This window comes from Marivita sp. S0852, assembly GCF_046591575.1.
Classification (GTDB): Bacteria; Pseudomonadota; Alphaproteobacteria; order Rhodobacterales; family Rhodobacteraceae; genus Marivita.
Map to the genome: position 1 here is coordinate 228432 of NZ_JBIQWA010000001.1, position 53853 is coordinate 282284.

Annotated in this window: 64 protein-coding genes (1 of these 64 cut by a window edge); 37 read left to right on the plus strand and 27 right to left on the minus strand. The window is 58.2% G+C overall.

Annotation, left to right across the window (positions count from 1 at the left end; genetic code table 11):
* Positions 1-22 precede the first annotated feature (22 nt).
* Entirely contained in the window at positions 23-412 is a 390-nt protein-coding gene (locus tag ACG74X_RS01105) for a thiol-disulfide oxidoreductase DCC family protein (RefSeq protein ID WP_411232102.1), read from the plus strand.
* On the opposite strand, the gene ACG74X_RS01110 is transcribed toward ACG74X_RS01105, so the two are convergent.
* Both ACG74X_RS01110 and ACG74X_RS01115 read right to left on the minus strand, forming a co-directional pair.
* On the minus strand, positions 396-746 hold the full coding sequence (locus ACG74X_RS01110) for a diacylglycerol kinase (protein ID WP_411232104.1): 351 nt from the start codon (positions 744-746) through the stop codon (positions 396-398). The genes ACG74X_RS01105 and ACG74X_RS01110 overlap by 17 nt on opposite strands.
* A gap of 6 nt (positions 747-752) precedes the next feature.
* Complete coding sequence (locus ACG74X_RS01115) at positions 753-1103, minus strand: YigZ family protein (RefSeq protein ID WP_411232106.1); 351 nt, start codon at positions 1101-1103, stop codon at positions 753-755.
* Positions 1104-1483: 380 nt separating this feature from the next.
* On the opposite strand from ACG74X_RS01115, the gene ACG74X_RS01120 reads away from it, so the two are divergent.
* The 3 genes from ACG74X_RS01120 (at position 1484) to ACG74X_RS01130 (ending at position 3319) form a co-directional block, all read left to right on the plus strand.
* Positions 1484-2062 (plus strand): thymidine kinase, encoded by a 579-nt coding sequence (locus tag ACG74X_RS01120; protein ID WP_411232107.1) that lies wholly within the window; start codon positions 1484-1486, stop codon positions 2060-2062.
* Positions 2063-2064: 2 nt separating this feature from the next.
* Positions 2065-2733 (plus strand): lipoyl protein ligase domain-containing protein, encoded by a 669-nt coding sequence (locus tag ACG74X_RS01125; RefSeq protein ID WP_411232108.1) that lies wholly within the window; start codon positions 2065-2067, stop codon positions 2731-2733.
* Between the two features lie 130 nt (positions 2734-2863).
* Positions 2864-3319, plus strand: coding sequence for a PRC-barrel domain-containing protein (locus ACG74X_RS01130; protein ID WP_411232110.1), 456 nt, complete (start codon positions 2864-2866; stop codon positions 3317-3319).
* A 67-nt stretch (positions 3320-3386) separates the two neighbouring features.
* Here the strand turns inward: ACG74X_RS01130 and ACG74X_RS01135 are convergent, their stop codons facing one another.
* Entirely contained in the window at positions 3387-4505 is a 1119-nt protein-coding gene (locus tag ACG74X_RS01135; protein ID WP_411232111.1) for a beta-ketoacyl-ACP synthase III, read from the minus strand.
* A gap of 124 nt (positions 4506-4629) precedes the next feature.
* Between ACG74X_RS01135 and ACG74X_RS01140 the strand changes: the two genes are divergently transcribed.
* Positions 4630-4884: a hypothetical protein gene (locus ACG74X_RS01140; protein ID WP_411232112.1), complete on the plus strand. Its 255-nt coding sequence runs from the start codon at positions 4630-4632 to the stop codon at positions 4882-4884.
* Here ACG74X_RS01140 and ACG74X_RS01145 read toward each other — a convergent pair.
* The 11 genes from ACG74X_RS01145 to ACG74X_RS01195 all read right to left on the minus strand — a co-directional run bounded on the left by ACG74X_RS01145 (position 4881) and on the right by ACG74X_RS01195 (position 14022).
* A complete protein-coding gene (locus ACG74X_RS01145; protein ID WP_411232114.1) occupies positions 4881-5834 on the minus strand; it encodes a 2-hydroxyacid dehydrogenase in 954 nt (317 codons plus the stop codon). The two genes, ACG74X_RS01140 and ACG74X_RS01145, sit on opposite strands and share 4 nt — an antisense overlap.
* Entirely contained in the window at positions 5828-6166 is a 339-nt protein-coding gene (locus ACG74X_RS01150; protein ID WP_411232115.1) for a tRNA-binding protein, read from the minus strand. The genes ACG74X_RS01145 and ACG74X_RS01150 overlap by 7 nt, the downstream gene beginning before the upstream one ends.
* Positions 6159-6974 carry a pyrroline-5-carboxylate reductase gene (proC, locus tag ACG74X_RS01155; protein WP_411232116.1) on the minus strand — a complete coding sequence of 272 codons (816 nt, stop codon included), beginning with the start codon at positions 6972-6974 and terminating at the stop codon, positions 6159-6161. The genes ACG74X_RS01150 and proC overlap by 8 nt, the downstream gene beginning before the upstream one ends.
* A 35-nt stretch (positions 6975-7009) precedes the next feature.
* Positions 7010-7510 carry a YbjN domain-containing protein gene (locus ACG74X_RS01160; protein WP_411232117.1) on the minus strand — a complete coding sequence of 167 codons (501 nt, stop codon included), beginning with the start codon at positions 7508-7510 and terminating at the stop codon, positions 7010-7012.
* A 454-nt stretch (positions 7511-7964) separates the two neighbouring features.
* Positions 7965-9227 carry an ABC transporter substrate-binding protein gene (locus ACG74X_RS01165; RefSeq protein WP_411232118.1) on the minus strand — a complete coding sequence of 421 codons (1263 nt, stop codon included), beginning with the start codon at positions 9225-9227 and terminating at the stop codon, positions 7965-7967.
* Between the two features lie 16 nt (positions 9228-9243).
* Positions 9244-10194 (minus strand): branched-chain amino acid ABC transporter permease, encoded by a 951-nt coding sequence (locus tag ACG74X_RS01170; RefSeq protein ID WP_411232119.1) that lies wholly within the window; start codon positions 10192-10194, stop codon positions 9244-9246.
* Entirely contained in the window at positions 10191-11105 is a 915-nt protein-coding gene (locus ACG74X_RS01175; RefSeq protein ID WP_411232121.1) for a branched-chain amino acid ABC transporter permease, read from the minus strand. Before ACG74X_RS01175 ends, ACG74X_RS01170 begins: the two co-directional genes overlap by 4 nt.
* The gene (locus tag ACG74X_RS01180) at positions 11102-11827 is read right to left on the minus strand and encodes an ABC transporter ATP-binding protein (RefSeq protein ID WP_411232122.1); all 726 of its coding nucleotides are present in this window, start codon (positions 11825-11827) and stop codon (positions 11102-11104) included. Before ACG74X_RS01180 ends, ACG74X_RS01175 begins: the two co-directional genes overlap by 4 nt.
* Entirely contained in the window at positions 11824-12594 is a 771-nt protein-coding gene (locus ACG74X_RS01185; protein ID WP_411232124.1) for an ABC transporter ATP-binding protein, read from the minus strand. The genes ACG74X_RS01180 and ACG74X_RS01185 overlap by 4 nt, the downstream gene beginning before the upstream one ends.
* Positions 12587-13657 (minus strand): aldo/keto reductase, encoded by a 1071-nt coding sequence (locus ACG74X_RS01190; protein ID WP_411232126.1) that lies wholly within the window; start codon positions 13655-13657, stop codon positions 12587-12589. Before ACG74X_RS01190 ends, ACG74X_RS01185 begins: the two co-directional genes overlap by 8 nt.
* A complete protein-coding gene (locus ACG74X_RS01195; protein WP_411232128.1) occupies positions 13654-14022 on the minus strand; it encodes a TIGR04076 family protein in 369 nt (122 codons plus the stop codon). The genes ACG74X_RS01190 and ACG74X_RS01195 overlap by 4 nt, the downstream gene beginning before the upstream one ends.
* Before the next feature lie 96 nt (positions 14023-14118).
* Between ACG74X_RS01195 and ACG74X_RS01200 the strand changes: the two genes are divergently transcribed.
* Positions 14119-15567, plus strand: a complete 1449-nt coding sequence (locus ACG74X_RS01200; RefSeq protein ID WP_411232130.1) for an aldo/keto reductase — start codon at positions 14119-14121, stop codon at positions 15565-15567.
* 84 nt (positions 15568-15651) lie between these two features.
* Here the strand turns inward: ACG74X_RS01200 and ACG74X_RS01205 are convergent, their stop codons facing one another.
* The gene (locus tag ACG74X_RS01205; protein WP_411232132.1) at positions 15652-15897 is read right to left on the minus strand and encodes an accessory factor UbiK family protein; all 246 of its coding nucleotides are present in this window, start codon (positions 15895-15897) and stop codon (positions 15652-15654) included.
* A gap of 93 nt (positions 15898-15990) precedes the next feature.
* On the opposite strand from ACG74X_RS01205, the gene lgt reads away from it, so the two are divergent.
* The 5 genes from lgt to ACG74X_RS01230 all read left to right on the plus strand — a co-directional run bounded on the left by lgt (position 15991) and on the right by ACG74X_RS01230 (position 20014).
* Positions 15991-16875: a prolipoprotein diacylglyceryl transferase gene (gene lgt / locus ACG74X_RS01210; protein ID WP_411232134.1), complete on the plus strand. Its 885-nt coding sequence runs from the start codon at positions 15991-15993 to the stop codon at positions 16873-16875.
* Entirely contained in the window at positions 16872-17948 is a 1077-nt protein-coding gene (locus tag ACG74X_RS01215; protein ID WP_411232136.1) for a class I SAM-dependent methyltransferase, read from the plus strand. Before lgt ends, ACG74X_RS01215 begins: the two co-directional genes overlap by 4 nt.
* Positions 17945-18700, plus strand: coding sequence for a peptidoglycan editing factor PgeF (gene pgeF / locus ACG74X_RS01220; protein WP_411232138.1), 756 nt, complete (start codon positions 17945-17947; stop codon positions 18698-18700). Before ACG74X_RS01215 ends, pgeF begins: the two co-directional genes overlap by 4 nt.
* A gap of 144 nt (positions 18701-18844) precedes the next feature.
* Positions 18845-18997, plus strand: coding sequence for a hypothetical protein (locus ACG74X_RS01225; RefSeq protein ID WP_411232140.1), 153 nt, complete (start codon positions 18845-18847; stop codon positions 18995-18997).
* Between the two features lie 237 nt (positions 18998-19234).
* Entirely contained in the window at positions 19235-20014 is a 780-nt protein-coding gene (locus ACG74X_RS01230; protein ID WP_411232142.1) for a Hint domain-containing protein, read from the plus strand.
* Between the two features lie 4 nt (positions 20015-20018).
* Here the strand turns inward: ACG74X_RS01230 and ACG74X_RS01235 are convergent, their stop codons facing one another.
* Entirely contained in the window at positions 20019-20519 is a 501-nt protein-coding gene (locus ACG74X_RS01235) for an Lrp/AsnC family transcriptional regulator (RefSeq protein WP_411232143.1), read from the minus strand.
* A 205-nt stretch (positions 20520-20724) separates the two neighbouring features.
* On the opposite strand from ACG74X_RS01235, the gene trxB reads away from it, so the two are divergent.
* Positions 20725-21729 (plus strand): thioredoxin-disulfide reductase, encoded by a 1005-nt coding sequence (trxB, locus tag ACG74X_RS01240; protein ID WP_411232144.1) that lies wholly within the window; start codon positions 20725-20727, stop codon positions 21727-21729.
* A 60-nt stretch (positions 21730-21789) separates the two neighbouring features.
* Here the strand turns inward: trxB and ACG74X_RS01245 are convergent, their stop codons facing one another.
* Positions 21790-22839 (minus strand): cytochrome-c peroxidase, encoded by a 1050-nt coding sequence (locus ACG74X_RS01245; RefSeq protein ID WP_411232146.1) that lies wholly within the window; start codon positions 22837-22839, stop codon positions 21790-21792.
* A 232-nt stretch (positions 22840-23071) separates the two neighbouring features.
* Here ACG74X_RS01245 and ACG74X_RS01250 point away from each other — a divergent pair, with 232 nt between their 5' ends.
* Positions 23072-24787 carry a bifunctional sulfate adenylyltransferase/adenylylsulfate kinase gene (locus tag ACG74X_RS01250; protein WP_411232147.1) on the plus strand — a complete coding sequence of 572 codons (1716 nt, stop codon included), beginning with the start codon at positions 23072-23074 and terminating at the stop codon, positions 24785-24787.
* A gap of 131 nt (positions 24788-24918) precedes the next feature.
* On the opposite strand, the gene ACG74X_RS01255 is transcribed toward ACG74X_RS01250, so the two are convergent.
* Entirely contained in the window at positions 24919-25146 is a 228-nt protein-coding gene (locus ACG74X_RS01255; protein ID WP_411232149.1) for a DUF1150 family protein, read from the minus strand.
* Positions 25147-25149: 3 nt separating this feature from the next.
* Positions 25150-25563, minus strand: a complete 414-nt coding sequence (locus tag ACG74X_RS01260; protein WP_411232150.1) for an Hsp20 family protein — start codon at positions 25561-25563, stop codon at positions 25150-25152.
* Between the two features lie 161 nt (positions 25564-25724).
* Here ACG74X_RS01260 and ACG74X_RS01265 point away from each other — a divergent pair, with 161 nt between their 5' ends.
* The 3 genes from ACG74X_RS01265 (at position 25725) to ACG74X_RS01275 (ending at position 27579) form a co-directional block, all read left to right on the plus strand.
* Entirely contained in the window at positions 25725-25949 is a 225-nt protein-coding gene (locus ACG74X_RS01265) for a YdcH family protein (RefSeq protein ID WP_411232152.1), read from the plus strand.
* Positions 25950-26010: 61 nt separating this feature from the next.
* Entirely contained in the window at positions 26011-26505 is a 495-nt protein-coding gene (gene purE, locus ACG74X_RS01270) for a 5-(carboxyamino)imidazole ribonucleotide mutase (protein ID WP_411232154.1), read from the plus strand.
* A 3-nt stretch (positions 26506-26508) separates the two neighbouring features.
* On the plus strand, positions 26509-27579 hold the full coding sequence (locus ACG74X_RS01275; protein ID WP_411232155.1) for a 5-(carboxyamino)imidazole ribonucleotide synthase: 1071 nt from the start codon (positions 26509-26511) through the stop codon (positions 27577-27579).
* 19 nt (positions 27580-27598) lie between these two features.
* Here the strand turns inward: ACG74X_RS01275 and ACG74X_RS01280 are convergent, their stop codons facing one another.
* The 4 genes from ACG74X_RS01280 to ACG74X_RS01295 form a co-directional block, all read right to left on the minus strand.
* The gene (locus tag ACG74X_RS01280) at positions 27599-28744 is read right to left on the minus strand and encodes an alpha-D-ribose 1-methylphosphonate 5-triphosphate diphosphatase (RefSeq protein WP_411232157.1); all 1146 of its coding nucleotides are present in this window, start codon (positions 28742-28744) and stop codon (positions 27599-27601) included.
* Positions 28734-29513 (minus strand): esterase/lipase family protein, encoded by a 780-nt coding sequence (locus tag ACG74X_RS01285; RefSeq protein ID WP_411232158.1) that lies wholly within the window; start codon positions 29511-29513, stop codon positions 28734-28736. Before ACG74X_RS01285 ends, ACG74X_RS01280 begins: the two co-directional genes overlap by 11 nt.
* A gap of 488 nt (positions 29514-30001) precedes the next feature.
* Positions 30002-31645, minus strand: a complete 1644-nt coding sequence (gene groL / locus ACG74X_RS01290) for a chaperonin GroEL (protein ID WP_411232159.1) — start codon at positions 31643-31645, stop codon at positions 30002-30004.
* A gap of 54 nt (positions 31646-31699) precedes the next feature.
* A complete protein-coding gene (locus ACG74X_RS01295) occupies positions 31700-32011 on the minus strand; it encodes a co-chaperone GroES (RefSeq protein WP_411232160.1) in 312 nt (103 codons plus the stop codon).
* A gap of 398 nt (positions 32012-32409) precedes the next feature.
* Here ACG74X_RS01295 and ACG74X_RS01300 point away from each other — a divergent pair, with 398 nt between their 5' ends.
* Positions 32410-34908, plus strand: coding sequence for a VWA domain-containing protein (locus ACG74X_RS01300; RefSeq protein WP_411232162.1), 2499 nt, complete (start codon positions 32410-32412; stop codon positions 34906-34908).
* A 27-nt stretch (positions 34909-34935) separates the two neighbouring features.
* On the opposite strand, the gene ACG74X_RS01305 is transcribed toward ACG74X_RS01300, so the two are convergent.
* On the minus strand, positions 34936-35601 hold the full coding sequence (locus ACG74X_RS01305; protein WP_411232163.1) for a DUF2161 domain-containing phosphodiesterase: 666 nt from the start codon (positions 35599-35601) through the stop codon (positions 34936-34938).
* A gap of 81 nt (positions 35602-35682) precedes the next feature.
* On the opposite strand from ACG74X_RS01305, the gene ACG74X_RS01310 reads away from it, so the two are divergent.
* On the plus strand, positions 35683-36672 hold the full coding sequence (locus tag ACG74X_RS01310) for a TraB/GumN family protein (protein WP_411232164.1): 990 nt from the start codon (positions 35683-35685) through the stop codon (positions 36670-36672).
* Here ACG74X_RS01310 and ACG74X_RS01315 read toward each other — a convergent pair.
* Together ACG74X_RS01315 and ACG74X_RS01320 are read right to left on the minus strand one after the other, a co-directional pair.
* The gene (locus ACG74X_RS01315) at positions 36661-37572 is read right to left on the minus strand and encodes a DMT family transporter (protein ID WP_411232166.1); all 912 of its coding nucleotides are present in this window, start codon (positions 37570-37572) and stop codon (positions 36661-36663) included. The genes ACG74X_RS01310 and ACG74X_RS01315 overlap by 12 nt on opposite strands.
* A gap of 1 nt (position 37573) precedes the next feature.
* On the minus strand, positions 37574-38461 hold the full coding sequence (locus ACG74X_RS01320; RefSeq protein ID WP_411232167.1) for a LysR family transcriptional regulator: 888 nt from the start codon (positions 38459-38461) through the stop codon (positions 37574-37576).
* Positions 38462-38855: 394 nt separating this feature from the next.
* On the opposite strand from ACG74X_RS01320, the gene ffh reads away from it, so the two are divergent.
* The 18 genes from ffh (at position 38856) to ACG74X_RS01410 (ending at position 50977) form a co-directional block, all read left to right on the plus strand.
* Entirely contained in the window at positions 38856-40349 is a 1494-nt protein-coding gene (ffh, locus tag ACG74X_RS01325) for a signal recognition particle protein (protein ID WP_411232169.1), read from the plus strand.
* Positions 40350-40411: 62 nt separating this feature from the next.
* Positions 40412-40918 (plus strand): GNAT family N-acetyltransferase, encoded by a 507-nt coding sequence (locus tag ACG74X_RS01330; RefSeq protein ID WP_411232170.1) that lies wholly within the window; start codon positions 40412-40414, stop codon positions 40916-40918.
* Entirely contained in the window at positions 40915-41430 is a 516-nt protein-coding gene (locus ACG74X_RS01335) for a GNAT family N-acetyltransferase (protein ID WP_411232172.1), read from the plus strand. Before ACG74X_RS01330 ends, ACG74X_RS01335 begins: the two co-directional genes overlap by 4 nt.
* A 91-nt stretch (positions 41431-41521) precedes the next feature.
* Entirely contained in the window at positions 41522-42046 is a 525-nt protein-coding gene (locus ACG74X_RS01340) for a GNAT family N-acetyltransferase (RefSeq protein WP_411232173.1), read from the plus strand.
* On the plus strand, positions 42046-42651 hold the full coding sequence (locus tag ACG74X_RS01345) for a GNAT family N-acetyltransferase (protein ID WP_411232175.1): 606 nt from the start codon (positions 42046-42048) through the stop codon (positions 42649-42651). The genes ACG74X_RS01340 and ACG74X_RS01345 overlap by 1 nt, the downstream gene beginning before the upstream one ends.
* A gap of 1 nt (position 42652) precedes the next feature.
* Positions 42653-42949, plus strand: coding sequence for a chorismate mutase (locus ACG74X_RS01350; protein ID WP_411232176.1), 297 nt, complete (start codon positions 42653-42655; stop codon positions 42947-42949).
* A gap of 41 nt (positions 42950-42990) precedes the next feature.
* A complete protein-coding gene (gene rpsP / locus ACG74X_RS01355) occupies positions 42991-43371 on the plus strand; it encodes a 30S ribosomal protein S16 (RefSeq protein ID WP_411232177.1) in 381 nt (126 codons plus the stop codon).
* 220 nt (positions 43372-43591) lie between these two features.
* Entirely contained in the window at positions 43592-44407 is an 816-nt protein-coding gene (locus ACG74X_RS01360) for a MipA/OmpV family protein (RefSeq protein WP_411232178.1), read from the plus strand.
* Between the two features lie 85 nt (positions 44408-44492).
* On the plus strand, positions 44493-44999 hold the full coding sequence (gene rimM, locus ACG74X_RS01365) for a ribosome maturation factor RimM (protein ID WP_411232179.1): 507 nt from the start codon (positions 44493-44495) through the stop codon (positions 44997-44999).
* Positions 44996-45796 carry a hypothetical protein gene (locus ACG74X_RS01370; protein ID WP_411232181.1) on the plus strand — a complete coding sequence of 267 codons (801 nt, stop codon included), beginning with the start codon at positions 44996-44998 and terminating at the stop codon, positions 45794-45796. The genes rimM and ACG74X_RS01370 overlap by 4 nt, the downstream gene beginning before the upstream one ends.
* A 97-nt stretch (positions 45797-45893) precedes the next feature.
* Positions 45894-46457, plus strand: coding sequence for a hypothetical protein (locus tag ACG74X_RS01375; protein WP_411232183.1), 564 nt, complete (start codon positions 45894-45896; stop codon positions 46455-46457).
* Positions 46458-46515: 58 nt separating this feature from the next.
* Entirely contained in the window at positions 46516-47328 is an 813-nt protein-coding gene (trmD, locus tag ACG74X_RS01380) for a tRNA (guanosine(37)-N1)-methyltransferase TrmD (RefSeq protein WP_411232184.1), read from the plus strand.
* Between the two features lie 338 nt (positions 47329-47666).
* Positions 47667-48050, plus strand: coding sequence for a 50S ribosomal protein L19 (gene rplS, locus ACG74X_RS01385; protein ID WP_411232185.1), 384 nt, complete (start codon positions 47667-47669; stop codon positions 48048-48050).
* Positions 48051-48061: 11 nt separating this feature from the next.
* On the plus strand, positions 48062-48283 hold the full coding sequence (gene rpmE / locus ACG74X_RS01390; protein ID WP_247082766.1) for a 50S ribosomal protein L31: 222 nt from the start codon (positions 48062-48064) through the stop codon (positions 48281-48283).
* Between the two features lie 166 nt (positions 48284-48449).
* Positions 48450-48755, plus strand: a complete 306-nt coding sequence (locus tag ACG74X_RS01395; protein WP_411232186.1) for a hypothetical protein — start codon at positions 48450-48452, stop codon at positions 48753-48755.
* A complete protein-coding gene (locus ACG74X_RS01400) occupies positions 48755-49801 on the plus strand; it encodes a hypothetical protein (protein WP_411232187.1) in 1047 nt (348 codons plus the stop codon). The genes ACG74X_RS01395 and ACG74X_RS01400 overlap by 1 nt, the downstream gene beginning before the upstream one ends.
* A 113-nt stretch (positions 49802-49914) precedes the next feature.
* Positions 49915-50724, plus strand: a complete 810-nt coding sequence (locus ACG74X_RS01405) for a division plane positioning ATPase MipZ (protein ID WP_411232188.1) — start codon at positions 49915-49917, stop codon at positions 50722-50724.
* A 55-nt stretch (positions 50725-50779) separates the two neighbouring features.
* On the plus strand, positions 50780-50977 hold the full coding sequence (locus tag ACG74X_RS01410; RefSeq protein ID WP_411232190.1) for a hypothetical protein: 198 nt from the start codon (positions 50780-50782) through the stop codon (positions 50975-50977).
* Positions 50978-51082: 105 nt separating this feature from the next.
* Here the strand turns inward: ACG74X_RS01410 and ACG74X_RS01415 are convergent, their stop codons facing one another.
* Positions 51083-52300 carry a TsoY family (seleno)protein gene (locus ACG74X_RS01415; RefSeq protein ID WP_411232191.1) on the minus strand — a complete coding sequence of 406 codons (1218 nt, stop codon included), beginning with the start codon at positions 52298-52300 and terminating at the stop codon, positions 51083-51085.
* Between the two features lie 250 nt (positions 52301-52550).
* Between ACG74X_RS01415 and smc the strand changes: the two genes are divergently transcribed.
* Positions 52551-53853 carry the beginning of a chromosome segregation protein SMC gene (gene smc, locus ACG74X_RS01420; RefSeq protein WP_411232193.1) on the plus strand. Its footprint extends 2153 nt past the window's final position, so 1303 of the gene's 3456 nt are visible here — the first part of the coding sequence; the start codon lies at positions 52551-52553; its stop codon lies beyond the right edge, outside the window.

A 53853-nucleotide genomic window follows, 5' to 3' on the forward strand; every position in this document is an offset into this window, starting at 1 on the left:
GGTGCGATTTACCTTTTCCAGCATGACCGAGACTCCGCAAACCAAAGTGCTGTTCAACGACGACTGCCCTGTCTGCTCGTTCGAGATCAACCATTACGCCGCCTACGCGAAAAAGCACGGGCTGCCGATCCAGTTCGATGACCTGAACGGGCCGGACCGGGCGGCGTGGGGCCTTGACGAGGACACCGCGGCGCGGCGGCTATACGTGCTGCGGGATGGTGAATTGACCAGCGGCATACCGGCGTTTCTTGTGCTGTGGCGGGACATGCCGCGCTATCGCTGGCTGGCGCGCGTGGTCGGATTGCCGGGCATCAAGCAGGTCGCATCGGTGGCTTATGACCACGCACTCGCGCCGCTGATCTACCGCTGGCACCTGCGGCGCAAGGCGCGGCGCGCTACCCAATCAGGATAAAGACCCAGGCCACGCCTGCTGCAATCGCTGTCACGGCGACACCCGCACTGCCTGCGTCCTTGGCGCGCTTGGCCAAGGGATGCGTGTCCATCGAGGTGTGATCCACCGCCGCCTCGATCGCGGTGTTCACCAGTTCAGCCGCCAGAACCAGCACGCCCAGCGCGAGGATCAGCGCGCGTTCAACGCCGCTTAACGGCAACAGAAACGCCAGCGCTGCGGATGCCACATTCGCCCAGACCCAGGCGCGAAAGCTGTATTCCGCGCGCCAGGTGTCCACACAGCCCTGCCACGACCAAAGCGAGCGAGTGCTCACATGCTGCCAAAAACGCTTCATTCCGGTTCACGCATGGTCAAGGTAATGGCGCACGCAATCCTGCACATGGCGAAAGCGGTCCCCGCCCAGATGCTTGCCGCCATACCAGCGCGTCACGACGATCACATGGTCGGTCAGCCCTTCGCGTTCCAGCATTTGCAGAATGATCTGCCCCGCGCCGCCTTCGCCATCGTCATTCTTCAGGCTGCCGCCCTCGGAAAACACAACCGCCCAGGTGTTGTGCGTGGCCTTGGCGTATTTCTTCTTGCGCTTCAGCGTCTTGAGAAAGCCATCAACAGCAGCGCGGTCAGACACCGGCCCGCCGCTCACCGCGTATTTCGATCCGCGATCCGAGATGACGCCTTCAAACTGCTTCATCTTCCAGATGCAGCTTCATGTCGACCAGCACTTGCGGCAAGGCAAGCATCTTTGCCAAACCATTCGGTAGGTGTGTTCAGATATGGCCCGAATGATGGCATCACTTGCACCTTTACAATCGCCCCAAAGTAGTTGGGACGCATGACCGCGTCTTTCCCCTGATCGGCAGCTTAGCGCAATGGTACTGCAATGCCAGACCCGAAAATGTTGGACAAAAAGAACCACACGACCACGGTTAGACACCGGAATCGCTTTGTGTTGGCCGGATGAGACGCGTGGAGGTTATTTCCGACCGACAGCCCAGTGTTGAACGTCCCACACTCCTGTTTCTGCATGCGTTTGGCTTGCGGGGCATGCGTGCATGCGGCACATGATCCTGCATGGCCAAACTCTATTTCAACTACTCCACAATGAACGCCGGAAAATCGACCCTGCTGTTGCAGGCGGCGCATAACTATGAAGAACGCGGGATGTCGGTTTACCGCCTGACTGCCGCCTTTGATGATCGGGCTGGCAAAGGCCAGATCGGATCACGCATCGGATTTGCGCGAGAGGCCGATACCTTTTCACCGCCCGACGATCTTTTTGAACGGATCAGGGATCAACTCGCCCAAGGCGCTCTGGCCTGCATCTTTATTGACGAGGCCCAGTTTTTGACACCCGATCAGGTCTGGCAACTGGCGCGCGTGGCCGATGATCTGGGTGTGCCTGTCATGGCGTACGGGTTGCGTGTGGATTTTCGCGGAACGCTGTTTCCGGGCTCTGCCACCCTGCTCGCACTGGCGGATTCCCTGCGCGAAGTGCGCACCATCTGCCATTGCGGCCGCAAAGCCACCATGGTTGTGCGCCAGGACGATCAGGGCACCGTATTGACCGAAGGTGCCCAAGTTCAGATTGGCGGGAATGAAACCTATGTCAGCCTGTGCCGAAAACACTGGCGCGATGCAGTAGGAATGTAAAAGTGATCCAGATTGAAACGCTTTCGGCGGATGACGCGATGAACCGCGAAGCTGCTCTTTTGGCAGAGGTATCCGAAGATCCGACAAAGCGACAAATTTGGTTTTGGCAATCGCCCCAGTGCCTGATTGCGCCGCGTAAATTGTCGCGGGTGCCGGGATATGACGCTGTGACCCGTGTTTTGGCGAAGGATGGCTGGCCCGTCGCACTGCGCAGCACCGGAGGCGATGTGACGCCGCAGGGCAACGGCATCATCAATGTGACCCATGTCTATGCCCGCCCCCCGAAAGAAAAATTTGACCTCGACCGCGAATATAACCGCCTGTGTTCCCCAATCGAGGCCGCCTTGGGTGACGGCGCAACCCGAGGCTGGCAACCCGGTGCGTTTTGTGACGGTGCGCATAATGTTCAATGGAACGGGCTGAAATTCGCAGGCACCGCGATGCGATTTCGCCCGTGCAAGGCAGACAAGACGCGATATGCCGTGCTGGCCCATGCTTTGATGTTGATTGCGCCGCCCGACGCTAAGGCGATTGAGGCGTTGAACATCTTTCTGACTGCCCTGAACCAAGACCGACAGATTGATCCTGCGGCGCATACCGGCCTGCCGTCGGGGATGCAAACAGACAGCTTTCTGGAGCGTGTCAAACGCGGTTTCGACAACGCTGGCTGATCTGCTTTGCCCGACACAGTTGACGCGCGGCTCGTACGAAAAGTTCCGTCATCCGTGAAAAATAATCCTTGGAACGTCTTTGGGGGAATTGCGTTTTCTCAGCATCAGAAAAACAACCAAGGAGGACATGATGACTAAGATGTTCGCAAGCGCACTCGCCCTGACCATCGCCACAACAGGTGCATGGGCCGACAACCATACAAACGCATCCCCGACCGACAGCAGCGCAATGCTGGAGGACCGGGCCAACCTGATCCGCACACGCGATATCACGGGTGGCGACATTTACACGATGAACGAAGCGGATGATGAGGGCTGGTCTGGTGACATGGTTCATCCAGAAGTTGGCGCAGACTGGAACGAAGTCGGCGAGATTGAAGACATCATTCTGAGCAAGGATGGCCGGATGATCGGTGTGGTTGCCGAAGTCGGTGGTTTTCTCGACATCGCCGACAAGCACGTGGTCATTCCGGTCGAAAACGTCAATCTTGTCGCCGTGGATGACCGGACCTACGCGATGGTCACACGTCACAGCGAAGAAGAGCTGGAACAGCTGGAGTCGGTCGACGAAGGTTTCTGGGATTGATTGATCCCAAATCAGAAAGAGAGGGCGTCAGGCCCTCTCTTTTTTGTCTCGTCATATAAGAAAACTGTCAGGCGCGCTGGACTAAAACAGAACCAACGGAATAGCCTGCTCCGAATGAACAGATGACACCCCGGTCACCGAGGGTCAGATCGCTGGAATATTTTGAAAACGCAATAATCGACCCCGCAGAAGAGGTATTCGCGTAATCTTGCAAGATGTTTGGCTGTTCCCCGGCAATCGGTGTGCGACCAAGAACCTTTTTCCCGATAAAATCATTCATTGTCTTGTTCGCCTGATGCAGCCAAAGGCGTTTGAGATCGTCCGGCGTCCAACCGGTGTCTTGCAGATGTCCCAGAATATGCGCCGACACCATCGGCAGCACCTCTTTGAACACCTTCCGACCGTTTTGCATGAATTGCATATCGCGGCGGTCGTCCATTTGGTCATGTGTGCGGCGCAGAAACCCGTTATTGTTGCGGATATTATTGGAATACTCGGTCGCGCAGCGGGTGCCGTGGATCATGAAATGCGCGCCCTTGGCATTGGCAGCGGGTTCGATCACCACTGCCGTCGCCACATCCCCGAAGATAAAGTGACAATCCCTGTCGCGCCATTCCAGATGCGCTGAACAGATCTCGGGATTGACCACAATCGCGCATTGCACCGACCCCGCCCGCACCATATCCGCCGCTGCCTGAATGCCAAACGTGGCCGAAGAACAGGCGACATTCATGTCAAAGGCAAAGCCCCCCGCCCCGATCAGATTCTGGATTTCGACCGCAATTGCTGGATAGGCGCGTTCATGGTTCGATGCGGCGCAGATCACCAGATCGACCTCGGACGCATCGCGCCCGGCCTGCGCCAAAGCGGTTTCAATCGCCGCCACCGCCATCTCTGCCATGATCGACGGCGCATCATCCGGTCGCGCGTTTAACTTCGGGAACATGCGGTCAGGGTCCAGCACACCGTCCTTGTCCATCACGTAGCGCTGTTCAATCCCCGAGGCGCTAACGATAAACTCCGCACTGGAATGCGGCACCGCCTCCACCTCTCCAGCGGCAATCGCATCCGCATTTTCAGCATTCACACGATCTGCATAGGCGTTGAACGCGACCACCAATTCGTCATTGGTGATGATGCTCTCTGGCGTGAAAACACCACTTCCGGTGATGGCTGGCTGGATCATGCTGTGCTCCCGATGTGATGCGCGTGAGCACACTTTATCCCAAACCAAGGGTCAAGCGCGACGCTACGCGACTTTCGGAACTCTGGCCCTGTGCCGCGCGTTTTGTCGACGAAGGAGGCTTCTTATGGACCGTTTATCCATTATTCTGACGCTGATGAGCGGCGCTTTGATCACTGGTGCTCTTGTCATCACCGTTTTCACGCTTGGCTACTACAATTGGTGGACCATCGGTGGTTCGGCGATCATCGGATTTCTTCTGGCCTGGCCCAGCGCATTTCTTGTGTCGCAACGTATCAAGCGACGTGACCCGGAATGGTCCCCGGACCGCGACGCATCAGACGCTGCACCGGTTCCGAAACCCGGTGCCAAGGAAATCTAGACCGCGTTCGGCAAAACCTGATCAGTTGCAAACGCCATCAGATTATCGACCGCCATCATCCCCATATCCTCGCGCACTTCGAGCGCCGCCGTGCCCAGATGCGGCAACAGGGTGACGTTCTCCATGTCGATCAGGGCTTGCGGCACGTTTGGTTCAAACTCGTAAACATCCAACCCGGCACCGGCGATTTTCTTGTTCTGCAACGCCGTGATCAACGCCGCTTCGTCCACCACATCGCCACGCGCAATATTCACAAACAGCGCATGGCGCTGCATCGCATTGAACACATCCGCATTGATCAGGTGATGCGTTGCCCCACCACCGGGCACAGCCACCACCAGCACATCCACCTGTCCGGCCAAATCGGTTAATGTTGGCACCTGTTCGGCAGGAAACAGCACATCCTTTCGGGACCGGTTCACATATTTGATCTGCATATCAAACCCGAAATGCGCCCGTTTTGCGATGGCCTGTCCAATACGCCCCATGCCGACGACGCCCAGCGTTTTGCCTGACATGTGCAAACCCAGCATCTGCACCGGATGCCACCCGTTCCATTCGCCCTTGCGCAGCATCCGTTCCCCTTCACCGGCGCGGCGGCACGTCATCAGCATAAGCGTCAGCGCCGTGTCCGCAGTTGCATCGGTCACAGCCCCGGGCGTGTTGGTCACCCTGACCCCCGCCTTTTCAGCAGCGGCGACATCAATATGATTGTACCCGACACCAAAATTCGCGAGCAGCTTGCACCGCGGCACTCCGGCTGCCTCAAACACATCGGCCGAATACAGATCCCCCAACGTGGGCAGCACCAGATCGTAATCCTGCAAGCTTTGGATCATCTCTTCGCGTGACATCACATCAGGACTGTCCCGATATGTCAGGTCAAACATCTCGCGCGCCTTAGCGACAACGCGGTCAGGTAAATTGCGGGTTATCAAAAGTTTCAGCACAAGCGCGCTCCATCAGGTGTTTCTTTATCCGGCACCGCCAATACAACGGCGTTCTGGGCGTCCGTAAACCCAAGCACCAATGCTTCGGACATAAACGGACCAATCTGGCGCGGCGGGAAATTGACGACGCCCATGATCTTTTTGCCGACCAGGGTTGCCGGCTCATAATGATCCGTGATCTGAGCCGAGGATTTCTTGATTCCGATCTCTGCTCCGTAATCAACCCACAACTTGATCGCAGGCTGGCGCGCTTCTGGAAAGGGTTCCGCCTTGACCACCGTGCCGACGCGAATATCGACCTTCATAAAATCGTCAAACGTAACCTCAGCCATTGGCGAGCGCCTTTGACCGCTGGGTGGCGGCGTCCACCGTCCTGATCATCAACGGCGGCAGTCCGGTGTCCTCGTCCATCAACACATCCAGACCCGCTTGTGTGGTTCCATTAGGACTGGTCACATTGACCCGCAACTGGCTGGGCGTATCGTCTGCCAGCATCGCAAGTGCGCCAGATCCGGCAACTGTTGCCTTGGCCAATGTCATCGCCAGATCAGGCGCAAGCCCCTGTGCCTCTCCTGCTTTGGCAAGACATTCGATCATATGAAACACATAAGCCGGACCCGACCCGGACAGCCCCGTCACTGCATCCATCTGATCTTCGGTCTCTAACCGCACGGTCTGGCCAATTGCAGACAGCAACGTTTCCGCCATCGATAGCTGATCCTCAGTCACTTGTTCATTGCCGATAAGGGCTGTGATGCCCTGTTTTACAGCGGCAGGTGTGTTCGGAATCGACCGGATCACCGGCGTTTGATCGCCCAACATGGTTTCAAAGGTCTCAATCGTGATGCCTGCCGCCACGGACAGAAAGACCGTCGTCGCATTGCCCAACGGGGCCAGTGTCGGCAAGGCGTCGCGCAGGATCTGGGGCTTCACCGCAACCAACACAATCGCAGGATCATCCGGCAGCGCCACATTGATATGAACACCCTGCGCGCGCACCCAATCAGACGGATGTGGATCGCTCACCCAAACCGATGACGCAGGCAGCCCCCCCGCCAACCAACCTTCAAGCATGGCCGACCCCATCTTGCCGCAGCCCAGCAACACCAGACCACGTTTCGCGATATCAGAATTCTGCATACGCCCCCCCCAACAAACCGTGTCGCGGGCCAGTGTTACGCGCGCCCGTAAGCCTCTGCAATGGCGACCTGAAGCGCCTCTTTCGGCGCGCGATTGCCCCAAGCGACAAGCTGGAAGGCCGGATAATAGCGTTCTGCACTCATCACGGCGCAATTGATCATCGTGTCAATCTGTTCGGCGCTGGCCACGTTGCCACCCGCCAAAACCAGACCATAGCGATACACCATCAACTTCGCCTCGTCCCAATATGTGAACGCTCCGGCCCAGCACTGATCGTTCACCTCGTTCAAAATTTCATACAGCACGGGCATCCGCTTGGTCGGCGGCTCCATATCAAAGCTGCAGATCAGCCGAAGCGTTTCATCATAAGGCGACCACGCCAACGTGATGGAATAGGTCCGCCACTGGCCTTCGACCGCCATCGCGATCTGATCCTCTGCGATGCGATCGAAGTCCCAATCGTGATGCTCGGCGATATGTTCGACCAAGTCGATGGGATGAATGTCGTCTTCAAGATATTGCTCGGATAGGGCCATGACGCCACCTCCTAATGCCTGTCGAAGGGGGCCTTCTGGCCTCAATCCTTCGGTGCCTGCTCAACGGGCTGCGGTGTTCCGCTTGTCCCCTACAATATATGCTGCCTGCGCAATGGCCTGCCGTAAAGCAATTTTTCCACGACAGCCGCAATAAGTTGTGGAGAAGTCCACAAAATGTAGAAAAAGCGCACAGTGCCACAATCTGTGGATAGCTCACCCGGAAACATGCCATCACTACCATGCAGGCACTTGCCAGGTTTACAAAAGCAACAGGTTTGCCCTTGATCGCACAGCTACGCTGCTCGACCGGTCTTTACCTGTTCCGGTTTCTTTGGGCGCAAAATACCTCGGGGTGAGGCGCGCAGCGCCGAGGGGCAGCGCCCCTAAAAAAAAACGGCGCGTCTGGTCAGAGACGCGCCGCCTGTCGGATTGGTACAGCCAATTCGACATCACATCATTTCATCGACGCCATAAAGTCATTCACCTCGGTCAGGGAAATATACTTCATTTCGTCAATGCCGCTTTCGCCAAAACTCCATATAACAGCCGGGGCCGACACGTCGCCATTGGCATCGAACTGCACATTGCCCGTCGCGCCCTGGTAAGACACCGTGCCGCCGCTATCGAGGACCTCTTTCGCCTGCGCAAAGCCCGCCGCATCCGCCGTCACCGGCGTGCCGTTCGGGTCGGTGACGGCGCTCACCTTCTCGGCGATCTGTGGCCCGGCGGCCCCTTCCCCTGCGGCGTGCATCGCCAGAAGCGCGATCATGGTGGCATCATAGCTGTTGGCGAGGCCCGGACCGCTGGGCGGGCCGTCAAAGCGGGCGGTGTAGGCGTCGACGAACGCATCGGCGGACTCAGTACGCGGCGACGCGGTGTCGGTGCCGATGAAATTGCCAAGGAACTGCATCCCGACATTTTCCTTGAACTCGTCCGATTTCAAAGCGTTCGCCGCGATCATGTTCTGCGTCCCGCCAAGCGAGATCCACTCGCGCACGACCTGCGTGCCTTCGTCGGGGTAAAGCGCCATGTAAATCGCCTGCGGCTGCGTCTGCAGCGCCTCGGTCACTTCCGCGCGGTAGGACGCTTGCGCGTCGTTGATGGCAATCTCGGCCGTCACTTCGATGCCCAGCGCGCGCAGGTCCTCGGCCACCAAACCGCCGATGTCCTGCCCCCAGTCGTCGTTCTTGTAGAACACCGCAACGGATTCGTAGCCTTGCTCTTGCGCGACCATCGCGCCGACCGCTGCTTGCACGCCGGAGGTGGCAAAGGTGCGGTAGAACAGGCCATTGGTTTTGCCTTCTTCCGACAACGCCGTGAACGCGGTCGAGGAGGAGCAGCACGACATCTGCATCACGCCAGCCGGCACCGTGACCGAGGTCAGGATCGGCATCGACACGCCCGACGAGACCGCGCCCAAAAGCAGTTGCACACCGTCGAGATCAACCAAAGCCTTGGCCGCATCAACGCCCACTTTCGGGTCCACCTGCGTATCGCGCAGCACCATCTCGATCTGGCATCCCGCCACGCCGCCGGTCTCGTTCGCAATGTCCACCGCGTATTGCGCCGTGGACGCGATGGGCTTGCCCCAGTCCACCGATGTGGGCAGCACCGCGCCGATCTTGGTGGTGCAGTCCTGCGCCGCCGCCTCGGTCCCGACACTGGCAAAGGCAAGCGCCGCGCCAATCGCCAGCGCCGATGTTTTCAATCCGTTCATTCCAAGTCTCCCTGTTTTATCCCCCGGTCTCTGCCGATTGCGACACGACCAGTTTTTCCGGGAAAAGCCCCTGCGGTCTCCACAGGAGCATTCCCACAATCACAAAGCCGATCAGCACAAACTGAATCGACCCGGTGTAAAGCTGCACCTCCAAGGGTGCGAACCGCGACAGCGCCCAGCCGCTGGCGGTCCAGGCGGCCCAGATCAGGAACGTGCCCATCACCGCGCCCTTGTTGTTGCCCGCGCCGCCCACGATCAGCATCGCCCAGATCTGGAAGGTCAGGATGGGCAGCACGTCTTGCGGGCTGATGAAGGCATAGAAGGTGGCGTAGAGTCCACCGGCAAGCCCCATGATCACCGACCCGGCGATGAACGCGGTCAGGCGCACGCGGGACGGCGATTTGCCCAGCGACCGCGCGGCGGGCTCGTCTTCGCGGATGGCGCGCAGCAGGCGGCCAAAGGGGGATGCGATGAGGCGTTCGAGGAACAGGTAGGTGGCAATGAGCAGGATCAGGACGAACACGAAGAATAGCGCGTTATAGGCGAGGCCACTGCCGAACACGTCGCGCAAGGGGCGCTCGAACCCTCGGATGCCCTGCGCGCCGCCGAAGATGGCCGCGTTGCGCACGAGGTTCTCAAACGCGACGGCTACACCGAAGGTGGCGATGGCGAGGTAGTCGTGCCTGAGGCGCAGCGTCAGCAACCCGACGACCCACGCGACAATGCCTGCGATCACCATGCCGCCGACCAGCGCCAGCAGGTAAGGTAAGGCGAACCCGCCGAGCAGCCCCTCCTGCGGTGCGCTGCCGAGGATCAGCGTGCCATAGGCGCCCGCCCCGAAGAAGGCGACGACACCGCCGTTGAACAGGCCGGTGTTGCCCCATTGCAGGTTTAGCCCTAGCACCGCAATCGACAGGATCGACGCGACGGTCGCAAAGAAGATCAGGTAGGAAATGATGCCGATCATGCGCGCTCTTCCCCGAAGAGGCCGTGCGGGCGGATCAAGAGCACCGCCAGGATGATGAGGAACGGCACGGCGGGGCTGTAGCCCGAGGGCAGGATCGTCAGCGCGAGGTTTGAGGCAAGGCCCACAAGGAACCCGCCCAGAACCGCCCCGTAGATGCTGCCGATGCCGCCAACGATAGTCGCGGCAAAGATTGGCAGAACAAGGTCGCGGCCCAACACCGGGTTGATCTGGTTGGTCAGCCCATAGAACACGCCTGCCGCCGCCGCGAGGCCACCGCCGATGAGCCAGATCAGGACGATCATGCGGTTAAGGTTAATGCCGGACACTTGCGCCAGCGTCGGGTTCTCGGCCACCGCGCGCAGGGAATAGCCAAACGTGGTGCGCGACAAGACGAGGTGCAGGATGAACATGATCACCAGTGCCGCCACAAGTGTGAACACTTGATCCGGCTTGACCAAGAGCAGCGGGTCGGCGCTGACCATGATGGCGAACACGATGTCCTGTGAGTAAAGCACCGGGTCCAGCCCGAAGATCAGCCCAAGAATGTTGCGGATGATCATCGCCACGCCGAAGGACGCGAACACCATCGACAACTCGCCGCCTTTCGCGCGCACGCGTTTGAAGACCAGCTTGTCGATGGCGATGGCCGACAGCCCGGTGATCCCCATCGACAGGATGGTCGCCAGCGTCAGCGCCCAGGTTAGGCTGAGCGGGCCGATGGCCGTCGCGATGATCGGCAACACCGCCGAGAAGAGCGCGTCGAACACCAGCGCGGCGTAGGCCCCGACCGACAGCAATTCCGCGTGCGAGAAATTGGCAAAGCGCAGCATGTGCATCGCCATGGTCAGCCCAATCGCGCCCAGCGACAGGATGGAACCCACCAGAAATCCATCGACGATATTCTGGATCATGCGGTCGCCACCCGTTTGCCGCCGAGGTAGATCTGGCCCACGACCGGATCATCCAGCAACGCCTGCGCGGCTCCGTCGATCTGGTTCTGGCCATCCGCCAGAATGTAGCAATGATCCGCCATGCGCAGCGCCTGTTTGACGTTCTGTTCGACCAAAAGGATGGTCACGCCCTGTTCCGTCAGCGCCTTGGTGTATTCCAGAACCTCCTGCGCGGCCTTGGGGGACAGGCCCGCTGACGGCTCATCCATCAGGATCACCGACGGATTGATCGCCAGCGCCATTGCGACGGCAAGGAACTGACGTTGCCCGCCGGACAAAGCGCCTGCCCGTTCGGTTTGTTTGGCGGCCAAGGCCGGGAATTGCGCGAACAGTTTTTCCCGCCGCGCCGCGGCGACGGACCCCGCGTTGCGCAGCACGAGATCAAGGTTTTGCCGGATCGTCAGCGACCGGAAGATGTTGTCAGACTGCGGCACATACGCCACGCCTTTCGCGCCCATTTGGTCTGGCCTCGGGTTCGTAATGTCCGCCCCGTTCAACGCGACCGACCCCGAGGACACCGGAACCAACCCCGCCACCGCCTTGATCAGCGTCGATTTGCCCGCGCCGTTCGGGCCGATGATGACCGTCACTTTCGCAGTTTCCGCCATCAGGGACACGCCCTTGAGGATCGGCAGATCGGGCACGTAGCCCGCCACGATGCCCTGCGCGACCAAGGCCGTCATGCGACCTGCGCCCCAAGATAGGCATCAAGCAGCACCGTGTTGTTCTGCGCCTCCTCTGCCGTACCCTCGAACACCTTGCGCCCCTCGGCCAGCGCGATGACCGGATTGCAGTGCTCCATGACGAAATCCATGTCATGCTCGATGATAACAAAGGTCTTGCCGCCGCGGTTCAGCTCTTCGATCTTTTCGATCAGCGTGTTGGTCAGCGTCGGGTTCACCCCCGCGGCGGGTTCGTCGAGCAGGATCAGTTTCGGGTCGCCCATCAGGATGCGGGCGAGTTCCAAGAGCTTCATCTGCCCGCCCGAAATCTGCCCAGCGGCCTGATCCGCGAGCAGCGCGAGGGTGACGAAATCGAGCACCTCCATCGCCTTTTTACGAATGGCCGCCTCCTGATCGCGCATTTTTCCCGCGCTCAGAAACGGCCCCCAAAGGCGTTCCCCGGCCTGTGCCAGCGGGGCCAGCATGACGTTCTCAAGCACGCTCATCTTGGCAAAGGGGCGCGGGATTTGGAACGTGCGGCCCATACCAAGCGCGAACAGTTTGTCGGGCGCTTTGCTGGTCACATCCTGCCCGTTCAGAAACACGCGCCCCGCCGTGGGCGGCAGCATGCCAGTGAGCACGTTAAACAGCGTCGTCTTGCCCGCGCCGTTGGGGCCGATCAGGCCGGTGATGGTGCCTGCTTGAATGGTCAAAGACACGTCATCCACCGCGCGGAAGTCGCCGAAGTCACGGGTCAACCCGTCAATGTGCAGAACCGGGTCAGCCATGCACGGCGTCGTTCGGGTTGGTGTTGAGGTTGTATTTCATGATCCGCCCGTGACGGCTGCTCCGGTCGCCTTCGAGCGAATAGACATCGCCATTTGGGCCGTTCGCCTGATCCAGCACGTTCTGGATGATGGCGTAATCTTCGGGCATCAGTTTGACATCAAACGTCTGAAGCGTTTGCGGCAAGTGCCTTGCATAGCGCGCGCCGACGATGGCAGCGGCGACTTGCGGCTGGTCGAGCACCCAGCGGGTGGCAACGGCAGAGAGCGAGACGCGGTACTTGTCGCCCACTGCTTTCAGCGCGCGCAGCAGGGTCTGGAACTGCTCCCAATCGCCGAATTCGTCGATGATCAGCCGGTACTTGATCAGGCTGCGGTTCTCGAACGTGAAACCGGGGTCAGGTGCGCCCAACCATTTCTCGGTCAGGAACCCGCCAGCCAGCGTACCGTAGCAGATCAGCTGCATATCGTGCTGCGCGGCCCAGTCGGTCAGGCCATTGGCGGGCCGTCGATCCAGAACAGAATACTGCACCTGCGCCGAGGCCAGATCAAACCCGGCATCAACGAAGGGCTGCATCTTCTGCCGGTCCCAGTTGGTTGTGCCCAGCGTCCTGATCTTGCCTTCAGCTTGCAGGTCTTTCAGCACCGCTAGGCTGTCCACCGCGTTGCCTTGGTTCAGGTCCCACCAGAAAAACTGGACGAGGTCGAGTTGGTCGACCTGCAAACGCTTAAGTGAACGATCCACAATGGCCGTCACCTCATCTGGCCTCAGGTCAGCAAGTCGCGTCAGGTCTGGCACCAGTTTCGTATGCACGCAGACTCGATCCACGACAGACGCCCCGCGCCGCGCGCGCAGGTCGGCAATGAACTCGCCGATCATCTCTTCGACGCCCGTGTAAATGTCGGCGCAGTCGAAGGTGAAGAGGCCCGCGTCGACGAACGCCTCCATATCCCGGATCGCCTGCGCGCGGTCCACCGGGCCATGGTCGCCCGCCAATTGCCAGCCACCGCGAATGACGCGGCTGATCCTATGGCCGGGCCGCAGGTCTGTAGTCTCGACGGTCATGTCGCGTCCTTCCAGTAGGGCGTGTCGCGCTGGTCGGGCAAGCCCGTGGTCTCGGAATGGCGAAAGGTGCGCTTGCCAGTGCGGGTCACGCGGAAGCGCCCGCCGCAATGCGGGTCGGGGCAGGCCACTTCGGCATCTGTGGACATCCAGTCCTGCTCTGCCGTCGGCCTTTGTTTGGCGGGCAACAACGGGAGCAACGCGGCCAAAGCATACATCGACACTTTCTGCTGTTCGTCAAAGACCAAAAGTTCGCCCTCAACCCGAAAGCTCTCGCCCTCGACATGACGACAGACCGAAGCGCGGTCGCCGACGACGGTTTCGACCTTCAGGTCATAGAGCCAGAATGTGTCGTCCCCCTGCGCCACCGCAATTCCTTGATTTGATTGCCCAAGATCCCCCGTGCATGGTTGCGGGGTTCTTTGCGGCTTGTCAAACGCCATCATCGCGGTAACACATGCGGCATGACACCTGATACAGTCCGCCTGACCAACAGCCTGACCATCCGCCGCGCCCTCGTGGGGCTTTGGCAGGTCGCAGATATTGAGAAAGACGGCGATCTGATTGATCCCGAGGTGGGCGCAGACCACCTTGCCGCCTATGCGCAGGCCGGGTTCGATACGTTCGATATGGCGGATCATTATGGCACGGCCGAGATCCTTACCGGGGCGCTTTTGAAGCGGGGTCAGCAGGCGACGGTCTGTACCAAATGGTGCCCGACGCCCGGCCCGATGACGGCAGACGTGGTGCGCGCGGGCGTGCAGGAACGGTTGGATCGGCTCGGCGTGGACCGGATGGATCTGCTGCAATTTCACTGGTGGAGTTTCGAGCATCCCGCCTGGCTCGACGCACTGCACGAGATGGCAAAGCTGCGCGAGGAAGGGCTGATCGGAGAGATCGGGCTGACCAATTTCGACGCCGCGCATTTGCATCTGGCCTTGGCCGAAGGCGTGCCGATTGTGAGCAATCAGGTGCCTTGCTCGCTTTTGGATCGTCGCGCCACCGGGCCACTGTCAGAGGTCTGCGCGCAATGGGGTGTGAAGCTGCTCTGCTACGGCACGTTGCAGGGCGGGTTCCTGTCAGAACGCTGGCTGGGCCAGCCGGAGCCGGACGAGATCACCGACTGGTCGAAGATGAAATACAAGCGCTTCATCGACACGGCTGGCGGGTGGGAGGCCTACCAGACGGTGTTGCACGCGGCGTCAGAAGTGGCTTTGAGGCACAGCGTGTCCATTGCCAATGTGGCAACACGCTGGGTGCTGGAGAACGAGGCGGTTGCCGGCGTCATCATCGGCGCGCGGTTGGGCGAGGCGCGGCATAGCGACGACAACCTCAAACTGTTCCAGTTCGCGTTGGATGCCGAGGATCACGCCCGCCTGAATGCGGCGTTCGAGGCAACCACGCCGCTGCTCGGCGATTGCGGCGACGAATATCGCAAGCCGCCGTTCCTGACCGCAAGTGGCGACCTCAGCCATCATCTTGATACGATGCCCAGCGCCGTGACGGTCGAGGACGTGCCGGGGCGGCCCGGTGAACGGCGGGTGCTGTCGGGGAGTGAATGGGAAGATATCGCGGGCTATTGCCGCGCGCATCGGATCGGGGATCGGGTGTTCGTGTCGGGAACAACGGCAACGCATGGTTTGGACCGCGCCGTGGCACCGGGCGATGCAGGCGCGCAGACGACCTATGTGCTCGACAAGATCAGCGCGGCTTTGACAGCGCTCGGGGCGTCTATGGAAGACGTGGTGCGCACGCGGGTGTATCTGAGCGATGCCGACGATGTGCTGGCCGTGTCAAAGGCGCACGGGCGGGTGTTCGGCGATATCAAACCGGCCAACACGCTGTTTCAGATCGGCCAGTTGATCGGGGACTACAAAGTCGAGATTGAGGCGGAGGCGGTGATCCGCCGCTGAAATCTCCGCTATACTGTGGCGGACTCAAGGACAAAGGCCGCCGCACATCGCCGCACCGCGGCCCGGCGTTGCACGGCTATGCGCTTACGTCTTCGAGGCGTCCATCGCATCGAGCCGCGCCTTGAGCGCTTCGTTCTCTTCACGGGCCTTCTGCGCCATGGCGCGCACCGCGTCGAATTCTTCGCGCGTGACGAAATCGCGGTCGGCGAGCCAGCGGTCCATCATGGACTTCATCGCGGTTTCAGCCTCGTCCTTGGCACCCTGTGCCACGCCCATTGCGTTGGTCATCAGCTGCGAAATGTCTTCAAATACCTTGTTACGGGTCTGCATTGCATTCTCCGGTTCTTGATTGACTTCTATATGGGCTGCACAGCCGCATCGCACAAGGTTGACTTCGCCGCAGAGCGATGAACATCTGCGCCCATGTCCACTGGTATTCCCTTTCCGAATATTTCGCCCGAGCTTTTTTCGATTTCGATTTTCGGAATGGAGTTTGCCCTGCGCTGGTATGCGCTCGCTTATATCGCGGGTATCCTGATCGGTTGGAGGATTGCGGTCGCTGCCGTGAAACGGCCTGCCTTGTGGCCGTCTGAGAGGCCGCCGATGACCCCACAACAGGTCGAGGATTTGCTGACCTGGGTGATTGTCGGGGTCATTCTTGGCGGGCGATTGGGGTTTGTTCTGTTCTACCAACCCGCCTATTACCTGGCCAATCCTGGTGAAATCCTTGCGATCTGGCAAGGCGGGATGTCGTTTCATGGCGGGTTTGTGGGCGTTGTGGTTGCCGCGTTGATCTATTGCCAGCGCGCCAGCATCCCGCTGCGTCCGGCGGCTGACATGATGGCGCTTGCCACACCCGTCGGACTGTTTCTTGGTCGGGTGTCCAATTTCATCAACGCAGAGCTTTGGGGCAGACCCACAACGTTGCCCTGGGGTGTCCAGTTTCCGGGCCAAGCCGCGCAAAGCTGCGGTCAGGCACTGGGCGAAATCTGCGCGCGCCATCCATCGCAGCTTTACGAAGCGGTGCTAGAGGGGCTGCTGTTGGGCGCGGTTTTGCTTTGGCTGGCCTTCCGGCGCGGTGCGCTCAAAGCGCCCGGCACAATTGTCGGTTTGTTCGTCGCTGGCTATGGGTTGGCGCGATTTCTTGTGGAATTTGTCCGCCAGCCTGACGCACAATTTGTCTCGGACGGAAATCCGTTGGGGCTGGCGCTGCACATTAACGGCCTTGGACTGACCATGGGTCAGGTGCTGTCCGTGCCCATGATCCTGATCGGGCTTTATCTTTGGAAAACCGCCAAACGCGCATGACGACACTCGACGACATATTGCGACAGCAAATCAGGACGACGGGTCCGCTGACGCTGGCTCAATATATGTCGGCCTGCCTGCTGCATCCAAAATTCGGCTATTACACCACGCAAGACGCGTTCGGGGCCGAAGGCGATTTCACCACCGCACCCGAGATCAGTCAGATGTTCGGAGAATTGGTGGGGGTGTGTCTTGCGCAAAGCTGGATGGATCAAGGCATGCCCGCGGCCTTTGCCCTGGCAGAGCTGGGTCCGGGGCGCGGTACACTGATGGCGGATATTCTGCGCGCGACGGCACATGTGCCGGGATTTCATGAGGCGATGGAACTGCATCTGGTAGAGGCGTCACCGCGCCTGAGGAATATTCAGGCCGATGCGCTTGATCCGCATGCACCTCAGTGGCACACAAGTGTCGAAACACTTCCTTCGGATCGCCCCTTGTTCTGCCTTGCGAACGAATTTTTCGATGCGCTGCCCATTCGGCAATTTCAGCGTGATCCAAAGGGCTGGCGCGAGGTGATGGTCGGTCTTGCCGGGGACACCACATTTCAGCGCGGTCTGAGCGACCCCGCCCCTATTGCGGCTTTGGATCACCGTCTGGACGACACAACCGACGGTGCCCTGGTGGAAACATGCGCGCAGGCCACAGCGGTGATGGACGAGATCGCACAACGGATTGCCGCCCAAGGCGGCATTGCCTTGGTTATTGATTACGGTGGCTGGCGGTCGATTGGCGACACGTTTCAGGCCGTAAAGGCCCATCAACCGGTTGATCCCTTTGCAGATCCCGGACAGGCGGACCTAACGGCGCATGTGGATTTTGAACCGCTCAGCCAGACGGCAACCGCCCATGGCTGCGCGGTAACAGCGCTGACAGCGCAGGGTGTGTTTCTGGAACGTTTGGGGATCACGGCACGCGCGCAGGCTTTGGCCCGAACGCTTGATGGCGCGGCGCTTGCATCGCATATTTCGGCACATCGGCGGTTGACCCATCCCGACGAAATGGGTTCCTTGTTCAAAGTGCTAGGGGTCTATCCCGGTACCGTGTCACCACCACCCGGATTGGATACATGACGCTTGAAATCATCACATCCGATAGCCTCGTGCCGTTTCGCCACGGCTTTTTTACACGGCGCGGCGGGGCGTCTTCCGGTGTCTTTGCCGGACTGAATTGTGGAACCGGATCGACAGACCAATCCGAAATCGTGGCCATCAACCGCGCGCGCGTCGCAGACGCGATGACCGTGCCGCTGGAGCATCTGATCACGGTTCACCAGACCCATTCCGCCAAGGTGCAAATCGTGCGCGGCCCGCTTGAGTCGCCGAAACCCGAAGCCGACGCAATGGTGTCGGATACGCCCGGAGTTGCTCTTGGTATTCTGACTGCGGATTGCCAGCCTGTCCTGTTTGCCGACGCGGATGCGGGTGTGGTTGGCGCGGCGCATGCCGGATGGCGTGGGGCGCTGGATGGCGTGCTGGATGCGACTGTTGAGGCGATGACTGATCTGGGGGCCACCCTGGAGGGAATTCATGCCGTGATTGGGCCCAGCATCAGTCAGAGGTGTTACGAAGTGGGTCCAGAGTTTCTGGACACCTTTCTTGCCGAAGACCCGCAGAACGCGCGTTTCTTTGTAAATGGCGCGAATGACCGATTTCATTTTGATCTGCCCGGCTTTGGCTTGCACCGGTTAAGATCTGCTGGCGTTGTCGCAGAATGGACGCGCCATTGCACCTATTCCGACGCAGAGCGGTTTTATTCATATCGTCGCGCCACACATGCGCGAGAGGCCGATTACGGGCGTTTGATGTCTGTTATCCGGCTTTAGCGCTGATCGGGGTAAGATTGCGTCGCTGCCCCAATCAATCACAGGAATACACCGGGATTGTCCACGTTCCGTCACAAACGCGCCCAATTGTGAGGGTTGTTTAGGCTTAACAAAACAACAACGCCAAAAGCCCGGAGCAGTCCAATGTCGCGCAGTTCAAAATTCATCGCTTCCGTCGTCGCCGCTTCCAAAGAGGAGGCACCCGCCCTTCCGTTTCAGCGGGGGGCCGCACGCAAAGCCATGTTCGCCCGCATCAAGGCAGAAAGCGCAAACCTGCCAGTGCGCAAACAGGCGTAAAGCGCCGGAATTGCGTCGCGCATCGCCACATTCCTTGCCGATTATGGCGTCAGTGTTGCGGCGCACCGTACAATTGAACGAGTTCGTTTTCATTGGCCGCAATTGCGCGGCCAATTGTTTTTGAAATTTGACGAATCAAGACGTTTCAGACCATTCATTATTCAAAGAAATCGCACCGTCATTCTGGTGTTGTTGGTGGGGGCCAGCACGGATGTGACCTAACCGAAAGGTGATCACATGGCCCAGTCCCCTCGCAGCCAGTCGTTATCGGACGATTTCAACGCCAATGCCGTTTCCAAAGACCAAGTTGCTACGTTTGACGGGCAGCCTCGACGCGATACTCCTCTCACCCGCACAATCGAGGCTGCAGCTTTTCTATCTGACCACACAATCGACGCCTCTACCTTTACCATTCCGGCCACGCCGATTTTCGAAGCCTGCGCTTCGGCCTTTGCCCGCGGGACACTCATCTCAACAGTCATGGGCCAGATCGCGGTGGAAGACCTGATCCCCGGTGATCTTGTGGAAACCCATCGCGGCCCCGAACCTGTGGTCTGGATCGGCAGCACCAGCTATCTGCCACATTTTGCCAGCGACACGACCTCTCTCTCCTATTTGCTCAGATTACCCGGCGACGGGATGGACCAAAGCGATCTTTTGCTTGGTCCGGCTGCACATATTGTTGTGCGACAGGACCGTTTTGCCGACCTTTTGAATTGCGACGCCGTGCTTGCGCCCGCGTCAGATTACATCGATGGAGATCGTATCTTGCGGATTACGCCGCCCGGTTCGGTCCAGCTTTATCATTTTGCCTTGCGTCGGCATGGAATTGTCCGCGCAAACGGTCACGAGCTTGAAAGCTATCATCCGGGGCGCGTGTCGGCGGCTGAAATCGGCACAAATGTCCGGGCAATGATGCAGTCCATGTTCAAACATCTCGACGATCTGGACGGCTTTGGAGATCTTGCCTTCCCGCGCACCACCCGCGACGTGATCGAGACGCTACGCGTCGCGTGACCGGTTATTCCGGTTGCGTCAACCGCGCTTCCAGAATGTCAAAGGGCACGCCGGGCTCATCCTTCGCGCCCCGAATAACCAAAGATGTCTTGACGCTCCCAACATTCGGCGACGTCAAAAGATCGCTGGTCAGGAAGCTTTGAAAAGTGCTCAAATCCGGGGCCACACATTTGAGAATGAAATCCACCTCCCCATTTAGCATATGGCATTCGCGCACCAGCGGCCAACCGCGACACAATTCTTCAAAAACCCGCAGGTCAGCCTCGGCCTGGCTTTGCAGACCGACCATTGCAAAAACCTGCACTTCAAAACCAAGTTCGCGGGGGTCCACTTCGGCATGATAGCCACGAATGAAGCCCTGCTCTTCCAATGTGCGCACCCGCCGCAGACACGGCGGCGCGGAAATTCCGACACGTCGCGCCAATTCGACATTGGTCATACGACCATCCGCCTGAAGCTCGGCCAGAATTTTGCGATCAATTGGATCGAGACGATGTGATGGCATTCGAACGCATTCCCGCAGTTACATCTTTGTTATATACGCTATGCAGTTGCGCGCAATATTGTTTCAAGATCGCGCAACAATATTAACGCATCCCTCGCTGCGGCAGGGTGACGCGCTGTCGACGCCCCGGCATTTGCGAAGCGCGCCTGGCAGGCTTATATGCAGTTTTCAATACATTGAAATCTGCGCGATGCGAGGCTGCCCCATGTCAAATACACGCCACACCAAGGTTCTTATCATCGGCTCTGGCCCGGCAGGATACACTGCCGGCGTCTATGCCAGCCGCGCCATGCTAGAGCCCATCCTTGTGCAAGGCATGGAGCCGGGTGGCCAGTTGACCACGACCACCGAGGTCGAAAACTGGCCGGGCGATACCGAGGTACAGGGACCGGATCTGATGGTGCGGATGGAGGCCCATGCACGCGCCGTCGGCTGCGAGATTATCGGAGACCTCGTCACGTCGCTTGACCTTGATAACCGTCCGTTCACGGCGCACAGCGACAGCGGCACGGTCTACACGGCAGATGCCATCATCCTTGCCACAGGGGCGCGGGCGAAATGGCTGGGCCTGCCCTCGGAAGAGGCGTTCAAGGGGTTTGGCGTGTCGGCCTGCGCGACCTGCGACGGGTTCTTTTACCGTGGACAAGAGATCGTCGTGGTGGGTGGCGGCAACACGGCCGTGGAAGAGGCGCTGTTCCTGACGAATTTTGCATCGAAGGTCACGCTGATTCATCGGCGCGATGAATTGCGGGCCGAGAAGATCTTGCAGGACCGGCTGTTCAAGAATCCGAAGATCGAAACGCTGTGGTTCCACCAGCTTGAAGAGGTGTATGGCACGGACATGCCCAAAGGTGTCGAAGGCGTGAAGGCCAAGAATGTGCAGACCGGCGAGATTACGGACATCCCGTGCAAAGGTGTGTTCATCGCCATCGGCCACGCCCCGGCGAACGAATTGGTCAAGGACAAGCTTGAGACGCATATGGGCGGTTATGTCGTGACAAAGCCGGACAGCACAGCGACCTCGATTCCCGGCGTTTTCGCGGCGGGCGATTTGACGGATCACATTTACCGTCAGGCCGTGACCAGCGCCGGTATGGGCTGCATGGCGGCCCTGGAGGCCGAGAAGTTCCTCGCCGAACAGGGCGATGATGATGGCAAGGATGTCTCGGAACCGCTTGGCTATGGCGCGGAAGTGCCTGCAGCGGAGTGATGATAAAAAAGGTCGGGCACATCTGCCCGACCTGATCCATAAATGCGGATAGGATGTGCGTTACTTCACCTCTCCTGTCGGGCGTGGTGTCTCCGCAGTCTCGGCAGGCAACACCGGATAGGTGACATCCGGCATCTCACCGGTCAGCGAGCCAAGGAAGGCGGTGATCGCGGTGATGTCCTCATCGTCAAGGTCGGCACCCAACTGCGATTCGGCCATGACAGCCACGGCGGTTTCTAGATCCCAAACAACTCCGGAATGGAAATAGGGGGCCGTGACCGCAATGTTACGAAGCGGCGAGGCACGGAAAACATATTCGTCGTCAACTGTCTCAGTCACGGTAAACCGGCCCTTGTCGCCCTCGGGCAGAATGTCGGCACCCGGTCTTTCGACAAGACCAAACGGATAATACCCCTCACCCCCAAGGTTAATGCCGCCGTGACAGCTTGCGCATCCGGAATCGACAAACAGTTCCAGCCCGGCAAGCTCAATATCGCTGAGCGCCGCGTCGTCGCCGTTCAACCATGCGTCAAAAGGCGACGGGGTGATCAGCGTTGCCTCGTATGCCTCGATCGCCTTGGCGAAATTGTCGAAAGTGACGGGATCTTCCTCGTCCGGAAAAGAAGCGCGGAACCAGTCAACATATTGCGGCATCGAGTTGAGTGTCGCAATGACGTTTTCCGGGGTGTTCGCCATCTCCACGCCCGCCTGCACCGGGCCTTTGGCCTGCTCGGCAAGGTCCGCCGCGCGCCCGTCCCAGAACTGCGCGTCGTTGAAGACCGAATTCAGCACCGTCGGCGAATTGCGCGGGCCTTTCTGCCAGCCGTGGCCAATGGACACCGGCATGTTGTCATCCCCGCCTGTCGCCAAGTTATGGCACGAGTTGCAGGAAAAGACACCCGACGCCGACATACGTGGGTCAAAGAAAAGCGCTTTTCCAAGGTCGATTTTCTCGGGCGTGATCGGATTGTCCTTTACCGCAGGAATGGTGGATGGAAGCGGCGAGAAGATATCCAGCGCCAACTCTCTGAGTTCAGCCGATGCAGAAGCTCCGCTGGCCATCGCAACAAGCGACACGGCCAAAGCGGCGGTTTGGTTAAATTTGGGCATGGACTTGGTCAGACCTCCGTAAGATTAGTTTTGCCTACACATTCAGATCATAACATGTGTTTCCCGAGCGCACTTTGACCAAGGTCAAATCCCGACCGGCACATCAAAGGCGAAGGCCGATTTCGTCATAAAACGCGCAGTTCCTGGCGATTTCCGTGTTAGTTTTCTCCTGACACTGGACAGCAGTAGAACCCGGGCGTAACCAGCGCCGAAAATATGAGTGAGCAGACACATGTATCCCCAGAACCTTGCCCCGATCACCGAGCTGTATGTCTCGTATGACAGCGCTCAAAAGCTAAAACAGGACGCAGCTGATCTTGTCAGTCATGATCTGACACCGCGCCAGATTTGCGATCTGGAACTGCTGATGAATGGTGGGTTCAACCCGCTTAAGGGATTTCTAAGCGAAGCTGATTACACCAGCGTCGTCGACACCATGCGCCTTGCCGATGGCACACTTTGGCCGATGCCGATCACGCTGGACGTGTCAGAGGATTTCGCGGCCAGCCTTGAAATCGGGCAGGACATCGCCCTGCGCGATCAGGAAGGTGTGATCCTTGGCACCATGACGGTGACTGACCGCTGGACGCCTGACAAATCGCACGAAGCCAAAATGGTGTTCGGGGCGGATGATGATGCGCATCCAGCGGTCAATTATCTGCACAACACAGCAGGCAAAGTGTATCTGGGTGGCCCGGTGACGGGCATTCAGCAGCCAGTGCATTATGATTTCCGCGCCCGTCGCGATACACCGAACGAATTGCGCGCCTATTTCCGCAAGCTGGGCTGGCGCAAGGTGGTGGCCTTTCAAACCCGCAACCCGCTGCACCGGGCGCATCAGGAACTGACCTTCCGCGCCGCCAAGGAATCGCAGGCGAACCTCTTGATCCATCCGATTGTCGGCATGACCAAGCCTGGGGATGTGGATCACTTCACCCGCGTGCGCTGTTACGAGGCGGTGCTGGACAAATACCCGCAATCGACGACCACGATGAGCCTTTTGAACCTGGCCATGCGCATGGCCGGCCCGCGCGAGGCGGTCTGGCATGGGCTGATCCGCAAAAACCATGGTTGCACGCATTTTATCGTTGGGCGCGACCATGCCGGGCCCGGCAAGAACTCCAAAGGCGAGGATTTTTATGGGCCCTACGATGCGCAGGATCTGTTCCGCAAACACGAGGCGGAAATCGGCATCGAGATGGTCGATTTCAAACACGTGGTCTACGTGCAGGAACGCGCGCAATACGAGCCGATGGACGAAATTGTCGACAAGGACGATGTCACGATCCTGAATATATCGGGCACCGAACTGCGCCGCCGTCTGTCCGAAGGTCTGGATATTCCGGAATGGTTCTCGTTCCCCGAGGTTGTCACCGAACTGCGCAAAACGCGCCCGCCTCGGTCACAACAGGGATTTACCGTGTTTTTCACCGGTTATTCCGGGTCTGGCAAATCAACGATTGCCAATGCGCTTATGGTCAAGCTGATGGAGATGGGCGGCCGTCCGGTCACATTGTTGGATGGCGATATCGTGCGGAAAAACCTGTCCTCCGAGCTGGGCTTTTCCAAAGAACACCGCGATCTGAACATCCGGCGTATCGGCTATGTCGCCTCTGAAATCACCAAAAACGGCGGCATTGCCATTTGTGCGCCCATTGCGCCCTATGCCACGACCCGCCGCGCCGTTCGCGAAGAGATCGAGCAATTCGGAGCCTTCATCGAAGTGCATGTTTCGACGAGCATCGAAGAATGCGAGCGCCGCGATCGTAAGGGGCTGTATAAGCTGGCGCGCGAAGGCAAAATCAAGGAGTTCACGGGCATATCGGACCCCTATGATATCCCCGAAGATCCTGAACTGCGCGTTGAGACGGAAAACGTCGAAGTCGACAATTGCGCGCATCAAGTCATCCTCAAACTGGAAAGCCTTGGACTGATTGCGGCGCAGTAACTGTCTGTGATCATCGTCGCGAAAACCCGCGTCGCTGTCAAAGTGGCGCGGGTTTTGTGTGAGGCATAGGCCTATTCCATCCTGTGGTTCAGGCCTGAACGCCAAAGCGTCATTGGTTAGTGGTCAACCGTTTAGTGGACAGTGACCGGTGCCAGATCATTCTGGCGCGCAAGCATAAAGGCCAGCTTGCGGTCCTTGACCAAGGCCAAACGCTCTCCATCGGCGCGGTGCACCGCGTAGATGGTTTTCTGGTTTCCGACCTCGTCCTGGACATCTTCTGGCAGGTCCGCAACCTCTACGGAACGGACATAGACCACCTTCGAGGTGTCCGCGTCTTTGAAATCATACGGCGTGTTCATGTCTTACCCTTTCCTGATCTGGATTGTCTGAACCACGGTTTCAGGGCGAGACAATGTCAGATCGACATGTAAAAGCCCGTTCTCCATGATCGCTTCTCCCACTTCGACACCGTCTGCCAATACAAAGCTCCGCTGGAACTGACGGGCGGCAATCCCGCGATGCAGGAAAACGCGCTCGGCGCTGTCGTCTTGCTGTCGGCCACGAATGACCAGCTGCCTATCCTCAACGGTTATACTGAGATCTTGTTCCCGAAAGCCCGCAACAGCCAGCGTGATGCGATAAGATGCATCCGACGTCTGTTCGATATTGAAGGGTGGATATCCTTCGTTGCCGGATTTTGCGGTCCGTTCCAGAAGGCGTTCCAATTGCTCAAACCCGAGCAGATGGGGATACGATCCCAACGTCAATTTCGTCATCGACACGTCCTTTTGCGTAAAGCGACTGTGTTGTTCTGGCCCCGTTATGGCGACCTGTGATTAAGAATATGGGGATGCCACGCCAGCGACGCAAGGGCTTTGCGGAATCGGAGTTTGCGGCTATCTTTTGAGTCTACGTAACATTAAGGACTGCGCGCGCTATGAATGCCCCAACGGATCTGGCGATGAAAACCGATGAAGTGCTCAAGGTTGAACTTGAGGTGTTTCGGCGTGAGCACCGCGATCTGGACGACTCGATTCGCGCGCTTCAAGAGACTGGCACAGCCGATCAATTGACGTTGCAACGTCTCAAAAAGAAAAAGCTGCTTTTGAAAGACAAGATCGCCTTGATCGAAGACCGATTGCTGCCCGACATCATTGCCTGAGTTGCCCCTCTTTCCGTTCTGGCTATAGTGCGCGTTCTGAATACCTGAAGGGACGCGACACATGCCCGAGACGATCAAAGTTGGCATCATCATGGGCAGCCAGTCCGATTGGCCCACCATGAAAGAAGCGGCCGCGCTTCTTAATGCGCTGGAGATCCCGTTTGAGGCCAAAATCGTGTCTGCGCATCGCACGCCGGACCGGCTTTGGGAATATGGCACATCCGCAGTGTCGCGCGGATTGCAGGTGATCATTGCCGGGGCTGGCGGTGCTGCGCATCTGCCGGGCATGATGGCGTCCAAAACCCGCGTGCCCGTAATCGGCGTGCCGGTGCAAACCCGCGCATTGTCGGGCGTCGACAGCCTCTATTCAATCCTGCAGATGCCCCGAGGCTTTCCCGTAGCCACGATGGCCATCGGCGCGACAGGTGCGGCAAATGCGGGGTTGATGGCTGCCGGCATTCTTGCCTTGCAGGATAAAGCGCTTGCAACGCGGCTTGATCAATGGCGTGACGACCTATCAGCGTCGATCCCCGACGCCCCTTCTGATGACGGATAAACTATGACACACCCGCTTGCTCTTGGATCAACGATTGGCATCATCGGCGGTGGCCAATTGGGCCGTATGTTGTCGGTTGCCGCCAGTCGGCTAGGCTTTCGTTGCCATGTTTTTGAACCCGGCGCACAGCCCCCTGCGGGCCATGTGGCAGATGCCGTGACAACCGCATCCTATGACGACAAAGCCGCCCTGCGCATGTTTGGCGATGCCGTCGATGTGATCACCTATGAGTTCGAGAACATCCCAACCGCCGCTTTGGATGTGCTGCAGGATGCCGCCCCTATCCGGCCCGGCCGCGATGCCCTTCGGGTCAGTCAGGACCGGTTGACGGAAAAGACGTTTCTGCGGGATCTTGGTCTGAACACGGCCCCGTTTGCAGACATACCCGATGCCGCAAGCCTGGCCACTGCGTTAAAAACAATCGGCGCACCGGCCATCCTCAAGACGCGCCGATTTGGGTATGATGGCAAAGGGCAGTCGCGGATCAAAACGGAGGATGACGCGGATCGGGCCTTTGCAGACATGGCAGGTGCCCCGGCCATTCTTGAAGGTTTCGTCGATTTCTCGCACGAGGTCTCGGTCATTGCTGCGCGTGGGCAGGACGGCTCCATTGCCGCTTTTGATCCGGGCGAAAATGTTCATTCTGACGGTATCCTGCGGACAACAACGGTTCCGGCACGGTTAACCCCGACACAGCGCACGGATGCCGTTTTGTTGGCGGCAAAAGTGCTGAATGCATTGGACTATGTCGGAGTGCTTGGTGTTGAGTTGTTTGTCACTGACGCCGGTTTGATCGTGAACGAGATCGCCCCCCGGGTGCACAATTCCGGACATTGGACACAAAACGGATGTGTCGTCGATCAGTTCGAACAACATATCCGAGCGGTGGCCGGATGGCCATTGGGCGATGGACAACGGTTTGCAGATGTCGTGATGGAAAACCTGATTGGCAGCGATATGGACCGTGTTCCGGAACTTGCGTCAACGGCTGACGCGGCATTGCATCTTTATGGCAAGGCGGAAACCAAACCCGGTCGCAAAATGGGGCATGTGAACCACATCAAGCGCGGCTGAACCGAATGAAGACGCAGGTTTATCCCAGAAACCGCTCTGCAACAGCGCCGGTCATATGGGCAACACGGCCGGCTGCGATGGTTGCCATGATCCTGCGATTGCTTGGATCAAGCACGATCAGATCAGCCCGCTGCCCCGGTGCCAGGTTTCCGCGATCCTGAAACCCCAAAAGCCGTGCTGGCCCCAACGATATCATCGACCACGCCTTGGCCAGATCACAAAGCCCTAACTCCTCCAGCCGAAACGCCGCCCGCAATGGTGACGGATAGTGATAGTCCGAAGCAAGCGCGTCGCACAATCCGGCCCCAACCAGATCTGCGGCCGCAATATTTCCCGCATGGCTTGCCCCGCGCACAACATTGGGGGCACCCAAGACAATATGCGCACCGTCCCGCCGGGCCGCTTGTGCTGCTTCGTATGTTTCGGGAAATTCACTGACCATCGCGCCACGTTGTGTCCAAACCGCGCGATCCTTGGCTGTTGTGTCGTCGTGACTGCCCAGAACCACCCCTTTGGCCCGCAGCCGCTGCGAGAGTGCGTCGACGCACGCCTCAACTTCGTCCGAGCGACTATGAAGGTCTTGCATCAAGGCAAGATGGCTTTCCGGACTGCGCCCGCTTTTCAACGCCTGCCCCGTCAGACGCGGTGGTTTGCGCCCTTCGGACAAGCGTTTATGTGGCAAGTGATCATTGAAAACCAGATATCTGATGCCGTACCGGTCGATGGCAGTTTCCGCACGCCCGAACTCGTCCATCAGGTGCGTCTCAAGCCGAAGCTGAAGCTGCAGATCGACCGGCACGGACCCGCGCACCGCGCAGACGCTTTCAAACACATGTTCGGCAAAATCCGGGCCCCGCATCCCGCCTTCCCAGCTAAAGAACTGCGCAAGCACGGCCGTTGTGATGCCATTTGCAGCAAGTTCCGAGGCCACAGCGAGCACACCGAATTCGGCTTCCCGCAAGGCCCCCCGGCGCGGGGCCATGTGACGCTCGAATCCGTCACCATGCACATCGACAAGTCCAGGGAGCACCCAGAACCCGGAAAGATCGATGTCTTTGCCTGCCCTTTCATCTTGGAAAACGCCCTGCGCCATCGAAAGCGATGCCCCAGTCCAACCCTCTGGCCCCAGAACACGCGCGCCTGTCAAAGTGCACTCAATCGTCATCAAGAGGCTCCGGGCAGATACCCAGAAGGCACGCCAATTCGTTTGTATTGATCGCTTCTGTCCAATCCAGTTCAGGATTGAAACGGCCGGTTCTTAAGAACAATTCGCTTTGTGCAATCACCGAAGGCGCTTGCATGATGAATGTGTGCGTGACCGGAAGCGTCAAATGCGCCGCCATTCCGTCAACTTTGGTCGATGCAACAGAAACCTTGCCATCGTCGTCGCCTGGTATGAGGCTCGAAAAAAAGGGGTTCAGAGATCGACTGCCAGCGATCACACCAAGGTCAAAATCAACAGGCGGCAGTGTCTTTGGCAAATCCTTTGGGTCAGTGCCCAATTGCTGTCCGGCCGGGCCATTCAGCCACTCGAAAAACTCCAGCCCGCCCAATTGATCCACCAGCTCACTGCCTTGATTTGGCGGTGCCAACATAACGACACGGCCAAGATTGGGTGGCCGATTGTCTTGCAACCAAACCCGCAAAAGAATGCCCCCCATCGAATGCGTGATAAAATGAACCCGATCATCACCACAGCGCGCCATCGCGTCGGGCAGGGTTTCATCGACCAAAGACCGAATCCGCGCCGTGGTTGACGGGTATCCCGGTGCTTTGACACGATAGCCTTTGGCTTCGAGGACCGATTGCATCAGGACAAACGACGTTTCGGTGCGTGCCAGACCATGCAAAAGAACAACACAATCCGCCCGGACCGGAGCGGCGATCAAACAGCTGAAAGCTGTTGCCAGGGAAAGGAGCAATGCGCGGCACATATTCGGGAGATACGCCTTACGGCACGGTTTAGAAAGAGGCGAGGCCGCAACGTTACGGGCGAAAGCACGCCCGTCAAACCTAGAAGGGCGACAACCATAAGACGCCTAGAGACGCGTTCCAACAGACGGGCTATACCCGCCATGCTCATCAGAGATGGAGCCCCGACATCAAAAAAATTACGGGACCGGCCTTTCGGATTATATTTGCGCCGGCAAGTGCGATGCGGGCCGTTCTCTTTTTTGTCGCAAGAGGATGATCGCCAGCCACATGTGCTGGATCAATCGAGTATGTTAGAAAAGACGGTGAGAGCGCCTGCAGCACTCGCAATCGAGGACTGAAGTCTTACAAAAATTAATTGCTGTCCCGCAGAATCTTCTTACGAAGATTCTGTACAGTCGTTATTATTTTCTAAAATTAGCTTTCTTTAGCGACAAAAAAGCAAAAGCGCCCGAAGGCGCTTTTGCAGATGATAAAAGAAAAGGCAGACTTACATCATGCCGCCCATACCGCCCATGTCAGGCATACCGCCACCAGCTGGTGCGCCTTCTTTCGACGGCTTGTCAGCCACCATTGCTTCGGTTGTGATCAGCAGACCAGCGACGGACGCTGCATCTTGCAATGCTGTGCGGACAACTTTCGCCGGATCGATCACGCCAAACTTGAACATGTCGCCATATTCTTCGGTCTGGGCATTGAAGCCGAAAGATACATCGTCGCTTTCACGGATTTTACCAGCAACAACCGATCCGTCGACACCCGAGTTCTCGGCGATCTGACGCAGCGGCGCTTCCAACGCTTTCCGTACGATGGTAATTCCGACATTCTGGTCGCTGTTCGCACCGTCGAGACCTTCAAGCGTCTTGCCAGCCTGCACCAGAGCAACACCGCCACCAACGACGATCCCTTCCTGAACGGCAGCACGTGTCGCGTTCAGTGCATCATCGACACGATCTTTACGCTCTTTGACCTCAACTTCGGTCATGCCGCCGACGCGGATCACAGCCACACCACCGGCAAGCTTCGCAACGCGCTCCTGCAGCTTTTCGCGATCGTAGTCAGATGTGGTTTCTTCAATCTGGTTGCGAATCTGGGCAACACGTGCCTCGATCTCGGACTTCTCGCCTGCGCCATCTACGATGGTGGTTTCGTCCTTGGTGATCTGGATTTTCTTGGCCGAGCCGAGCATATCCATTGTGACATTCTCAAGCTTCATGCCAAGGTCTTCGGAGATCACCTGACCGCCTGTCAGGATCGCGATGTCCTGCAGCATAGCCTTACGACGGTCGCCAAAGCCCGGTGCTTTGACCGCTGCGATCTTCAGGCCACCACGCAATTTGTTCACCACCAAAGTTGCCAAAGCTTCGCCTTCGACGTCTTCTGCAATGATCAAAAGTGGCTTCTGGGACTGGATCACCTGCTCAAGCAGCGGAACCATCGGCTGAAGCGAGGACAGCTTTTTCTCGTGCAGAAGCACGATGCAGTCTTCCAGCTCGGCTGTCATTTTGTCGGCGTTTGTGACAAAATAGGGGCTCAGATAGCCGCGGTCGAACTGCATGCCTTCGACAACATCGGTCTCTGTCTCGAGGCCCTTGTTCTCTTCGACGGTGATGACGCCTTCGTTGCCAACCTTCTGCATCGCGTCTGCGATCTGGCGTCCAATCTCGGCTTCGCCGTTTGCCGAAATAGTACCCACCTGCGCAACTTCGTCACTGTCTTTGACTTCACGCGCCGCAGATTTGATCGCATCGACAACTTTATTCGTCGCAAGATCAATTCCGCGCTTAAGGTCCATCGGGTTCATGCCAGCGGCAACCGACTTGAGGCCTTCTTTCACGATGGCTTGTGCCAAAACAGTCGCGGTTGTGGTGCCGTCACCCGCTTCGTCATTGGTGCGGCTGGCCACTTCTTTGACCATCTGCGCGCCCATGTTTTCGAACTTGTCTTCCAGCTCGATCTCTTTGGCGACAGAAACACCGTCTTTGGTGATACGCGGTGCGCCAAACGATTTGTCGATAACGACGTTACGGCCTTTTGGGCCAAGGGTCACCTTCACCGCGTCGGCAAGGATGTTGACACCCTTGAGCATGCGATTGCGGGCGTCTGTATCAAATTTTACGTCTTTTGCAGACATCTCATATTCTCCACTGATTTAGTCAGAGTGTGTATTCGCGATCACGCGGGGCATTCAGGCGGCTTTCGCTGCTGCGCCATCCGTGATGATGCCAAGGATGTCCGACTCCTTCATGATAAGGAGTTCTTCACCGTCAACTGTGACTTCTGTACCGGACCATTTCCCGAACAGGATGGAATCGCCTTCGGCAACGTCCATCTTGATCCGATCACCATCCTCATCGCGTGCGCCTGCGCCACACGCAACAACCACGCCTTCTGCAGGCTTTTCCTTGGCGCTATCAGGAATGATCAGGCCACCAGCAGTTTTTTCGTCACTTTCCGTACGACGGACAAGCACGCGGTCATGAAGTGGTTTGAATGCCATCTTCGAGTCTCCTTGCTCAAAGTTTCACTAAGAGTCCCTCGCTCCCCGAAGGACTGTTGTCACTCTCTTAGCTTGAGTGCTAACGACGCTTAGCTAGGCATGGGAACACTCTGAGTCAACATGCTGATACAAGATTTTTTCCGTCACTGACCGCCCCGAAACATCAGCCGTCTTTGCAGCGCATAGCGGGCACGTTTTCCAGATTTTTCGGAAGACAGACCGCGCGTTGTCAAACCACCGATCCATCGCCTGCACCGACCCACCCGACTTGCGAAGATCCCAAACCGGTGCGCCCTATGATCAGATTTCTTACCCGGACAGACGACAAGGGGCTGTGCAGAACGGATGGTTCATGCTTTCCTGCTCTACATTACATCCGGCGCTTTAAGGACATTCATATGAGACTGCCTCTCGCATTATCGTTCACCGCATTTGCAACTATCGCCATGGCGCAGGACCAGCCCAACACCGTGCTCGTGATGGACGGGTCCGGCTCCATGTGGGGGCAAGTTGACGGCGTTGCGAAAATCACCATAGCCCAAGATGTCGTGGGCACGTTGTTGTCTGACTTTCCGGTCGAGCAAGGTCTGGGCCTGACGGTCTATGGCCATCGCGAACGGGGCGAATGCACCGATATCGAAACGGTTGTGGCCCCTGCCCCGGGAACGGCGACGCAAATTGCACAGGCGGTGAACGGGATCAAGCCTTTGGGCAAAACCCCCATGACAGACGCGGTGATCGCGGCTGCGCAGGCGTTGCGCTATACCGAAGAAAAAGCGACCGTTATTCTTGTCAGCGATGGCGTTGAAACCTGCAATCCCGATCCTTGTGCGGCTGCCCGGTTGCTAGAGGAGGCGGGTATTGATTTCACAGCACATGTCATTGGTTTTGATGTCGGTTCGGACGCCGAAGCGCTGGCACAGATGCAGTGCATCGCCGACGAGACAGGCGGCACGTTCCTGACGGCGGACACTGCGGATCAGTTGATTGACGCGTTGACCGAAGTTGCCGTCGCCACGCCCGAGCCGGAACCAGAACCTATTCTTGTTCCGACAACATTAACTGCAACACTGGAAGGAAGCGACACGCTGGTGTCCGGCCCTGTTCTTTGGGAATTGACTGATAGGTCCGGTGTTGTTCTGGATGAAACCGACGCCAACCCTCTGACCCTGGACCTTGCCGAAGGGTCGTACACCGCCACTGCCTACAGCGTGGCCCTTGAAACCGAGCTGAGCCGCCAGTTTGTGGCGATTGGAGAGACAGCCGCAGTTCAGATTGCCTTTCCAGAACCCAAGGAAACCGCCCGTCTTGTGGCCCCTGCGGCCGCGGTGGCCGGCAGCACTATTCAGGTCGGCTGGGTCGGTCCGGATGACAAAGGCGATTATATCGGCATTGGAGCCGCTGGCGCGGACGGGGCCGATATGTGGCAGAATTCCGCCCTGACGAGTTCCGGCAATCCGGTCGAGCTTCTTGTGCCGACGGTTACAGGCCCGCATGTGATTCAGTATTTCAAGCGCGCCGAGCGTGAGAGCCTTGGCGGAAGCGAGATTCAGGTCACACCTGTCGACGTCACACTCAGTGCACCTGCTTCGGCACCGGCCGGATCGGACATCATTGTCGAATGGACCGGGCCGGATTACACAGAGGACTATATCGGCATCGGCCGGGTTGGGGCAAATGGCTCTGACCAATGGGAGAATTGGACATATACGTCTGCCGGGACACCTGCCAAACTGGTCGTACCTGGAACACCGGGCGATTATGAAATCACATATTTTTTGCGGCAAGACCGTACGCCCGCCCAAACCATCGCGTTTACGGCAACCGAAATCAGCGCGACCTTGGTCGCTCCGACCGAAGCCGCGGCTGGCTCTATGATCGAGGTTGGCTGGACGGGCCCAAACTATCCAGATGATTATATCGGCATCGGACGCGTGGATGCGACGGGCAGCGCAAAATGGGAAAATTGGGTGCAGATACGCGACGGAAACCCAATCGACCTTTTGATGCCGGCAACGCCGGGGGAGTATCTCATCACCTATTTCCAGCGACAGGATCGCACGCCTTTGGCCTCAATCCCGATCACACTCAAACCTCTAGACGCGACCGTCACCGCCCCGGCAACCGCCATGGCAGGTGAGGTCATCGAGGTAAACTGGACAGGCCCGGATTACCAAAAGGATTACATCGGCATTGGTCGGGTCGGTGCCAAGGGTGCCAGCCGATGGGAAAACTGGACCCGCACATCAGAAGGCAGCCCGCTGAAATTGACCATGCCGGCCACTGCGGGCGATTACGTCATCACCTATTTCCAACAGCAGGACAGGACACCGGTTGCCACTGTTCCAATTACGCTGCAGACCCCCGAAGCCAGCCTGACCGCCCCATCAGAGGCCATTGCAGGATCGACGATTGACGTGGGTTGGACAGGGCCGGACTATAAGGACGACTTTATTGGCATCGGGCGGGTTGATGCGTCGGGTGCCGAGCAATGGGAGACCTACCGTTATACGCGCGACGGGTCTCCTGCTCGGGTCACCGTGCCTTCTTCGCCGGGTAACTATGAGATTACCTATTTTCTGCGACAGGATCACGTCAAACTGGCGAAGTCACCCCTGACCGTAACTGCGCCAGAGGCAAAGCTCATTGCACCGGACCGCGCACAGGCGGGATCGACGATAGAAATCGGATGGGTCGGGCCGGACTACAAAGACGACTATATCGGCATTGGTCTGGCAAGTGCCTCTGGCGGCAAACAATGGGAAGCATGGCGCTATGTCCGCGATGGCAATCCGGTTGAAATCGACCTGCCCGAAATACCCGGAGAGTACCGCATCCGCTATTTCATGCGACTGGACCGAACCGTTCTGGCAGAACACACCCTGACGCTTGAATAAGCGGCAGGTCGGACATACAGATCCGGCCTAAGACAGGCTGTTCCCCCAATCGACCAATCCCTGATGCCCTTGCGGCGTCAGGGCATATACGCCTTTTTCGACCTTCTGAAACCATCCGTAGTGATTGTCGCGCATCAGGGTTGTCGCATTTTCAACACCGGTCGCCCGTGCGACAATCGCGCCTTTTTCGGCACCGGTTTCGGCAAGATACATTGCACAGCGCAGCGCGTCTTGTCGGTAGGCCGTCACAATACCATGGCGCGTGGCCCCACCTGAATTGGGATCGCCTTCGAGGCGGGAAAACTCGCGCAAAAGTTTGGCGCGTTTTTCCTTGTTCCTGCGTGGCGCGTAGGGCCCGGGATCGCACTGCGCCTCGACCGTGCCATCTTTGCGCACCGTCAGGAACCCAAGCCCAAGTCGGCGACACAGGTTTGTGTTGTCACGCAGAGCGCGCCGTGCGGTGCGACCGGTTGGTTTGGACACCGCAATATACACCGCATCTGTCACGCTAAGCCGCGCAATGGCCTGGTGGTACAGCGTCAGATTGGGCCGCAGTTTCAATTCGACAATCACCGGATCTTCGTCGCCGCGGGTCGCGACCATATCGGCTGCCCCGACTTCACCCTTTACGGTATAGCCCTGCGCTTGCAGGTAGCTTTTGACATAGGGGTAGAGATCGGCCTCGCGCTTCATGTGACATGAATGCGCGACCGTCTTGCGGCTGACAAGCCCAGCGCCTAGCTTTGCATCCAATATCCTGAAAGGACGTGTCTGATGTTTGTGCGCCTGTTGTCATTTCTTTTCGTAATCGGGCTGTCCCAACCCGCTCTTGCCGCCTGTGACGGAGCCGATTTGCGCGGCACGCTGACACAAGATGAACAAAGCCGCCTGGCCAATGCTTTGGATGACGTGCCTTTTGCCCAAGGCAACCATTGGCGCGCATCGCGGGGCGACAGCGTTATTCACCTGATCGGAACGATGCACCTGCCGGACCCCCGGCTTGATCCCCCCCTGGACCGCTTGCGCGAGACCATCGCCACGGCCGATATTCTGTTGCTTGAAATGACCGACGAAGACGAGGCCGCCTTGCAGACCCGTCTGGCATCCGACCCCAGCCTGTTGATGCTTCCCGACACCACATTGCCGGAATTGTTGTCTGAAGAAGACTGGGCCCAGATGGCAAATGCGCTGGAGGCGCGCGGCATGCCGCCATTTATGGCATCGCGGTTTCAGCCCTGGTATGTGTCGATGATCCTGGCAATTCCCCCCTGTGCGGCACTAACCGAAATGGCCGAAGGCGGCATGGACGCGCAGATTCAGGACATCGCCAAAAGCGCAGGCGTTCCCAGAGCCGCATTGGAAGACGTGGAAACCATCTTTGCCACCTTCGCCAACCAGCCCCGCGCGACCCAAGTGGACATGATGCTGTCTGCATTGGTCGATCCGCAAATCAGCGAAGACCTGTTTGCAACCTTGCTGGCCAGCTATTTTGACGAAGCGCCCGCAGAAGGCTGGGCCGTATCGGTGATTTTGGCAGAACGCTATAGTCCGATCGACCCGGATCAGGCGGCCGACATTATGGCAACCATAGAAGAAGAGCTGCTGATCAAACGCAATCGGGCATGGATACCCGTTTTGCTAGACGCCGTTGACGATCACCAAAAGGTTGTGGCCGCCTTTGGGGCTGCCCATTTGCCGGGCAGCGACGGCGTGCTGGCCTTGCTTCAGGACGAGGGTTTCACGCTCGAACGGCTACCCTTCTGACACGACGCGCCCGCGCACCTGACTGTCGTCCTTTAGCAAAAGCCCCAGCGCGACAATCGTCAGCACCACACCGATCAGGATAAGCGCCGGCGGCAAAGGCCTCCCCAGGGCGACCTCCCAAAGGATAACCCAGCTGGGTGTCAGGTAGGTGTAGGCCATCACCTTGGCCGAAGGAATGCGCAGGCTGGCGTACTGCAAAAGCAGAAATGTCGCAGCACTGGCGAATATCGCCGTATAGGCGATAGCGATCCAGACAATACCCGGCAGCGACGTCCATTCTGTGCGCAAAATAGCCGGCAGACCAACAAGGCAGAGCAGGATTGCACCGGCGACAAGAGTGCCGAGCGTGAACACAGCCGCGCGTTCGCCACGGTTCAGCTTTGCCACCAAGGGTGTGTAAATCGCGTGACCGATACATCCGACAAAGAAAATAAGCTCTCCGCGCCCGAGATTGAACGCAAGCAGCGCGTCCAGGTCTGCCCGAAAAATCACCCATAACGCGCCGCTTGCTCCAATCGTCAGGGCAAGCGCCATGCGCGGCGTCAGCACCTGCCGCAAAAGCAGCCATCCAAACCCCGCCGCCATCACCGGCGTCAGGGTAAAGACCGCTGCCATCGACACCGGTGCCCCGGTCTTGAGACCCTCAAACATCAGGACAAAGTAAGCCCCAAAGAACAACGCTAGAACAAAATACCGCCACGGCGCTTTGTAGGCACCCGGACTGATCCCTCCGGTCGCCATGACAAGCGCAAACATCAGCACCGCCGCCAGACTGAACCGCACCGCATTCAACGCCTCGGGCGCAATGTGGGGGGCTGCCATCGACCCAAGTGAAAAAGAGCCCGCCACCAGCGCCGAAAACGCCAGCATCGCAAGGTGACCGCGCCGTGCCTCTGTCATATCAGGCCTGCGCGCTTTCGCGGGATTTCACCGCTGCTTTCAGATGGCTGACCAAGGCCTGAACCTTGGCTGTCCGATGCAGATCGACATGCGTCACCAGCCAAAGCTGCGGCGACCAATCATCTCTGGCCGGGATTACCTCGACAAGATCAGGATCAGATGCGGCATGCTCAGACGGCATAAACCCGATCCCGGCCCCGTTTTGCACAGCCCGCATCATGCTTGCGGTTTCAGTTGTGCGAAACACCACTCGGTCGTAAGGCACCTTTGACCGAAGCCACTTTTGAAACGGCGCCCGCGCATCGGGGTTGTCATTGCCGACAAAGATATGGTTGATCAGGTCGTCTTCGCCATGCGGCCGCCCATGCTTGTCGATGTAGCGTTGCGATGCATAAAGCCCGACGCGCAGCTTCATCAGCGGCTGAACCACATTGTCCGGCTCGTCCGGAGCCGACCCGGCCCGGATCGCCACATGCGCTTCACCGTATTCAAGCCGGAACACGCGCGCGTCGGTCAGATAACGCACCACAACATCTGGATAGATCTCCTTGAATTCCGTCAGCACGGGCACCAGAAAATCTGACAGCTCGACAATCGAGGTGACCATCAATTCGCCACTGACATCCGAACCACGCCCGCGGATGCGTCCAACCAGCTGTTGCAACTGGTCTTCGGTCGTTTGCGCCACGCGTGCCAGATCTTCTCCGGACTCGGTTGCGGTATAGCCCCGCGCATGACGTTGAAACAGTTTGACGCCCAGACGCGCTTCCAATGCGTCGATATGGCGGATCACGGTCGCATGGTGAACTCCAAGAACCTCTGCCGCGCCGCTTACGGTTCCCTGTCGTGCAACCTGATAGGCTGTCCGGACTTCATCCCAATGCTCCATGCTGCGCCTTTGTGCAAATTTTCACGCTTCCTCGCATGTCTTATCATTTCGTGCGCAAACGCAAGTCATATATTGGCGTAAATGTCCGGATGCCGACCCGGCCAAGCGCTGCATTGCCGACAGACAGGCCGCCGAAACCGAATGGATGCCGAAGGCGATCATGATCCGCACGAAGACGACGCGACCAAGGCAAAACCGCGCTCTCTTGACTCCTGCGCCTTCAAGCGTCTAAACGCTGCACAACTACGGGAAGGTTTGCTTTCCGGTCCCATGGGCTATGCCCGGGATCGCCCCCCACCAGCGTGTTACGCCCGTGGGGGCACTCGACGTTTGTGGATTGCGCCGTTGGCCCTTACATCAGGACCACACCCAGCGGCAAAGGAGGCGAGAGCCCATGTTTGAAAATCTGTCCGACCGCCTGTCAGGCGTCTTTGATCGGCTCACCAAACAAGGCGCGTTATCCGAAGATGACGTCAAAACCGCCCTGCGTGAAGTGCGGGTCGCGCTGCTTGAAGCAGACGTATCCTTGCCGGTCGCGCGCGATTTCATCAAGGCGGTTCAGGCCAAAGCCACAGGCCAGGCCGTGACCAAATCGGTCACGCCAGGCCAGCAGGTCGTCAAAATCGTCCATGACGAATTGAAACATGTCCTGACCGGCGATGAAGACCCCGGCGCACTCAAGATCGACAATCCGCCGGCCCCGATTTTGATGGTGGGCCTGCAGGGTTCAGGCAAAACCACCACCACCGCCAAGCTTGCCAAGCGCCTGAAAGAGCGGGATGGCAAACGGGTGCTCATGGCCTCGCTTGATGTCAACCGCCCTGCTGCGATGGAGCAATTGCAGATCCTTGGCACCCAGATCGGCGTCGACACGTTGCCCATCGTCAAGGGCGAAGACCCGGTCGCCATCGCGAAACGCGCAAAAACACAGGCAAGCCTGGGCGGCTATGATGTTTACATGCTCGACACGGCTGGCCGCCTTCACATCGACGAAGAGCTGATCGCCCAGGCCGCTGCCGTGCGCGACGTTGCCAATCCGCGCGAAACGCTATTGGTTGTGGACGGTCTGACAGGTCAGGACGCTGTGAATGTCGCCACCGAATTCGACGACAAGATCGGCGTGTCGGGCGTTGTCCTGACGCGGATGGACGGTGACGGGCGCGGCGGTGCGGCGCTGTCGATGCGCGCGGTGACCGGCAAGCCGATCCGCTTTGTCGGTCTTGGCGAAAAGATGGACGCGCTTGAGACCTTCGAGCCTGATCGCATCGCGGGCCGTATCCTTGGCATGGGCGATATTGTTGCGCTCGTTGAAAAGGCGCAGCAGACGCTGGAGGTCGAACAGGCCGAGCGCATGATGAAGCGCTTTCAGAAGGGTCAGTTCAATATGAATGACCTGAAGATGCAGCTGGAACAGATGATGAAGATGGGCGGCATGGAAGGCATGTTGGCGATGATGCCAGGTGCCGCCAAAATGCAAAAACAGATGGACGGTGCCGGCATCGACGACAAAATGCTGCGCCAGCAGATCGCATTGATCCAGTCCATGACGAAACGCGAACGCGCCAATCCGCAAATCCTGCAGGCCAGCCGCAAAAAACGCATCGCCAAAGGTGCCGGCATGGAGGTCAGCGACCTCAACAAGCTTCTCAAGATGCAGCGCCAGATGGGCGACATGATGAAAAAGATGGGCAAGATGGGCAAAGGCGGCATGCTGAAACAGGCCATGAAAGGCATGCTTGGCAAAGGCGAGTCTCCGGAAGAAATGATGGGCAACATGGACCCAAAGGCGCTGGAACAGGCGGCCAAGCAAATGGGTATGGGCGGCATGCCCGGAATGGGCGGAGGCGGGCTACCGCCCGGCCTGAGCGGTTTTGGGAAAAAGAAATAGTGGCTTCTCTTTTTCAAAAATATGCAAACACCAACTGCGGGATCAGGACCGTCCTCTGATCCATGGTGGCAGAAACGCTCATAACTCCGCGGCTGATCCTGCGTCAGCCCAAGGCCGCTGATCTTGCCGCCTTCACAGCCTATTGTGGCAGTGAGCGTGCGATCCATGTCGGTGGCCCGTTCGATCAAGTCGCCGCCTTCCAACGGTTTGCAGCAATGATCGGTCACTGGGCATTGCGCGGATTTGGACGCTATGTGATCGAACGCGGAGGTGTTGCAATAGGACACGTGGGTCCATTGGCCTTGACGGATGACACACCGGATCTGACCTGGACCTTGTGGAGCAACACTGCCGAAGGTCAGGGCTATGCGACCGAGGCAGCACAGGCCTGCGCCCGTCATCTGGTAGTGGATTGCGCCTGGGCGGGTTTGCAAATCAGCATTCAGAAAGACAATTCCGCCTCGCACGCGGTGGCACACAGGCTTGGGGCAAAACCTTCGGAACGCGCAGCTCCAGACTGGTATCCCGGCGCAGTGATTTACGACATAGATGCAGGGTGTCTGACATGACAGCACCTGTGATCGAAACACCCCGCCTGCGCTTGCGGCCCCATATTGCCAGTGACCTTGACGCACTTTGCGACCTGTTTGAGACAGACCGGTCGCGTTACATGGGCGGCCCCCTGCCGCGTAAACTGGTTTGGCGCTGGATTGCGTCAGAGGTCGCAATGTGGGATCTGATGGGGCACGGCTCCTGGGGGATCACGGCACAGGATGGCACATTTCTGGGCCAGGTCGGCATCATGCGCCCACCCCACTTCCCAGAATGTGAAATCGGCTGGACGCTGCTGGACCATGCCGAAGGCAAAGGATACGCCAGTGAAGCGGCGCGCGCTGCACTGGACTGGGCATGGGCGCACGGGTTTGACACGCTGGTCAGCTATATCCATCCAGCCAACGCCCGGTCTGTTGCATTGGCCGAGCGTCTTGGTGCCGTGCATGACCCTCATGCCGCTTTGCCCGAAGGCGATACAGCCGAAGACACCCATGTCTACCGTCACCGTCCGGAGGCCAACAGATGACACGTCGCGCGGTCCATAAACCGTCTTTGAAGACGGTTGAAACGTGGTTTGCAAACCACGTGGAACGCCTTTTCGAAAAGGCGTCCCGCACATGACCCTTACACACGCTCCTACTCTCGAAACGGACCGCCTGATCCTGCGGTCGCCGGTCAAGGCAGATGCCGAGGCAGTGATTGCCTTCCTGATGGACACATCCCGCGCCAAAGGCTTTGGCGGCTACACCAACCGCGCCGACAGCTGGCGCTGGTTCACGTTGAATGTGGGCCATTGGCACTGGCACGGGTATGGGTACTTTACCATCGAGGACAAAGCGTCGGGCAAACCTGCGGGCATTTGTGGCATCTGGAACCCCGAAGGATGGCCGGAACCCGAAGTTGGTTGGGTCGTCTTTGCCGGGTTCGAAGGCAAGGGATACGCATTTGAAGCCGCTCAGCGCGTCCGCCGATGGGCCTATGAGGATCTTGGGCTCACCACTCTGACCTCGAACATCGTACCGGGCAACACCCGCTCCATCCGCCTCGCGGAACGGTTGGGGGCCAAGTATGAGCGCACCTATGACAACCCGAACATGGGCGAAGACATGCTCTACCGCCACCCCGGTCCGGAGGCGCTCTGATGGGACACCGTGACATTCCCGTTCTTGACACAAAGCGCCTGCAATTGCGCAGTCCGGAGCCCGAGGATTACCCAGATTTCAAGGCGACATTTGCAAGCTACCGCAGCCGCTTCATGGGCGGTCCGCTGAACCCCTATGAGACGTGGATGCTCTATGCCGCCGAGATCGGGCATTGGGAAATCCGGGGGTTCGGAATGTGGATGGTCCACCTAAAGGACACGGACAAGACCGTTGGCATGGCAGGTGGGTGGTATCCAGCCAAATGGCCAGAGCGCGAGATTGCCTGGATCATCTGGCCCGATGATGCCGGTCACGGCTATGCGCTGGAAGCAACGAACCGCGTGCGCCGCTACTTCTATGATGATCAGGGCTGGGACAGCGCGGTCAGTTACCTTGATCCCAAGAACCTCGACAGCATCCGGCTTGCCGAACGGCTGGGTGCAACCAAGGATCACGAGGCCGCTACCGTGGATGGTCGTGATGTGGTTTACCGCCACCCCTCACCGGACGCGCTGCGGGGCACGCAGCTGGCCCATGGGATCGACATGGAAATCGCGCATTACCAAGACCCTTTGTTCAAACCGAAAGGCTGGGCCATTGACTGATATGACCGACACCATCGCCCGCGCTGCCGAGGTGCTTAAAGGACATCGCGACAGTATTGACCGGCTCGATGCGATCCTTGTGTTCACTCTGGCCGAACGGTTCAAACACACGCAGGCTGTTGGGGTTCTCAAAGCCCAGCACGACCTCCCGCCCTCAGACCCCGCACGCGAATCCAACCAGATCGCGCGGCTCGAAGAGCTTGCGGCTCAGGCTGATCTCGATCCTGAGTTTGCCAAGAAATTCCTGAATTTCATCATTCAGGAAGTCATCCAACACCACAAAAAACATCAATCCTGACGGGATATCCCGTCACTTAAAAACGTCTAGGAGACTATATCATGGCTATCAAAATTCGTCTTGCCCGCGGCGGTTCCAAAAAGCGCCCCTTTTACCGGATCGTAGCAGCCGACAGCCGCATGCCGCGCGACGGCCGCTTTATCGAAAAGCTGGGCACCTATAACCCACTGCTGCCAAAAGACAGCGAAGACCGGGTGAAAATGGATGTGGAGCGTATCCAGTACTGGATGAGCCAGGGTGCCCAGACAACGGATCGTGTGTCACGCTTTCTTGAGGCGGCTGGCGTTGTTGACAAGAAGACCCGCAACAACCCGAAGAAAGCTGTTCCGGGTAAGGCGGCTCAGGAACGTGCCGAAGCCAAAGCCGCAAAAACCGCCGAGGCAGACGCGGCTCCCGCAGCAGAAGACGCAGCGGCGGAATAAGACCTGCCTTCTGATCAAGCAGATGGCCGGCCCGCCCGGCCATCTGCGCTTTGTGCCGACGACACGCCGCTGTCGTGCTGTGTCTGATTATTATCACAGCGTCATCGTTGTTTGATCCAAGGCCAACCAACACCCGTATCCAGGACACACCAAAGGTTGACCAAACGCCCGGTCTGACCCATGACGGTGGCGTGCCCGGATTGAAAAGGATGTGCCTGCCATGATTTTGCGCTTTGTCACCGCTTCTGTATTGAGTGCGGCATTGTCCACTCCGGCCCTGGCGGCGGGACCGTCTGACACGAACATACCCACGGTTGCCCCTGCGATGCCGGAAGCGGCCTCGCCCAGACTTGTGTTTACCCTGCGCGGGGGCGTTTCGTCTTCGCCCGAATATTTTGGCAGCGAAGACCAGAAGCTGGGTCCGGATTTCAGCTTTCGGCTGAACTACCTCCAGCTTGGACAGCGTGGGATCGGCAATCCGGATGTGACCGCCGCCCCGCGCGTGCTGAGCTTTGGTCCGTCCTTCCGTTTCATTTCCGAACGCGACGCGGATGATTATGAAGAACTGGAAGGTCTTGATACGGTTGACGCGGCGCTCGAAGTGGGTGTTTCGGTCGGTTACGCGCGGGAACATTTCCTTGCGTTTGCCCAGGTGCGGCGCGGGTTTGGCGGGCATGAAGGCTGGGTTGCCGAAGCCGGTGCCGACATCCTCTATCGCCCGAGTGACCGCTGGCTCTTGTCCGCAGGACCGCGCGTGCTGTTTGGCGATGACACGTTTACCGACACATATTTCGGCGTCACCAGTGATGAAGCAAACGCCACCTTTTCCGCATATGATCCGGATGGTGGACTGATCTCTGCCGGGATTGAGCTTGGTGCGCGTTACAAGATCAATGATCTTTGGGGCATCGAGGGGGCAATCACCTATGATGTGTTTCAGAATGATGCAGCCGACAGCCCGATTGTCGAACAAGGCACTGACGAGCAATGGGGCGTGCGCGTTGGCATCACGCGCGTGTTCAGCATTGGTGGCTAAGGTCCGCGACCTGCAATTGCCTCTACCCGCCCGTCTGGTCTATTGGATCGCTTGAAGCGACAAAACATGAACCTTTGGGTGACACATGAGTGAAAAAGTCTGCGTCGGAGCGATTGCCGGGGCCTTTGGAGTGCGCGGTGACGTGCGCCTGAAAAGCTTTACCGCGAACCCGAAAGACATCGCCGAATATGCGCCGTTGGAAACCGAAGACGGCGGGCAGAGCTTCTCGGTCAAGATCACACGACAGATTAAAAACGGTCTGGCCGCGCGCCTTTCGGGGATCACCACCAAAGAGGCCGCCGATGCGTTGCGCGGCACACAGCTTTATGTGCCGCGCGATCGACTGCCCTCTTTGCCGGATGACGAATTTTATCACGCCGACCTGATCGGATTGACAGTTACCGATACGGGTGGTGCCACGTTGGGAAAGGTCGTGTCCGTGATCAACAATGGCGCTGACGATCTGCTGGAACTTTCGGCCCCTGGACAAAAGCAATCCGTGCTGCTGCCCTTTACGAAGGCCGCTGTGCCAACCGTCGACCTCTCGCAGGGGCGCATCGTCGCTGATCCGCCAGAGGGTTTGTTTTCGTGACGGCAAAGATCGTCATTCATGCAGGCTTTCACAAGACGGGGACCACAAGCGTCCAGGCCATGCTGCGCGAAAACGCCCAACATCTTGCCCCGCATCTGCGCGTATATCTGAAAGAAGACTTTGAAGACCTGACCAACAAAGCCCGCGCTTTCTCGATTGATCCACGGGAAAAGACACTCAGACATGTGGTGCGCGCCGCGATGGCGTTTTTTGAAACGATGGATCGGAACGATCCACGGCCGATCCTGATCGCGTCCGAGGATCTGTCCGGGCATATGCCCGGTCGGCATGGCCTGCAATGTTATGATGGCGCTGGTTTGGTGATGAAATGCCTGGCCGAAACCGCCTATGCGCATTTCGGATCAGACGTTGAACTTACGTTCTATTTCTCGACACGGGACCCTGACACATGGTTGCGCAGCACTTGGTGGCAAAACCTGCGCAGCACCCGTTTGACGCAGGATTTTGAAACATATCGGGCGACATTCGAGGACGCACGAAGCTTTGACGACATTCTGAATGAGGTGAAAGAGGATGTGGCACCGGCACATGTAACCTCGCAAAGCCTTGATATGTCCAAGGACGTGCCGCTTGGGCCGCTTCAACCGGTGTTGGACCTGATCCCGCTTGCCGATTTTGACCCGTCTTGTCTGACGGTGCTGCCGCCGGAAAATGTGCAACCGGATGTCGGAATTGACGCGGTGTTTCTGGCGCTCAACCAAAGTGGTCTGCCGGACAAGGATATTCAGGATGCCAAACGCACTATCCGAAAAATGGCGCGGCGCGTCTCTCCGTAACCGGCACATCACAGCTTTGCCAGAATAAGGCCTTTTCTACGCCTGTTTCACGGCGGGATATCGCCACCACTTAGAAATATAAGCGGATCACTGCTCGATGGAGCGTAGTGTGGTGAATGGTCTGATACGTCGTATACTCCTTAGCTTTGCCGCGCTTTCGCCCGGCGTTGTTGCTGTTTTCTTTCAGGAACTGGCACTGTCGTTGGCGTTTGCCTTGTTGGGGGTCGCAGGTGCCATCAGCGTTGCCGCTGTCGCAATCGCGACATCACCAAAGATCAGCGACGCATTGACGGCCCCTGCCACAGCAAAGCGCGATTATGCGTCACTGCTCCGGCCATACGCATTTGCAGAGCTTCACGAATCCTGTCCCGATCCGATCCTGATCCGGGCACATTTGAAGGACATGACGTCACCCGCCGATGCGTCGCCGGGCTTTGTGGACAAAGACCAACAGATCGCAATGATCACGGCGCAGATCATGGCGCGTTGGGACGTGATTGATGTTTTTTCCCTGAGTGATGATCAGGCTCGTGAACTGTGGCTTGTGGAAACCCTGTTGCGTGCCTCTCCCGCCGAAGCGGGTGCCCTTGCCGAGCGGTTCGTCACTCCGGAGGTGATGTTAACCATGCGAGACCGCATTTCCATCACGCCCGTGGTCTAGAACTGGCCTTTACGACAATCATTGACTACTGCGTTCGGTGTCAACAAAGGCAAGCCAGATGGATGATCCGAAGTCACCTCCGCAGAAATCCCATGGTCGCAAGACCATTCGCCCAACCCTGAAACCGCGCGAATTGATGGACCACACACCCGACCTTGCGCATGTGTGGAAAGCGCAGGTCATTACCCTGCTGCCAGACGCATTCCCGGGCATTCTGGGCCAATCGCTGACCGGGCGCGCATTGAAAGACGGGCTGTGGCAACTGGAACCCATTGCATTGCGCGAGTTTGGCGAGGGCAAGCATCGCAATGTGGATGACACACCGGCAGGTGGGGGCGCGGGCATGGTGTTGCGCCCAGACGTGATGTCCTTGGCCATTGACCACGCCCGGGCGCGGATCGCGCCGGGCACACCGCTGATCTATCTGAGCCCGCGCGGCAAACCGTTTACACAAAAGTTGGCGCAAGGCCTTGCCTCAGGCCCCGGTGCCACGTTGATTTGCGGGCGCTTTGAAGGGCTCGATCAGCGTGTGATCGACCACTACCAAATTCTTGAGGTCAGCCTCGGTGACTTTGTTCTGACCGGCGGCGAAATTGCCGCGCAGGCATTGATCGACGCCACGGTCAGGTTGCTGCCAGGGGTCTTGGGCAATGCCGCATCAACCGAAGACGAGAGCTTTGCGGACGGTCTGCTGGAACATCCGCAATATACCCGCCCATCCGACTGGCGCGGAATGACCATTCCGGATGTCTTGATGTCTGGTCATCATGGCGAAATCAACAAATGGCGTCAGGCGCAATCGCACGCGTTGACCAAAGACAGGCGGCCAGACCTGTGGGCCGCATGGCAGGCGCGCAAAGGCAAACCGTAACACGGTGCGCTCTGAGCAGCTTTATGCGCCCATACACACGGCACAAAGGGCAAACACTGTCTGATGCGGCCGACATTTCCGTCAGGCGGGATGCACGGAAACAAGGCACTTGATTCCCGACCCCGGCTCTGGTCTATGGCGCGTGTTCCGGGTGTTAGCCCGGTGCGGTGATTCCGTGTTGTCTTCGAACACGGCCAAACCGCACCCGTCCCGGACGATTAAAAGACAAAGTCGACCTGATCTCTGGCGGGCGCATCTGCGGACCCGGACGAAGACCAAGAGCTCTGAGGCGCGCACATCTTTGCGGAGCAACCGCAAGCAGTTTTAGGAGAGAAGCGATGAACCTGATCGCTCAGTTGGAGGCGGAACAAATCGCCGCCCTCGGGAAAGACATTCCCGATTTCAAAGCCGGTGACACCATCCGTGTCGGCTATAAAGTGACCGAAGGCACCCGCACCCGTGTGCAGAACTACGAAGGCGTCTGCATCAGCCGTCGTCAGGGCTCTGGCATCGCCGGATCGTTCACTGTTCGCAAGATTTCGTTCGGTGAAGGTGTGGAACGTGTGTTCCCGCTCTATTCCACCAACATCGACAGCATCGAGGTTGTCCGCCGTGGCCGCGTTCGCCGCGCCAAGCTGTACTACCTCCGCTCGCGTCGCGGCAAATCGGCCCGTATCGCGGAAGATACCACATACAAGCCGCTGAAAAGCAAAGACGCGTAAGGAATTCCGAGATGAAAAAAGACATTCACCCCGAATACCATGTCGTCAACGTCAAGATGACAGACGGCACAATGCTTGAAATGCGCACCACTTGGGGCAAAGAAGGCGACACCCTGTCGCTCGATATCGACCCAACGGTTCACCCCGCATGGACAGGCGGCAACTCGCGCCTGCTCGACACCGGTGGCCGTGTGTCCAAGTTCAAGAAAAAGTACGAAGGTCTGGGCTTCTAAGCCGGTCTTCAGTTACGCTTTTGAAAGCCGTCCCTGTTCGGGGCGGCTTTTTTCGTGTTCGCACATCAGTGCCGCATGCTGCATCGTGCAACACCACTTCCCGCGCCGGATGGGTTTGTCTAAAACAGGACCCAAGCGTGCACATGCTTTCGGAAGGACCAGCACCTTGGACATCGCGCCTCTCATTGCCGGGATGGTCTTGTTTGCCATCTCAACCGCGATCGGGATGTCTCAAATGGTCAAAATCATCACGATCATTGAGGCCAAACACGAACTCAAACAGGGATCAGCGGGCTGGATCAGAGCGTTGTCTGGCTGGACATTGGTGGTGTTCTGGCTGCTGATCACATGGTTTCTGGCGACAATCATCGGCGATTGGTATGTCAGCGGCGATCTTGAGGCGGCAATTGACCGATCCTGGCTACGCCTTCGGATCATGCTCGAAATTATGGCAGCACTTGGATCGGACTGATGGATCAGATCGCAGTCGACCAATCCGAAATTCAATGCCAAAGCTGCGGCGGTCAATGCGCCTTTGATCCCGCGCAGCAGGACCTTTTATGCGGAAGCTGTAGCTCTCTCTGGCCGCTTGCCACAGATGGCGACGACGATGCCGCCACCGAATTCCCGTTCCACCCTGACGCCCCGATGGCCGAACCGCCCTCCTTGCGGGGGGACCAGATACACCAATGCAAAACCTGCGGCGGCGAGGTCATTTTCACGGGCCCCGCGATGTCCGAAACCTGTCCCTATTGCAACGGTCCCGTGGTCCTGGGGATCGAGGACAAAGCCTACGAGACCATGGCCTTGGTGCCGTTTCGGATCGACCGGGACTATGCCGCCCGCTGTATCACAGACTGGGTCCATAAGCGCATCGCCGCCCCCTCTGACCTGACAAGGTTTGCAGCAGAGGGTCGGATTGCCAGCATTTATGCGCCGTTCTGGACATTCGATTCACGCGAAGCGATCCAGTACTGGGCGTTCTACACCTACCGCTCTGGCAAGAACAGCCGCACCCGCAATGTGTCCGGCACGATGAACGTGCATTTCGACGATCTTCTGGTTCCCGCCTCTCCGCATGTGACGCCGCTGATCCGCGATGGCATCCTGCATGACTTCCAACCCCGCCAATTGCGCCCTTACCACGCAGGGTATCTTGCCGGGTTCGCTGCCGAGCGACATCACATGACAGTCGCAGACGGCCTGAACCTGAACGCCAAAGACAAAGACCTTCTGATCCGTAACAAGATCAAACAGCATGTTGGACGGCGGAACACAAAAGTGGACAGGTATCGCACCGACACGACAGGCATCTATTACCGCCGCATCCTGCTGCCTGTCTGGATTCTGCACTACACTTATCGCGGCACGTCAAAGAAAGTTGTCGTTTCGGGCATCGATGGGCGCACCTATGGCGAACGTCCGTTTTCGCCATGGAAACTGGCAGGGTATTCCGCGCTGATCACGGCGCTGACGATGCTCCTTGGGCTGATATGGGGCGCGACCGGCATCCTCTGAAAGTGAGTCGCCGCTGCACCGTTCCGCAACGGATTTGGCGCAACACCGCATCTTGGATTGCAACCCGGCCCATCTATGCGCATAGCTGACGCAAAGCACGTAAGAGCAGGCGCATGGCACATATTATTGTTGTCGGAAATGAAAAAGGGGGCGCGGGCAAGTCGACTGTGTCCATGCATGTGGCCACCGCACTTGTGCGGATGGGGCACAAGGTTGGAACGTTGGACCTTGATCTACGTCAGCGCACGATGGGCCGCTATGTGACCAATCGGGCAAATATGCTTGAACGCGAAGGTCTTGACCTTCCGACGCCGCGTTACATGGAATTGCCCGACATTTCACCGGACAGTCTGCAACCGGGTGAAAATATCTACGATCATCGCCTGTCGGCTGCCGTGGCTGAACTTGAACCTGGCAGCGACTTTATTCTGATAGATTGCCCTGGTTCTCATACCCGGCTTAGCCAGGTGGCGCATTCGCTGGCGGATACCCTGATCACACCATTGAACGACAGCTTTGTCGATTTCGATCTGTTGGCTCATACAGATGCCACTGGCGAAAAGATCGAAGGTCCATCGGTCTATTCGGAGATGGTCTGGAACGCACGGCAATTGCGCGCACAGGCGGGCCTGCCGCCGATTGATTGGGTTGTTCTGCGCAATCGACTGGGCGCGCAGCAAATGGTCAACAAGGCCAAGATGGAAAAAGCGCTGGATCGACTGTCCAAACGCATCGGGTTCCGCATCGCGCCCGGTTTCAACGAGCGCGTGATCTTTCGCGAGTTGTTCCCGCGCGGGCTGACATTGCTGGATTTGAAAGATGTCGGTGTCAAACAGCTCAATATCTCGAACATTGCGGCCCGTCAGGAATTGCGCGATTTGATCAAGACACTGAACTTGCCCAACGTCACGGTCACGTTCTGATCCACTGGCCCAGTTTCGCACGACCCCTATCTTTGTGTCATATAAAGGAGGCGCAATGACCGGACCGACACGTGGTGAACTGTGGTTTCGATTGGCATTTAGCCTGTTCGGCTTGGGCTTGCTGGCCGCCACCGTTGCGATCCGGGGCATTGCCAATTTTGCCGCGCTGATCGAAGTTGTCGGCATCGCGGGGGCATTTTTCGGCGGAACGGCGATTTGGTCTGCGATCCGGCTTTGGCGTGCCAGGGAGTGACACGCGCGCCCGGGTCGGCGTCGGTGTCAAGGTGTACCCACACCGCGAAACCAAAGACGGCCCGAACCATGTGATCCGGGCCATCAGACAGCACCTGTAGCGGAGTTACTCTGCAGGCACTGTGTTCGGCATGGCAGGTCGCTTGACGAAATGCTGGCGGTTCAGGCGAAGAACCAGGACGATTGCCACCACCTGCGCCAAAATCGCAAAGGCGGTCACGCCCCAATAGGCGGTTCCGAATTTCTCAATCACGCCAGCAGAGACAAGCCCTTTGTTGGCAAAGAAGTGAATCATCACAGACATCGCCACGGCAGGGCACACCAGGGCATAAGATCCCGGAGAGGTCTTGGAGCCCAGCACGAAATCCTTGAAATACCCCTGACGGTGCATCACGACCGCGCCAAGCAGAAGGAAAACCACCTGGATCGACAACAACCGTGCGAGAAAGATCATCGTGTCCCCCGCCTGGGCAGGCACCTCGAAGGCCACGTGAAGACCATGGTCCTGACGCAGGAACATGATACCCAACACCGTCACCAGTGGCACGATGATCATCAGCGTTGGTCCGGCCTCTCGGGCGGTGCCGTGCTGTAACATCGAGGAAAACGCGGTGGTTGCGGCAACCGCAGTGTAAAGGATTGAAGCGACACCAAAGAACGTCGACAGGATCAGGGCAATCGCCACCGTGGCGGCTGTTTCGCTCATCGCGGCGGGTGCTGCAAACCCAACCGCAACCATGGCCAGACTGAACGCAGGAAGAAGCTGTGCAAAGGAATTATGCGCCGTCACATCGAAAACGCCGCCTTTTGAAAGGACCCGCCCCAGAAAGGTGCCGATCATGCGCAATGCCATGACCCCGATTATCGCAAAGGCAACAAGTGCAATCGGAAATAGGTATTCAACGACGCCCCAAAGACCCGGAACAAAGACCAGCCCCACGATAAACAGCGCATTCACTGTCATCGCCAGCGCCAGCGGCATGGCAAGTAACGTGGCTTCGGCATTGGTTTTACACAAATTGCTGTAAGCAGTGGTCCGTTTGAAAGCCGACAAGGCAGACATGTTCCAAAGGATTGATTTAATGTTGAGCGTCGCAAAGACTGCGATGCCCACGAGCGCAAGGCCAATGGCAACCTGAAGCAGCACTCCGCCAGACGCAAACGCGCGGGCGATGTCTTCGAACACCGGCACAGACTGTTCGGGATGCGGCACCCAGAACATCAGGAACATGAAGAAACTCACCGTAATTCCCCCGGCCCCCAATGCCGCAAGGAAGTAGATCGGCGAATAGGTATCAGCCGGTCTGGTTAAGGCCTGTGCCATGTTGAAACTCCTTACATTCTGATTTTCGAATATAAATACATTCAAAATATAGAATGTAAAGACGGGATAGTGTTCACATTTGAAGCGGCTCCCGCCAATGCAGTGTTCGGCTTCTCTTACAGGCCGAAATTTGCCCAATATCTTGTGGATAAATTTTGGCTGGCAACCACATGCGGCAGCCGCGCATTGACTCGCACATAGTCGCCGCGACACACTGCCCACCAACCAGAGAATCAGGCAGGCAATTCGAGTGCGCTTTTCCAAACTGCGATTGACGGGCTTCAAAAGCTTTGTAGATCCGACCGATCTGGTGATCGCTGACGGTCTGACCGGTGTGGTCGGACCTAATGGATGTGGCAAGTCGAACCTTTTGGAAGCCTTGCGGTGGGTCATGGGCGAAAATCGCCCGACCGCCATGCGCGGCGGCGGAATGGAAGACGTGATTTTTGCCGGTGCTGCAACCCGCCCTGCCCGGAATTTTGCCGAAGTCTCGATCCAGATCGACAATACAGAGCGGCTGGCACCGGCAGGATTCAACGACCTGGATCAGCTGGATATCGTCCGCCGCATAACTCGGGATGTCGGCAGCGCCTACAAAGCCAATGGCAAAGACGTCAGAGCCCGCGACGTTCAAATGTTGTTCGCGGATGCATCCACCGGGGCCCATTCACCTGCCCTTGTCCGACAGGGACAGATTTCCGAACTGATCAACGCCAAGCCAAAAAACCGGCGTCGTATCCTTGAAGAGGCCGCCGGTATTTCCGGACTATACCAAAGACGACACGAAGCAGAACTCAAGCTGAAAAGCACCGAAGCCAATCTGTTGCGCGTTGATGACGTGATCGAACAATTGGCCGCACAGCTGTCGCAACTGGCGCGTCAGGCACGGCAGGCAGCGCGCTATCGCGCGATTGGCGAAGAACTGCGCCACGCAGAAGGTTTGTTGCTGTATCGACGGTGGAAAGACGCGGATCACGCCCGGGCCGAAGCCGACGCACATCTGAAAGAGCGGACGACCCAAGCTGCCCAGGCCGAAACGCACGCCCGGGCCGCCACAAAGGCGCGCGAACAGGCCGACGCCGCCCTTCCGCCTTTGCGCGAAGAATCCGCAATTGCGGCTGCAATCGTGCAGCGCCTGACACTTCAACGAGACACGCTGTCCGAACAGGAACGCCGCGCCGCAGATACCATCCAAACCCTGACACGCCGCATTGAGCAGATGAACAAGGATATGGAGCGGGAAAACGGGCTTAACCGCGACGCTGGCGAAACCATCCAGCAACTGGAATGGGAAGCCCGCGAACTCGAAAAAGCCGCGGACGGTCACGCAGAGAAACTGGCAGAAGCCGCCGAAGCCGCGCGCGAAGCCGGAGCGGTGTTGCAGACGCGCGAAGCGGATTTAAGCCAAAAGACAGAAGACGTGGCCCGCCTTGCCGCACGTCACCAATCCGCGCATCGCCTGTTAAGCGACAGTCAAAAGACGCTTGATAGAAACGAGGCCGATGCCGCGCGGGCGCGCGACGCCGTCACAACCGCACAAGATGCATTGAGCA

What these genes read in the sequence shown, in the direction of transcription:
- ACG74X_RS01105 (WP_411232102.1), top strand. Translation starts at nt 23, where the DNA reads ATGACCGAGACTCCGCAAACCAAAGTGCTGTTCAACGACGACTGCCCT.
- ACG74X_RS01110 (WP_411232104.1), bottom strand. Translation starts at nt 746, where the DNA reads ATGAAGCGTTTTTGGCAGCATGTGAGCACTCGCTCGCTTTGGTCGTGG.
- ACG74X_RS01115 (WP_411232106.1), bottom strand. Translation starts at nt 1,103, where the DNA reads ATGAAGCAGTTTGAAGGCGTCATCTCGGATCGCGGATCGAAATACGCG.
- ACG74X_RS01120 (WP_411232107.1), top strand. Translation starts at nt 1,484, where the DNA reads ATGGCCAAACTCTATTTCAACTACTCCACAATGAACGCCGGAAAATCG.
- ACG74X_RS01130 (WP_411232110.1), top strand. Translation starts at nt 2,864, where the DNA reads ATGACTAAGATGTTCGCAAGCGCACTCGCCCTGACCATCGCCACAACA.
- ACG74X_RS01135 (WP_411232111.1), bottom strand. Translation starts at nt 4,505, where the DNA reads ATGATCCAGCCAGCCATCACCGGAAGTGGTGTTTTCACGCCAGAGAGC.
- ACG74X_RS01140 (WP_411232112.1), top strand. Translation starts at nt 4,630, where the DNA reads ATGGACCGTTTATCCATTATTCTGACGCTGATGAGCGGCGCTTTGATC.
- ACG74X_RS01150 (WP_411232115.1), bottom strand. Translation starts at nt 6,166, where the DNA reads ATGGCTGAGGTTACGTTTGACGATTTTATGAAGGTCGATATTCGCGTC.
- proC (WP_411232116.1), bottom strand. Translation starts at nt 6,974, where the DNA reads ATGCAGAATTCTGATATCGCGAAACGTGGTCTGGTGTTGCTGGGCTGC.
- ACG74X_RS01160 (WP_411232117.1), bottom strand. Translation starts at nt 7,510, where the DNA reads ATGGCCCTATCCGAGCAATATCTTGAAGACGACATTCATCCCATCGAC.
- ACG74X_RS01165 (WP_411232118.1), bottom strand. Translation starts at nt 9,227, where the DNA reads ATGAACGGATTGAAAACATCGGCGCTGGCGATTGGCGCGGCGCTTGCC.
- ACG74X_RS01170 (WP_411232119.1), bottom strand. Translation starts at nt 10,194, where the DNA reads ATGATCGGCATCATTTCCTACCTGATCTTCTTTGCGACCGTCGCGTCG.
- ACG74X_RS01175 (WP_411232121.1), bottom strand. Translation starts at nt 11,105, where the DNA reads ATGATCCAGAATATCGTCGATGGATTTCTGGTGGGTTCCATCCTGTCG.
- ACG74X_RS01180 (WP_411232122.1), bottom strand. Translation starts at nt 11,827, where the DNA reads ATGACGGCCTTGGTCGCGCAGGGCATCGTGGCGGGCTACGTGCCCGAT.
- ACG74X_RS01185 (WP_411232124.1), bottom strand. Translation starts at nt 12,594, where the DNA reads ATGGCTGACCCGGTTCTGCACATTGACGGGTTGACCCGTGACTTCGGC.
- ACG74X_RS01190 (WP_411232126.1), bottom strand. Translation starts at nt 13,657, where the DNA reads ATGACCGTCGAGACTACAGACCTGCGGCCCGGCCATAGGATCAGCCGC.
- ACG74X_RS01200 (WP_411232130.1), top strand. Translation starts at nt 14,119, where the DNA reads ATGACACCTGATACAGTCCGCCTGACCAACAGCCTGACCATCCGCCGC.
- ACG74X_RS01205 (WP_411232132.1), bottom strand. Translation starts at nt 15,897, where the DNA reads ATGCAGACCCGTAACAAGGTATTTGAAGACATTTCGCAGCTGATGACC.
- lgt (WP_411232134.1), top strand. Translation starts at nt 15,991, where the DNA reads ATGTCCACTGGTATTCCCTTTCCGAATATTTCGCCCGAGCTTTTTTCG.
- ACG74X_RS01215 (WP_411232136.1), top strand. Translation starts at nt 16,872, where the DNA reads ATGACGACACTCGACGACATATTGCGACAGCAAATCAGGACGACGGGT.
- pgeF (WP_411232138.1), top strand. Translation starts at nt 17,945, where the DNA reads ATGACGCTTGAAATCATCACATCCGATAGCCTCGTGCCGTTTCGCCAC.
- ACG74X_RS01225 (WP_411232140.1), top strand. Translation starts at nt 18,845, where the DNA reads ATGTCGCGCAGTTCAAAATTCATCGCTTCCGTCGTCGCCGCTTCCAAA.
- ACG74X_RS01230 (WP_411232142.1), top strand. Translation starts at nt 19,235, where the DNA reads ATGGCCCAGTCCCCTCGCAGCCAGTCGTTATCGGACGATTTCAACGCC.
- ACG74X_RS01235 (WP_411232143.1), bottom strand. Translation starts at nt 20,519, where the DNA reads ATGCCATCACATCGTCTCGATCCAATTGATCGCAAAATTCTGGCCGAG.
- trxB (WP_411232144.1), top strand. Translation starts at nt 20,725, where the DNA reads ATGTCAAATACACGCCACACCAAGGTTCTTATCATCGGCTCTGGCCCG.
- ACG74X_RS01245 (WP_411232146.1), bottom strand. Translation starts at nt 22,839, where the DNA reads ATGCCCAAATTTAACCAAACCGCCGCTTTGGCCGTGTCGCTTGTTGCG.
- ACG74X_RS01250 (WP_411232147.1), top strand. Translation starts at nt 23,072, where the DNA reads ATGTATCCCCAGAACCTTGCCCCGATCACCGAGCTGTATGTCTCGTAT.
- ACG74X_RS01255 (WP_411232149.1), bottom strand. Translation starts at nt 25,146, where the DNA reads ATGAACACGCCGTATGATTTCAAAGACGCGGACACCTCGAAGGTGGTC.
- ACG74X_RS01260 (WP_411232150.1), bottom strand. Translation starts at nt 25,563, where the DNA reads ATGACGAAATTGACGTTGGGATCGTATCCCCATCTGCTCGGGTTTGAG.
- ACG74X_RS01265 (WP_411232152.1), top strand. Translation starts at nt 25,725, where the DNA reads ATGAATGCCCCAACGGATCTGGCGATGAAAACCGATGAAGTGCTCAAG.
- purE (WP_411232154.1), top strand. Translation starts at nt 26,011, where the DNA reads ATGCCCGAGACGATCAAAGTTGGCATCATCATGGGCAGCCAGTCCGAT.
- ACG74X_RS01275 (WP_411232155.1), top strand. Translation starts at nt 26,509, where the DNA reads ATGACACACCCGCTTGCTCTTGGATCAACGATTGGCATCATCGGCGGT.
- ACG74X_RS01280 (WP_411232157.1), bottom strand. Translation starts at nt 28,744, where the DNA reads ATGACGATTGAGTGCACTTTGACAGGCGCGCGTGTTCTGGGGCCAGAG.
- ACG74X_RS01285 (WP_411232158.1), bottom strand. Translation starts at nt 29,513, where the DNA reads ATGTGCCGCGCATTGCTCCTTTCCCTGGCAACAGCTTTCAGCTGTTTG.
- groL (WP_411232159.1), bottom strand. Translation starts at nt 31,645, where the DNA reads ATGTCTGCAAAAGACGTAAAATTTGATACAGACGCCCGCAATCGCATG.
- ACG74X_RS01295 (WP_411232160.1), bottom strand. Translation starts at nt 32,011, where the DNA reads ATGGCATTCAAACCACTTCATGACCGCGTGCTTGTCCGTCGTACGGAA.
- ACG74X_RS01300 (WP_411232162.1), top strand. Translation starts at nt 32,410, where the DNA reads ATGAGACTGCCTCTCGCATTATCGTTCACCGCATTTGCAACTATCGCC.
- ACG74X_RS01305 (WP_411232163.1), bottom strand. Translation starts at nt 35,601, where the DNA reads ATGAAGCGCGAGGCCGATCTCTACCCCTATGTCAAAAGCTACCTGCAA.
- ACG74X_RS01310 (WP_411232164.1), top strand. Translation starts at nt 35,683, where the DNA reads ATGTTTGTGCGCCTGTTGTCATTTCTTTTCGTAATCGGGCTGTCCCAA.
- ACG74X_RS01315 (WP_411232166.1), bottom strand. Translation starts at nt 37,572, where the DNA reads ATGACAGAGGCACGGCGCGGTCACCTTGCGATGCTGGCGTTTTCGGCG.
- ACG74X_RS01320 (WP_411232167.1), bottom strand. Translation starts at nt 38,461, where the DNA reads ATGGAGCATTGGGATGAAGTCCGGACAGCCTATCAGGTTGCACGACAG.
- ffh (WP_411232169.1), top strand. Translation starts at nt 38,856, where the DNA reads ATGTTTGAAAATCTGTCCGACCGCCTGTCAGGCGTCTTTGATCGGCTC.
- ACG74X_RS01330 (WP_411232170.1), top strand. Translation starts at nt 40,412, where the DNA reads ATGGTGGCAGAAACGCTCATAACTCCGCGGCTGATCCTGCGTCAGCCC.
- ACG74X_RS01335 (WP_411232172.1), top strand. Translation starts at nt 40,915, where the DNA reads ATGACAGCACCTGTGATCGAAACACCCCGCCTGCGCTTGCGGCCCCAT.
- ACG74X_RS01340 (WP_411232173.1), top strand. Translation starts at nt 41,522, where the DNA reads ATGACCCTTACACACGCTCCTACTCTCGAAACGGACCGCCTGATCCTG.
- ACG74X_RS01345 (WP_411232175.1), top strand. Translation starts at nt 42,046, where the DNA reads ATGGGACACCGTGACATTCCCGTTCTTGACACAAAGCGCCTGCAATTG.
- ACG74X_RS01350 (WP_411232176.1), top strand. Translation starts at nt 42,653, where the DNA reads ATGACCGACACCATCGCCCGCGCTGCCGAGGTGCTTAAAGGACATCGC.
- rpsP (WP_411232177.1), top strand. Translation starts at nt 42,991, where the DNA reads ATGGCTATCAAAATTCGTCTTGCCCGCGGCGGTTCCAAAAAGCGCCCC.
- ACG74X_RS01360 (WP_411232178.1), top strand. Translation starts at nt 43,592, where the DNA reads ATGATTTTGCGCTTTGTCACCGCTTCTGTATTGAGTGCGGCATTGTCC.
- rimM (WP_411232179.1), top strand. Translation starts at nt 44,493, where the DNA reads ATGAGTGAAAAAGTCTGCGTCGGAGCGATTGCCGGGGCCTTTGGAGTG.
- ACG74X_RS01375 (WP_411232183.1), top strand. Translation starts at nt 45,894, where the DNA reads ATGGAGCGTAGTGTGGTGAATGGTCTGATACGTCGTATACTCCTTAGC.
- trmD (WP_411232184.1), top strand. Translation starts at nt 46,516, where the DNA reads ATGGATGATCCGAAGTCACCTCCGCAGAAATCCCATGGTCGCAAGACC.
- rplS (WP_411232185.1), top strand. Translation starts at nt 47,667, where the DNA reads ATGAACCTGATCGCTCAGTTGGAGGCGGAACAAATCGCCGCCCTCGGG.
- rpmE (WP_247082766.1), top strand. Translation starts at nt 48,062, where the DNA reads ATGAAAAAAGACATTCACCCCGAATACCATGTCGTCAACGTCAAGATG.
- ACG74X_RS01400 (WP_411232187.1), top strand. Translation starts at nt 48,755, where the DNA reads ATGGATCAGATCGCAGTCGACCAATCCGAAATTCAATGCCAAAGCTGC.
- ACG74X_RS01405 (WP_411232188.1), top strand. Translation starts at nt 49,915, where the DNA reads ATGGCACATATTATTGTTGTCGGAAATGAAAAAGGGGGCGCGGGCAAG.
- ACG74X_RS01410 (WP_411232190.1), top strand. Translation starts at nt 50,780, where the DNA reads ATGACCGGACCGACACGTGGTGAACTGTGGTTTCGATTGGCATTTAGC.
- ACG74X_RS01415 (WP_411232191.1), bottom strand. Translation starts at nt 52,300, where the DNA reads ATGGCACAGGCCTTAACCAGACCGGCTGATACCTATTCGCCGATCTAC.